This window comes from Halobellus sp. GM3, from assembly GCF_052545375.1.
Genome location: NZ_JBQWLT010000001.1, coordinates 451498 through 508631 on the forward strand (window position 1 = coordinate 451498; position 57134 = coordinate 508631).

Genomic DNA, 57134 nt, shown 5'->3' on the forward strand with positions numbered 1-57134 from the left:
CACGACTGAAGTCGTAAGCTTCCTCCTCGCAAGGCCGTGAGCCCCGCGCTCTTTTGACGGCTGCTCTTTCGATACTCGCGGGAGTGTGCAGTACCGTACCGGTGAGCCCGTCGTGAGTGATTCTTCAGCGGTCAATAAACTTCATTCTGCAATATCAAACCGGATGTCTACGGTTACGCGTTCCCCGCTCAGAGCGTGTGCGCTGTGGCGAATCGAGCACCACCTCAACTGCCCGGGACGCATTCTCACTCGGGCGTGCGCGTCGTATGACGCGGGCGTTACGTTCATACGCGATGACGCCTAACCTCGAGGTACGGAATGAGGCGGGATTACTTCGAGTTGGATGTTGAAAATATCGAGTGGGTCGAGGACGGCGGCGACCCGAGAAAGCCCTTGGTCCGGATCGATTTCCACGGTCCGGACGGGGCCCTGAAAGCGCGACTCTCCGATCCGACCGGGTCGTTTCTCGATGCGAGCGAGACCGACGTCGCGTTCAGACTGCAGGATTCACTCGAGGAGCCGGACGCCGCCGGCGTCGTCAGCGTCACGAACCGGATCACCGGGGACTTCGTGCTCGAACTCAACGAATCCGCCGCCGACGTCCTCACGTTCATCCGGGCCGCCCGCGAGTACGGCCGCACCGCTGCGGATTCGGGGGACGGCCGCTATCGCGTCGAGGTACGTATCGACGGCGAGGAGGCGGTGGTCTACGAGAAGCAGACCTTCCTCGTCTACGACGCCGACGGGAACCTCCTGCGCTCTCACAGCCTGATCCCCTCGGGCGTCGAACTCTGAGCGGATCTCGCCGACGGTTCCTCGCAGCCCCGGTCTGCAAACGGTCTGCTCCGTTTGCCCCGCTCGGCGTACGGAGCGCACCACGACAGACCGATTCGGCAGCAATTTAACCGGGCCGTCGTAACGGATCCTATCGTGGAGAACGTCACCGACCGGACGAGCAACCCGTTCGATATGCGCCCGCCGTGTGAGCGCTTCGTCCCGGGATACGGCGACGCTAACGCGGATTTTCACGTTATCGGCGACCACCCCGGGGTTCACGGCGGCCTCGACACCGGCGTTCCCTTCACGAACGACGCGGGACATCGGTTGCAGCGCGCACTCGCCGACGCCGGTCTCCTCGACTCGGTCGGCGACTGCCCCGATACCGGGAGCACGTTCTTCTCGTATATTCACCTGTGTGATCCATCCGACGACGACCCGCAGCAGTCCGCATACGACGATCTGGAACGCTTCTTCGACGCCGAACTCCGGGCTATCGCCGCGCACGTGCTCCTTCCGGTGGGGGAGCGAGCAACCGCGCACGTCCTCGAGACCTACACCGCACAGGCGTGGAAAGTCGAGGTCGACATGGAGGCGCTGCACGCGACGGAGATCCGCGGTAGTGGATTCCTCGTCTACCCGATCAGAGATCCCAGCGAGTGGGACGAAACACACCGCGACAGACTCGTGACGGCGCTCACGTCGCTTCAGTCGACGGACTTCCGCCGGGAGGCCGACCTCGGCCGATTCGGCCCGGACGGCGAGTCGTATCTGGTCCGGTGACTGATCGTCGCCGGGGTACCTTCGGGTTCGTTCGAGACGAATTCGAGGTGTCCAGCGATATCTCGATGCGTCACATCCGTTTCTGAAATGATCGTCAAATCACCCAAATAATACCACATTCGTCTATATATCTACGAGAGTTTGGATGGTATTGACACCACCAAATCGTTTTTCAATACAAACACCGACTATTGCTTTGGCGCGCGTGGTTGAACCACCCGGCGCGTCACAAACGGACCTGCGAGGCTGGTGCTCTTCGCAGTGGCTTGGTCAGTCAGGGGTCGGTCGGTTCGGCCCCATTTTCCGTTCGCACCACGTCGAATCCCGCGGCGATCGTCCGTCACGTTCTCAGGAGGACACGCCCCACGTCGACGAGAAACAGTATCGTCGCCGCGAGGGGGAGCACGACGACGAGCGCGAGCACGGCGCCGAACGGCGCCGCAGCGACCGTACCGAGTCCGAGGGAGACGAGCGGAGCGACCCCGCCGGCGAGGTACAGATACGCCGTTCCCCGACCGAATGAAGCGATTATTCCGCCGAAGGCGAGCGCGAGGACGACCGCGCCGACCGGGAAGAGAAGCGACGCGGGCGCGTCGACCGCGGCGGTCTGCACCACGTACGCTCCCGGTGAAACGAGCTCTGAGGTCGCTGTCAGCGTCGGTATCGGGTCGGTCGCGACGGCCTCTCGGAGGTGTGACAGCGCCGCGGTGTTCGCACGGAGGTACGCCGACAACCCGGCGAGATAGACGGCCCCGGCGACGAGGACGCCGACCCAACCGTACCAGAGCGGGCGACGTCGCCCGCGAACAGCGCTCCCCGACCCGGTGTGGCGGTCTCCCGACGACGCTCCCGCGGTCCCATTCGCTCCGGCCGCCGTCTTCCTTCGATCGTCTCGTTCACCCGCGCGCTCCGCGTCGTCGCTGTCGTCCCGCCCCGCGTCGCTGCGACCGATACCGTCTCCGCCGGCGTCGTCTGCGGTCGCTTGCGACGGCTCCATCGTCGGCAGACCCCCGAGGCGTCGCCGGACGTAGGTCGCGTGACCCATCCGATCGTAGGCGGCCCGTTCGCGCTCGTCCGCGAGCACTTCGTGGGCCTTCTTGAGGGTCTTGAACTGCGCGTTCGCCCGCGCGTCGTCGTTCACGTCCGGGTGATACGTCCGGACCTTCTCGCGCCACGCGCGGTTGATCTCGTCCGTCGAGGCGTCCTCGGACACCGCCAGCAGATCGTAGAAATCCTCCATCCCCTGCTCGCGCGGTTTGCCACCGACGGAATTGAATGTACCGACCGTCGGGGGCCGGCCGACGGCGCGCTCTCGCAGTCGCGACCGCGACACCGAGGCCGATGGCAATTCTCATAGTCGTAGGTCCGATTCCTCGTGTATGGACGTGACCCGCATTCCGCTCGGGAGCACCGTCTTCGAGGGGGAGAACAACGCCTATCTCGTCGACGGAACCGTCACGACGCTGATCGACGTCGGGGGTTCGATGCCGAGCATCCGGTCGAATCTCCTCGACGGTCTCGCCGACGCGGACGTCGCACTCGAGGACGTTGACCGTATTCTGCTGACTCACTGGCACGCCGACCACAGCGGTCTCGCCGGCGAACTGCAGGCGGAGACTGGCGCGACGGTCTTCGCACACGAGGCAGACGTGCCGCTCATCGCCCGAGATGACGACGCGGTGGCCGAACTGGAGGACCTCAGGATTCGGCGTTTCGAGCAGTGGGGCATCCCCGAGGCGAAACTGGAGGAACTGCTCGAGTTCCGGGACGGATTCGAGACGGTGGGAGGCGAACCGGCCGCGGTCGACCCGCTCTCGGACGGCGACCGAGTCGCCGCCGGCGACGGCGAGCTCACCGTTCATCACCTGCCGGGACACGCCGCGGGCCTCGTCGCCTTCGCGTTCGAGACGACCGACGGCGGAGCGAACGCGGGCGATGTGGACGGCGTCAACGCGGACGAGGTCCCGAACGGCAGCACCGAGGCGTTCGTCGGGGACGCGATCCTCCCGCAGTACACGCCGAACGTCGGCGGCGCGGATCTGCGCGTCGACCGCCCCCTCGAACAGTACATCGACAGCCTCGACCGACTCATCGAGTGTGATCTCGACTGGGCGTGGCCGGGACACCGCGACCCTATCGAGGACCCCTCCGAACGAGCCCGCGTTATTCGCTCTCACCACGTCGAGCGGACGCGCCGCGTCGTCGAGGCGCTCAGAGAGCACGGCCCGGGCGACGCGTGGACGGTCAGCGCTCACCTCTTCGGCGAACTCGAATCGATCCACATCCTCCACGGCCCCGGCGAGGCGTACGCGCATCTTGACCACCTCGAACGCGCGGGCGTCGTCGAGCGCGACGACTGGACGTATCGACTCGTCGACGCCGACCCGGACGTGTCGGCCCTGTTCTGAATACGAAATACTGAAACGCCGTCGCCGGAAAGGAGACCGTATGGAACTGCGGGTCATCGACAAGACGGACGAGGAACTCCGCATCGAGGTCGCCGGCGAGGATCACACCTTTATGAACGTGATCAAGGGCGCGCTCTTGGAGACAGACGGCGTCGCCGCCGCCACCTACGACGTGAACCCCGAGCAGTCGGGCGGTCAGACCGAGCCGATCCTCTCGATCAAGACGGAGGCCGGCGTCGACCCGCTCGACGCGCTCGGCGACGCCTCGCGGAACGTACAGGAGACGGTGGAGAACTTCTCGGCCGCGTTCGAGTCGGCACGGTAGTCCCGTCGGCGTTGACCGCGACAGCCGACGGCGCGCCCTCGCTCTCGACGCTACAGTCGGACGGGGATACCGCGCTCGTCGAGGTACTGTTTGGTCTCCTGGATACTGTACTCGCCGAAGTGGAAGATCGAGGCCGCGAGCCCGGCGTCCGCTCCCGCTTCGGTGAACACGTCGTACATGTCCTCGGGACCGCCGCAACCGGAGGAGGCGATCACCGGCGTCGAGACGGTATCGCAGACGGCCTTCGTCAGCGGGATGTCGTACCCCTCTTTCGTCCCGTCGGCGTCGATGGAGTTGACGAACAGCTCTCCGGCGCCGCGGGACTCGGCCTCCCGCGCCCACTCGACGACGTCGATTCCGGTCCCCTCGCGGCCGCCCTTGACCGTGCACTCGAACCAGCAGGACTCGCCGTCGACGTCGACGTAGTGCTCTCCCTGCTCGTCGAACCGCCGTTTGGCGTCCACGGAGATGACGATGCACTGCGCGCCGAAGGAGCGGGCCCCCTCGCTGATCAGGTCGGGGTTCGAGAGCGCCGCCGTGTTGATCGAGACCTTGTCGGCCCCCGCTCGGAGCGTCTCTTTGATGTCCTCGCGCGTCCTGATGCCACCGCCGACGGTCAGCGGAATGAACACCTCGTCGGCGACGCGGGAGACCGTATCGAGCATCGTCTCGCGGCCCGCCGCCGAGGCGGTGATGTCGAGGAAGACGAACTCGTCCGCGCCGGCCTCGTTGTACAGTTTCGCCATCTCTACGGGGTCACCGGTGTACTGCAGGTCCTCGAAGTTGACGCCGGTGTAGACGGCGGGGTTCCCGTCGTCGTCGAGGTCGACGTCGATGCAGGGGATGATCCGCTTTGTGAGCATTTGTTGTCTGTGTGTTTGCGGATCGGCCGCTTGACGGTTTCGGCTACGGCAGAGGCGGGCGGCAGTCGGCGATGACCGGAGACGGACTGTCTCCGACACGGACGTTTATAGGCGATGACGGGACCAGTCGCCGCGTGTACTGACAGCGGCCGCGACGCACGCGCGGGTGTGCGACACAGGGCGTCGCGGGACCGGAGCGTCGCGGGGGCCGTGACATTGGCCCGCCGTAGGCTCTCGGATCGGTGTGTCGCCTGTTCGCCACACGGGATCCGCTCGCGGAGCGCTCAGTCCCGTCCGCGCGAGAAACATTCGGGAGCGTTTTAGTAGTCGGCCGCCGACGTCCGCGTATGAGCGACCACGACGACCACGGTTCGGACGAACACGGCAGCGATCTGGTGAGCACGCGAGTCACGTCGCCGATGCAGGAATTCGGGATGGGTCGAGTGACGACGGGGCTACTGATCCTCGCCGTCGGCCTCGCGGTCGTCTTCGGTGTCCCGCTGCTTCTGGCCTAGCGGGGTCTCGCAACGGTCGATACGCGGTCGAACCGGCCGCTCACCGCGCCCGTCGATCTGATCCGCTCAGTCGAGCTCCGCTTCGAGCACGTCCCGCAGCGACGCGATCGACTCGACGTCGACCGCGAGGTTCTCTCCGCCGACCGACAGCGACAGCGTGCCGTCGGCCGTGGCGTCACCGAGCGTCCGAACCGGTGCGACGCCGTCGAAGGCCGCCTCGACCGCGTCGGGGTCGGTCGTCTCGACGACGGCGCGGCCGGGCGTCTCCTCGAAGAGGGCGACGAGGTCGTCGACGGCGACGTCCGCGCCGGCGTCGGCCGTGACCATCTCCGCGAGCGCGACCGCGAGACCGCCGTTGCTCACGTCGTGGACCGCGAGGGTCGAGTCGGCGTCAGCGACGTCAGCGAGCGTCGCGACGACGTCGGCCGCGTTCTCCGGGAGCGTCGGGAACCGATCCGAGCCGCCCGTCTGTGCGAGTAGCTCCGAGCCGCCGAGCGCGTCGCTTCCGGACCCGACGAGGAGGACGGTCCCCTCACCGTCGAACGCGGCCGGCGGGGCCTCGTACCCGTCCTTCGCGCCGACCATCGCGAGCGTCGGCGTCGGCGGGATCGGCCCGGAGACCGAGTCGTTGTACAGCGAGACGTTACCGCCGACGACCGGGACCGAGAGGTCCCGGCACATGTCCGCGAGGCCGTCGACGATCGCTTTGAAGCCGCCGTAGACGTCGGGCTTCTCGGGGTTACCACCGTTCAGGCAGTCCACCGCGGCGAGCGGCGTCGCGCCCTTCGCGGCGAGGTTCGTCGCGTTCTCCAGTGCGACGGCGCGAGCGCCGTCGTAAGGCGCGCAGTCGGTCCACGCGGGGACCGCGCCCGCGGAGAGCGCGAGCCCGGTCCCGGCCTCGCGGATCGCGAGCAGCGCCGCGTCGTCGCCGGGGCGGAGCGCCGTTCGGACGCCGACCTCGTGATCGTACTGGCGGTAGACCCACCGCTTCGACGCGGTGTTAGGAGCGCCGACGACCGCCTCGAACGCCGCTCGGAGGTCGGGGTCGGGCCGGTCGCGCTCGGGCTGAGACGGCTCGGCCGAGTCGAGATCGTTCATCGGTGCCCCGTCGGCGAGGAACTCCGGCGGCACGTCGACGACGGTCTCGCGCCCCGGAGGTTCGCGGTGCTCACCGCTCGGGTCGTCCGAGGCGCGGTGCGCCTCGCTCCCCTCGAAGGTACACACGTAGTTCCCCTCGGTGACCTCGCCGATGACCGAACAGCCGAGATCGTACCGCTCGGCGATCTCGGCGACGGCGTCGACGTCCTCCGGGCGGACCTCATAGCACATCCGCTCTTGGGACTCAGCGAGGACGATCTCGAGCGGGTTCATGTTCGGCTCGCGCTGGTGGACGCGGTCGAGTTCGATCCGGGCGCCGAACCCGCCCTTCGCGACGAGCTCGGAGGAGGCGCCGCCGAGACCGGCCGCGCCGAGGTCCCGCGCGGACTGCACGAGATCGCCGGCGATCAGCTCCTCGTTCGCCTCGATGAGCAGCTTCTCCGAGTAGGGGTCGCCGACTTGGACGGCCGGTCGATCTTCGGTCTCTGCGTCCTCCGCGAGGTCCTCGCTGGCGAAGGACGCGCCCCCGAGACCGTCGCGGCCGGTCGCGTTGCCGACGAGCACGAGTTTGTTCCCGGCCGCCTGGGCTTCAGCGGTCACGAGCCGGTCCGCATCGAGGAGGCCCACGCAGGCGACGTTGACGAGCGGGTTCCCCTCGTAGCCGTCGTGGAACTCGACGCTGCCGCCGACGGTCGGCACGCCGATCGCGTTCCCGTAGTCGGCGATCCCCTCGACGACGCCGTCGAGGAGGTAGCGGGTGTGCTCGCGGTCGAAGCCGCCGAAGTACAGGCTGTCCGTGAGCGCGATCGGATACGCGCCCATCGAGAGCGTGTCGCGGACGATCCCGCCGACGCCCGTCGCCGCGCCGTCGTACGGGTCGACGTACGACGGGTGGTTGTGGCTCTCGATCCCCATCGTGATGTACGTCTCGGCGTCGGACTCGCCGCCGTTGTCCGGGAGGCGGACGACGGCGGCGTCGTCGCCGGGGCCGACGACGACCTGGTCGCCGTCTGAGGAGAACGCAGACAGCAGCGGGCGGGACGACCGATACGCGCAGTGTTCGCTCCAGAGGTTCTCGAACAGCGCGGCCTCCGTCGGGGTGGGATCACGCCCGAGCTCGGCCGTGACGAGTTCGCGGTCAGAATCCGGCAGGCTCATTCACTCTCTTGTTCAAGAAGGGCGAATTAATGCTTTTCTGTATGCACGGACGTGCATTTCAGGACCGGTCGAGAGCGTCGGTCATCGTCTCCTCCGCCGGCCGTTGTTCTCCGCTTTTCGGTATTGCCCACGCGTACGCGTCCGACGCTTGAACGGTGATGAGTCGAGCCTTCGGTGATTGGTCGAACCGACCCGAGTGCGAACGACGCGCGGATCGGGCCGCTTTTTTAATCCCGGCGAGTACGGTCGCCCGTGTTATCGGTCGAGCTGCATACGCACTCGTCGCTGTCGTACGACGGCCGCGACCCGGTCGAGTTGCTCTTAGCCCAGGCGCAGGCGGTCGGCCTCGACGCGCTCGCCGTCACCGACCACGACGAGATCGACGCGAGCCTCGAGGCGGCGGCACTGGCACCGGAGTACGACCTCGTCGGCATTCCGGGGATGGAAGTGACCTCGGCGGCGGGACACGTCCTCGCGTTCGGGATCGACGAACTCGTCCCGGCCGGGCTCTCGTACGACGAGACGCTCGAACGGATCCACGAGCAAGGCGGCATCGCGGTCGTCCCGCACCCGTTTCAGTCGTCCCGGCACGGCGTCGCAGCGCACATCACCCGCGATCAGCTCGCCGACGCCGACGCCATCGAGGTGTACAACTCCCGGCTGTTCACCGGGCTGGCGAACCGGAAGGCCGAGCGGTTCGCGACCGCCCGCGGGCTGCCGATGACCGCCGGCAGCGACGCTCACATCGGCGAGATGGTCGGGCAGGCCGTCACCGAGGTCGCGACCGACGACCGCTCCGCCGAGGGGATCCTCGACGCCATCGCCGCCGGGAAGACGAGCGTCGTCGGGAGCCGAACGCCGTGGCGGATCTCCTTTAGACAGTTCGGCGGCGGCATCAAACGCCGGATCAAGCGCACCGTCTCCGACCTCGTCTAGATGGGCCACTCCGACGACCGACCGTCAGGCGACGGCTCGACCGACGTCCCGACATTGCTCGACGGCGCGTCCCCCGAACTGGTCTCTGTGGCCGTCGAGCGACGCGATCCGCTGCCCGGAACCGCCGGCTTTGCGGGCGCGCTCGACGGCCGGCTCGTCCGCGACGTCCTCGGCCGACGCCCGCTGTTCGTCGACGCCGACGACCCGTCGTCGTGGGCGTTCGACCCGCGGGCGCTCTCCGCTCCCGTCTCCGTCCCGGCGGGGACAGTCCGCGAGATCGGCGCGGCCGACGTGTCCGGCGACCGCCACTGGCGGCTTCCGGACCCCCGCCCCACCGGCGACGACGACCGGGCGCTCGACGCGGTCCGCGAGGCCGTGCTCGCGCGGACGCGGGCGGTCAGTACTCTATCGACGGCCGACGACGAATTGACTGCAGGCGATAACGGGATGACGGCCGATGACGACGGATCGATATCCGACGACGACGGGACGACTGCCGGTACCGTCGCCGTGGCGTTTTCCGGCGGCATCGACTCCGCCGTCGTCGCCGCCGGGGTTCCGGACGCGCCGTGTTACGTCGCCGGCTTCGAGGGCTGTCACGACGTCGCGGCCGCGCGCGAGGCGGCCGCTGCGATGGACCGCGACCTCCGCGTCGTGGAACTCACACACGACGCCCTCCGGGCGGCCGTGCCGACGCTCGTCGCCGCCACCGGCCGGACGAATCCGATGGACCTCTCGATCGCGCTTCCCCTGTTTCTGGTCGCCGAGCGCGTCGCGGCCGACGGGTTCGACCGGCTCGCGCTCGGACAGGGTGCGGACGAACTGTTCGGCGGGTACGCGAAGGTCGCGAAGGCGCCCGGGGATCCGCGCGTCGACGCCGACACCGTCCGCGGCGCCCGCCGGGAAGTCGTCGAAACGCTGCCCGACCAGGCAGAGCGTGACGTGCTGGCGGTCCGTGCCGGCGGCGCCGAACCGATCGCGCCGCTGCTGCACGACGACGTCGTTGCGGCCGCGTTGCGCCTTCCGGGGCACCTGCTTGTCGACGGCGAGCGGCGGAAGGTCGCCCTGCGGGAGGCCGCGCGCGGCGTCGTTCCGGACTCCGTCCGCACGGCGGACAAGAAGGCAGTCCAGTACGGTACGTACGTCGCCCGCGAACTGGATCGGCTGGCCCGGCAGGCCGGCTACAAGCGCCGGATGGACGACCACGTCGAGCGGTACGTCCGATCGATCGTCGGCGACGACACCGACGAACAGCGCTGATCCGGTTTTGATGGGGTAACGCCCGCAATGGTCCCGGTCGGCCGACTCACTCGGCTCGCTCGACCGACTCACCCGGCTCGCTCGGCCGCCTCGATCGCCTCCAGCGAGAACTGGACCGTGTCCGGGTCGACGTCGCTCTCGCGAAGCGCCGCCTCGTCGTACCACTCCCAGACCTCGGGATCGGCCTCGTCCGCGCCGGCCGGATCAATCTCCCGGGAGCCGACGCGGGCGTAGTAGACGTGGTCGACGTGCTGGTGGCCGACGGTGCCGTCGCCGTGGACGTTGATGTCGTAGAGCATCTGGTGTCGCGGCCGGGGGAGCGCCCGCCCGGCGGGGGCGTCGACGTCGTCGGTCCCGCCGAGCAGCTCGGCGTCGAGACCGGTCTCCTCGCGGACTTCGCGGAGGCCGGCTTCGTGGGGGAGCTCGTCCCGGTCGACGTGTCCGCCCGGGGGAACCCGGATGCCGAGTCGCTCGTGGTGATGCAGCGCGACCGCGCCGCGTTCGACGATGTAGACCGTCGCGGTGAAGTGACGCGTCGTCTCCATACCCGCGGATGACCGGGCCCGGTGGTGGCTCTTCCGATTCCCGGACACCGAAACCCTTACTCTCGGCCCGCGGTTCCTCTCGGACATGAGCGAGACGCCCGTCGACGCCGAGGAGGTCGAGCACGTCGCGGAACTGGCGCGCGTAGACCTCGCGGCCGAGGAAGTCGACGCGTTCACGTCGCAGTTCGCGGAGATCCTCGAGTACTTCGAGGCCCTCGATGAGGTGCCCGAAGTCGAGAGCGAGGACGAACTCGTGAACGTGATGCGCACGGACGACGTCGAAGCGAGCCTCGATCAGGAGGCGGCGCTACGAAACGCCGAAGAGACCGAAGACGGCTTCTTCAAAGGGCCGCGGGTGTCCTGATGAGTCTGAACGCGTTCATCACCGAGGAGACGATCGAAGCCGAGAGCGAGGGCCCGCTCTCGGGGAGGACCGTCGCCGTCAAGGACAACATCAGCACCGAGGGCGTCCGGACGACCTGCGGCTCCGCGATGTTGGAGTCGTACGTGCCGCCCTACGACGCGACCGTCGTCGAACGCCTGAAGGACGCGGGCGCGACGATCGTCGGCAAGGCCAATATGGACGAGTTCGGGATGGGCGGGACCACCGAGACCTCCGCGTACGGCCCCGTGAAGAACCCCGTCGACGAGGGCCACGTCCCCGGCGGCTCCTCGGGCGGTTCGGCGGCCGCCGTCGCCGCCGGCGAGGCCGACCTCGCGCTCGGCTCCGACACCGGTGGGTCGGTTCGAAACCCCGCGGCGTTCTGCGGTGTCGTCGGACTCAAGCCCACCTACGGGCTCGTCTCCAGATATGGGCTCGTCGCCTACGCGAACTCGCTCGAACAGATCGGGCCGATCGCGAACAGCGTCGAGGACGCGGCCGCGCTGCTCGACGTGATCTCGGGACCGGACCCGAAGGACGCGACGACGCGCTTCGACGTCGGCGGCGACGTCGGCGAGGGGACCGACGCGGGCCCGTCGGGCGCCGACGCCACCGAGGGGGCGGCGACGGCGACCCGTCCGGCCACCGACTCGAACTACGCCGCCGCGGCCGACGGCGACGTCGCGGGCGCGACCGTCGGCGTCATCACGGACCTGCTCGACGGCGCCGACGAACGCGTCGTCGAGCGCTTCGAGGACGCTCTCGACGACCTTCGAGCGCAGGGCGCAGAGACCGTCGAGGTGTCGCTGGACTCGGTCGAACACGCCGTGCAGGCGTACTACGTCATCGCGATGTCGGAGGCCTCCTCGAACCTCGCGCGCTTCGACGGCGTGCGATACGGGAAGTCCGGCGGCTACGAGGGCAACTGGAACGACGCCTTCGCCCGCGCCCGCGAGGAGGGCTTCGGCGAGGAGGTCAAGCGCCGCATCCTCCTGGGTACCTACGCGCTCTCTGCGGGCTATCACGACAAGTACTACAAGAAGGCCCAGGACGCTCGAGCGTGGGTCAAACGCGACTTCGACGAGGCGTTCGATCGCGCGGACGTGCTCGCGACGCCGACGATGCCGGTCCTGCCGCCGAAACTCGGCGAGAGCCTCGAGGACCCGCTGCAGCTGTACCTGATGGACGCGAACACCGTCCCGGTCAACCTCGCGAACCTCCCTGCGATCTCCGTGCCCGCCGGCGAGGCCGACGGCCTCCCGGTCGGCCTGCAGCTTATCGGCCCGAAGTTCGGCGAGGAGGCGATCATCCGGGCCGCCTCGGCCGCCGAGCGCTGAAGCGATACGTTTTCACGCTCGGCCGAGAGATGCCGGACAGAGTAGCGATGTATCTGATCGTCGTCGGTGCCGGCAACATCGGCCGCCCGCTCATCGAAATCGCGACCGAGGGGGGAAACGAGGTCGTCGTCATCGAACGAGACGCTGAAAAGGCGGAGGCTGCTGCGACGTCGTTCGACTGTCTCGTCCTGCACGACGATGCGACCGAGAAGGAGACGCTCCTCGATGCGGGAGCGGACCGGGCCGATGCGTTGATCTCGACGACGGATCAGGACGCGACGAACATTATGGTCTGTCTGCTCTCGAAGGAACTCGAGATACCCGACATCGTCTCGGTCGTTCACAACCCCGAACATATGGCGCTGTACCGACAGATCGGCGTTAACACGATGGAGAACCCCCAGCGGCTCATCGCGGAGTACCTCTACCGCGCGGTGAAGCGCCCCTCGATCGTCGATTACATGCGGATCGGCGAGGAGGCGGAGGTGTTCGAGATCCGCGTCGACGAGTCGGCGCCCATCGCGGGAATGACGATCCAAGGGGCGGCCGAGGCGGGGCAGATCGAGAGCGATATGCTCGTCGTCGCGATCGAACGGAACGGTCGGGGCGACCCGATCACGCCGCGCGGCGACACCGTCGTCGAGGCCGGCGACCTCCTCACGGTGTACTCCGCACGCGGTGCCACGCCGAACGTCACCGACGTGTTCGGGCACCGCGAGGACCACTGATGCCGAGGCCCCGGCCGCGCGACGTCTCCGGATGGCCGCGCGACGTGGCGACGATCGGCCGAGACGTCGGCTCGCTACTCGCGATGGAGGCGACGCTGATGCTCGCGTCGATCGCGGTCGCCGCGGCGGCTCGCGAGTGGTACGTGGCGCTCTCGTTCGCGATCGCCGGGGGAGTAACGGCCAGTGTGGGCTTCGGCGCCCGACGCGCGTTCGCGTCGGCTCCGGAACCGCGGATGAAACACGGGATGATCATCGCGGCCGCCGGCTGGCTGCTCGTCGCGCTCTTCGGGTCGCTCCCCTTTCTGCTCGCCGCGCGGCTGACACCCGCGGCGGTCGCCGCGGGGTACGTCCCGCCCGGTGCGTCGTACGTGCAGTCGAGCCTGACCTACTTCGCTAACCCGCTGCACGCCGTCTTCGAGAGTATGAGCGGCTGGACGGGTAGCGGGCTGACGATGGCCGTCCACGAGCCGTCGCTCCCGCGAGCGATCCAGTGGTGGCGCTCGCTCATCCAGTGGGTCGGCGGCGTCGGCGTGATCGTCCTCACGGTCTCGATTCTGGCTCGACCCGGGAGCGGGAGCTATGCGCTGTACCGCTCCGAGACTCGCGAGGAGAAGATCCACCCCAGCATCGTCTCGACGGTTCGGACGGTCTGGAAGATATTCCTCGGCTACACCGCGCTCTCGGTCGCCGTCCTGTTCGCCGCGATCCTCGGGTCGGGCTACGGTTCGAGCCTCCCGCTGTGGGAGGCCGGCTGGCAGGCGCTCAACCACGCGATGACCGGGCTCTCGACCGGCGGGTTCTCCGTCACCGACAACTCTATCGCGACGTACCAGTCCCCGCTCATCGAGTTCGTTCTCCTCCCGGTGATGACGCTCGGTGCGATCGCCTTTCCGATCCACTACGCGGTCCTCAGAGACCGAGAAGCGAGCGTTCTCCGCGGAGACCTGCAGACGCGGTGGCTCCTGTTACTGCTCGGTGCCGGCGTCGCGGTCCTCTCCATCCAGAACGTCGGTTCGATCCCGCGGGCATCGGCCGCGTTCGACGCGGCGTGGCTCGGCGGCGGGTTCCCGGTCGATCCGGTGCTCGTAGACGCCACCCGCGACTCGACGTTTCAGTGGATCAGCGCGCTCACGTGCACCGGCTTCCAATCGGCACCGATCGGTCGGTGGGCTGACGGCGGAAAGGTGTTGCTCTCGGGGGCGATGGTCCTCGGCGGGGCCGCCGGTTCGACGGTCGGCGGTATCAAGATCGTCCGCGGCTACGTCATCGGCCGGGGGATGATCTGGCAGTTCGGTCGTGTATTCTTGCCCGCAAGCGCCGTCGTCGGGACCCGTCTCAACGGTCGACGGCTCAACCGCGAAGCGATGGAGCGGGAGTTCGCCGAGGCCGCCATCGTCACGCTGCTTTGGATCCTCGTGTTGGTCGCCTCGAGTGTCGTTCTCGTGAACCTCACCGCCCCGGAGTTCAGCTACGCCGACGCACTCTTCGAGGTCGCCTCCGCGCAGGGCAACGTCGGGCTGTCGACCGGTATCACCGGACCGACGATGCATCCGGTCGCCGAGGCGATGTTCCTGCTGAATATGTGGATCGGACGGCTCGAAATCATCCCGGTCCTCGTGTTCGTCCGCTCGCTTCTGTACGGGCTCGACCCGTAGTCTCGTCGCGAACGACTCGAGCACTCCGCGTTCGGGCATTCATGGGGATGATCGCAAGTCCTCATAGATTCTTTCCGGACGGGCGGCGAGAGTGTATGGACAGTGACGATGATGCTCTCTGTCGGATCCAGAGCGCGTCAGGACCCCGTCACCGCGTCCAGTACTCGGGCGTCAGTAGCACCAGCACCGGAATGACCTCCAGTCGGCCGATCCACATCAACGCGGTCATGAACACCTTCCCGGCGTTCGAGAAGGAGAGGTAACTCCCCATCGGTCCCACCGTTCCGAACCCCGGCCCGACGTTTCCGAGCGTCGCGGCGATCGCAGAGAGCAGCTCTAACACCGTGAGTTCCATTCCGACGCGGAGCGTGTCCAGAAACAGCACGCCGACCGAGACGAAGAATATCACGAGATACAGCAGGGTGAACGCGTATATCCCCCGAACCGCGCGCTCGTCGATCGTCCGGCCACCGAGTCTGACCGGGCGGATCGCCTCCGGGTGCGCGGTCGTGAACAGCTCGCGGCGCAGCGATTTGAGGATCACGTACCACCGGATGATCTTCACCGCGCCGCCGGTCGACCCCGCGGAGCCGCCGATGAACATCGCAAACAGGAGCAGGTACTGGGCGGCCGGTCCCCACGCGTTGAAGTCCATATTCGCGTACCCTGTCGTCGTCACGATCGAGACCGCTTGGAACGCCGCGTACCGCAGTGACGGTTCCAGCCGTCCGACGATCTCCGCGCGGAACGCCTCCAGATACGCGCCGTCGAACGTCTCGCCCGCCGGCGCAGCGCCCACCAGCCCGTCTCCGAAGAGCACGGCCGCGATCACCGCGGTGAGGACCGCGAGCGTCCCGAGGTAGAACTTGAACTCCGCGTCGCGGAACAGCCGACGCCGATCGCCGATGAGAACGTGCCAGAACAGCGCGAAGTTCGTCCCGGCGGCGATCATAAAGGGGATGATGATCCACTGGGCGGCCGCGCTGAACGCCTCGATACTCCGCGATTCGGGGGAGAATCCACCGGTCGGCATCGTTGTCAGGCCGTGGGCGACGGCGTTGTACAGCGTCATCGCGGGGTCGATGCCGGTCACCGACAGCGAGTACAGCAAGACGATTTCGAGGAGGGTGAGCCCGAGGTACGCGCCCCACAGCGCCCGAGCGGTCTCCGCGATCCGGGGCGTGAGCTTCTCGATTCCCGGGCCGGGCGCCTCGGCGTCCATCAACTGTGCGCCGCCGACCGAGAGCTCCGGGAGGATCGCGACCGCGAGGACGACGATCCCCATCCCGCCGAGCCACTGGGTGAGCTGTCGCCACAGCATGATCGAGCGCGTGTGCGACTCGAAGGAGATGTCGCCGAGCACGGTCGCGCCGGTCGTGGTGAAGCCGCTCATCGCCTCGAAGAGCGCGTTCGCGGGGTTCGCGAGCGTGGATTCGGGGTGCGTCGCGGCGACGAGCGGCGGCAGCCCGTGCGCCTCGATGAGGTACGGCACTGCGCCGACGAACGCGACCGAGAGCCACGTCAGCGCGACCATCAGAAAGCCCTCTCGCGCACGCAGGTCCGGGTCGGTGTCTAGGCGTTCCAGCCCGACGCCGACGAGGACGGTGAGCCCCATCGTCGCGAGGAAGGGGGCGACCGTCTCGCCGTAGTAGAGCGCGACGAGGAGGGGGACACAGAGCGGAATCGCGAGGTACTTCAGCACGGATCCCACGAGGCTGAGGCTCGCGCGGGTATCGACGCGGAGTGTGGCGCTCATAACTGCGTTGCGACGTCGTCGACGACGTCGATGTCGGCGAAGACGACGACGTGGTCGCCGTGTTCGATGACCGTGTCGCCGCGGGGTGTGATGAACTCGCCGGCCCTCGTGATCGCGCCGATCACGACGCCCTCCGGCAGGTCACCCGTCGACTCGTGGATGGGCCGTCCGGCGAGAATACTGTCGTCCGTGATCTCGATTTCCAGCACCTCGGCCTTGTCGGACTCGATGAGCGCGATGTTCTCGGCGTTGCCCTTCTGGGTGAACCGCGAGATCTCCTCTGCGACGACGCCGCGCGGACTGACGCCGACGTCGACGCCGACGGTCTCGAAGAGGTCGACGTACTCGGTGGTGTCGATGATCGCGATCGTCCGCTCGACGCCCATCCGCTCGGCGAGCAGCGAGACGAGCAGGTTCTTCTCGTCGGAGTCGAGCGTGGAGACGACCACGTCCGCGTCGCCGACGTGCTCGCGCTCGAGGAACTCGATGTCGGTCGCGTCGGACTCCATCACGACCGTCCCGGGGAGTCGCTCTGCGAGGTCGCGGGCGCGGGCGCCGTCCTGTTCGATGAGCCGCGGCCGGAAGCCGCGCTCTTCGAGCAGCCGCGCGACGTGATAGCCGATCTCCGAGCCGCCGATGACGACGACTTCTTCGGCCGTCCCGGGCGACTCCTCGGGAGCCACAGAGCGCGCGAACTCCTGGACGCTCTCGGGCGATCCGATGACGACGACGCGGTCGCCGGGCGAGATCACCGTCTCCCCGCGGGCGATCTCGACGCAGCCGTTCCGGAGGATCGCGACGAACGTCAGCGAGTCGAAGCGGTCGGCCTCCGCGACGGTCTGATCCGCCACCGGACTGTCGGCGTCGACCTCGAACTCGGCCATCTGGACCATTCCGCCCGCGAACGGGTCGACGTCGCGGGCGGCGGGGAGGCCGATCATCCGGACGATCGACTCCGCGGCGAGCAGGTTCGTACAGACCATGAAGTCGACGCCGAACGCCCGACTCGAGCGCTCCCACGTCCGGAGGTACTCGGTGTTTTTCACCCGGGCGATGGTGAACGCGTCCGAGACCGCCTTCGCGGTCGAGCAGACGACGATGTTCGTCTCGTCGTCGTCGGTCGATGCGATCACCATGTCGGTGTCCTCGATGCCGGCCTCTTCGAGCGTCGCCACCGACGTCCCGTCGCCGGTCACGGCGAGGACGTCCAGCGAGTAGTTCAGCTCCTCGGTCCGCTCCTCGTCGCAGTCGATGACGATTACCTCGTGTGTGTCTGCGAGGTCGGCCGCGATGCTCGATCCGACCTGCCCCGCGCCGACGATGATCACGCGCACGGGGGATCACCCGGATTCATCTTTCCAGAACGTGCCGGACGAGGAAGTATCCCTCTTTCGGCATCGATCCGCCCCCACCTCGAACGACGAATTCCGACAGAGACTGGACAGAGACCGCTCAAGACCGGCGTTCGACGGTGAGTTCGACCGGCCGTCGGCTCCCTTCGAGGTCCTCGACGACGCGCTCGACGATGCGCTCGGCCTCGCGCGTGATCGCGGGTCGGATCCTCTCGGCGATCCATCCCAGCGAGACGAACCGGGGGAGGTCGAGACCGCCCTCGTTCGCCGACCCGGGATCGTACGAGACCTCGAAGGAGACGCGCGAGGCGACGTCGACGTCCGCCGGGGCGTCCGCCGGCGGGTCCTCGAGCTCCTCGATCCGCCAGCGGCCGCTCGCGTCGAGATTCCTCACGACGCGCCAGTCGATTCGCTCGGGCGGTTCGACCGCGGTCACCTCGGACTCGACGGTGTAAGTGAGCTTCCACCACGCGAAACGCAGGGCGTATCGCGTCCCCGCGCCGCCGTCCCCGCGCCGCCTGACGACGTCTTTCAGGTGCTTCGAGTACGCCGCATAGCGGGGGAAATCGACGAGGAAGTCGTACGTCTCGTCGGCGGGGAGATAGACCACGGTGCTGACGACGAGTTCGTCCACGTCTGCGGGTCGGGCGCTCGCGAGAAAAGCGTTGTCGCCGGGAGGGGCCGATCGAACCGCCGGCGCCGGCCGTGATCGGAACGTACTTGTCGAAGAGCGATCATATAGTAGGTGATGGTCGGAGCGACGCTTCGGGACATTCGCCGCCACGTCGACTGCCTCTCGGCGCGGAACGGGCCGTACGCCGTCGTCTGCGGGCGAACCGGGTGTGAGCCCTCCCCCGTCGCAGGGCTGCGCTTCGACGACAGGGACACCGCCGCGGAGGCGGCGGAGGCGACCGCTGAGTACCGCGCGACGCTCCGGCAGTACGACCCGCAGGTCCCGTTTTACGATCCGCTGGTCCACGACGTCGAGGACGGTTCCTCGGGCGTCGCGACCGCGGGGGAGGCCGACGCGCGCCTGCGGTATCTCACCTTCTGTCACGACGTCGCGGGCGCGATATTCGAGGCGTTCTCCGACGTGGGGCTCCGCCGGGTCGAGACCGCGGCGATGGAGACGTACCTGACGCTCGCGGAGGTCGTCGAGGACCGCGACGACTTCTGTCTCACGATGCTGTGGAGTATGACGAGCGAGCTCGCCTACCGGGCCGACCCCGGCGAACAGCTCCCGGTGGTCGACACCGCGGCGGCGTCGCTGCGCGGTCCGCGCCGCTCGGATCGCCCCGCGGCGGTGCGGCCGGGCGAAGCGATCCGCGCGGCGATGGAGCACCTCGAGTGGGTCGGGTTCGTCGGGTCGCAGTCGGTGATCCCCGCCGCCGACGGCGACGGCTGGACGGTGACGCTCGGCGAGTACGCACTCGCCGAGCGGACGGGGCGGCTGCCGACGCTGCCGATCGCGATCGCCATCGCGCAGCGACTGCCCGAGACCGGGTTCCGGTTCACGTCGGCGACGCCCCTCGGCGAGCAGCGCTGGCGGCTGCGGATCGCCCCCGGCGACGCGCCCGCGGGGCTCGTCTGCATCGACGCGACGGACGACGAGCGGCTGTACGACAGCGACTCGGCGTACTGAGGTCGACTCAGCGTACTGAGGCCGACTCCGCTGGTGTCCGAGGAATCTCGGGTGCAGCCGAACCGAACGACTATGAGGGGGCGAGCAGACGTTCTGTTCTGAGATGGTGACACCACCGCTCGAAGAATGTCCGAACTGCGGGAGCGCGGATATCCACTGCTACTCGAACGACGTGGACCTGATCGAGCGCGATATCGAGAAATACTGCGACGAATGTGAAACGACGTTCGATCTCGAAGCGGCAGTGTACGGGTGACTCTCGGGCCCCTGCTGCACTGAGGGATTGCCGGGGACGCCGTCGGAACGAGCGTCGACTGGGCTTCGCGGGACTACTGCGACCGATTCTGGAGTCGACGCTGCGACTGTCGGACAGCGCGAACCGTGACACTCTTCCTCAGGTCACTCCTCTCCGTGGATATGTCCGATTCCGAGCCTGCGTTCGACTCCAGATCCGACGCCGCGGACGTCCTCGTCGTCGGCGGGGGCGTCGCCGGGCTGACAGCCGCGATGTTCACCGCTCGCGCGGGGCTCGAGACGCTCGTCGTCGACGCTCCCGAGAGCATCCTCGCGAGAAACGCCCACCTCGAGAACGTCCCCGGCTTCCCCGGCGGGATCAACCCGCGGCGGTTCCTCGATCTCTTGGGCGAGCAGGCCGAAGAGAACGGCGTTCGACGCCGCGACGGACGCGTCGACAGCGTCGCACGCGACGGCGACGCCTTCGAGGTCTCGGTGGCCGGCGGTTCGACCGATGCCGACACAGCCGACGACGACACGTCGAACGCCGATGCATCCGACGCCGACGGCGCGGACCCGACGATTCGAGCGGACGCCGTCGTCGCGGCGTCGTGGTCGGACGCGTCCTACCTCGACGGCCTCGGCGTCGAGACGCGAGAGGCGGGATCGAAGGAGTACGTCGTCGTCGACGACCGCGGCCGGACGACCGTCGAGGGGGTCTACGCCGCCGGCCGCCTCGCGGAGAAGTACCATCAGGCGGTCGTGGCCGCGGGTCACGGCGCGGAGGTCGGCCTGACGGTCGTCCACGACTCGCCGGTCCCCTACTACCACGACTGGGTGACGCCGGCGGGGTACTTCTCCGACCGCGGGCGCGAGGTCCCGCCGGGCTGTGAAGAGATCGACGACGAGGAGCGCGAGCGTCGCTGGGAAGCGGGGCGCGAGCGGATGCGAGACCTCCTCGCGGAGCCGCACCCGGACACGCAGCGGACGCACCCGAGCCTCGTCGACGACGAGTTGGGCCGACTCGACGAGTAGCGGGGGCGCGCCCCGTCACCCGCGTCCCACACCGGAGAGTTTTCACGCCGCCACGCCAATCATCGGGCGATGTTAGACGGCGTCAACGTCGCACTCGGGGTCTCGGGGAGCATCGCCGCCGTGAAGGTGGTCGAACTCGCCCACGAGCTGCGGCGAGCGGGGGCGAACGTCCGCGGCGTGATGACCGAGAGCGCACGGGGGATCATCCACCCGTGGGCCGTCGAGTTCGCGACCGACCGCGAGGTGGTGACGGAGATCACCGGCGCGGTCGAGCACGTCGAACTGTGCGGTCGCGAGGGCTGGGCCGACGTGCTCTTGCTCGCGCCCGCGACGGCGAACACCGTCGGGAAGATCGCCGGCGCGGTCGACGACACGCCCGTGACGACCTGCGCGACGACCGCGCTCGGCGCCGAGGTGCCGGTGGTCGTCGCGCCCGCGATGCACGAGCCGATGTACGACCACCCGGGCGTGCTGGACGCCATCGAGCGCGTCGAGTCGTGGGGCGTCGACTTCGTCGACCCGCGGATCGAAGAGGGGAAGGCGAAGATCGCGACCGAGGGGGCGATCGTGACCGCCGTCGCCCGCGCGACGACCGAGCAGACGCTCGCCGGTCGACGCGTCGTCGTCACCTCCGGCGCGACCGCCGAGGCGATCGACCCCGTGCGGATCCTCACGAACCGCGCCTCGGGCAAGACCGGCCGCGCCGTCGCCCGCGCGTGCCACGTCCGCGGCGCTTCTGTCACGCTCGTCCACGACGCCGGCGACGTCCACTACGCCGAGAGCGTGACCGTCGAGTCCGCCGCGGAGATGCGCGATGCGGTGCTGGAGGCCGTCGGAGGCGACGGAGACGCGCCCGCGGCGGACGCGCTCGTCTCCGCGGCGGCCATCTCGGATTACACCGTCGAGGCCGCCGACGAGAAACTCCGCTCCGGCGAGTCTCGAACGCTCGAGCTCCGACCCACGCCGAAGCTCCTCGACGACGTGCGCGAGGCGCACCCGTCGCTCCCGATCGTGGGGTTCAAAGCCGAGACCTCCGGCGACGACGAGGCGATGGTCGCGGCCGCCCGCGGCATCCTGGAGCGCTCCGGACTCGCGTTCGTCGTCGCCAACGACGCCTCGGTGATGGGCGACGACGAGACGCGGACGCTCTTCGTCGACGCGGCCGATTTCGCGGCGTTCACCGGGACGAAAACCGCTCTCGGGGCCGAGATCGCGACGCGGCTCGCGGCGACACTCGACGACAGATACTGATTGCTCTCTTCTCTTTTTTCTCGGTGACCCCCGTCAGCGGCGTGGGCGCTCATCGGTAACACGTGAGGACAATCAGTATGAGCGACGCGTTCACTCCGATTCGCAGTTGTCGAACGGGCTGTAGGGGTTCGTGTACTCGTTGCGGATGATCTCCTCCTCGGCGATCTCGAACCCCATCGAGCTGAGCTCCCGCCCGATACGGCTGAGGTCGTCGCTGTCGCGCCCGACGGCGGTGATGTGGACGTTCTCGGTTCCGGTCATGATCTCGCGGACGTGGATCACGCCCTCGACGTCGAGCGCGCGTTCTGCGAGCCGTTCGCGCTCGGGGATCGGCGCGGTGCAGAAGATGATGGTGTAGAGCTGATAGCCCATCCGCTCGTAGTCGACGTCGATGTGGGTCCCGCGGATGATCCCCGATCGTTCGAGCTTCGAGATCCGGTTTCGGACCGTGCTCGCGGAGACGCCCTTCGCCTCGGCGATGTCGCTGCTGGACGTGTGCCGTGCGTCTCTCTGCAACGCGTAGACGATGTATCGATCGAGGTCGTCGAGGTCGACTGCGGCCATACACTGTGTGGAAATCGAACCCTAAATAGGTGTTGTGCTCCTTATCGGTGGATCCGCCGACGCGGCGAGCGCGGCGACTGCCCCGATGTGAGACTCGCTGTCAGAAGAACCGCCGCCCGAGGGCGCGGGCGAGTCGACCGCGCAGTTCGGTCCCCTGCTGGTGGACGACGAGGACGGGACGCTCGGCGTCCTCGAGGTAGGCGGCGATCGCGTCGTTGGTCCGCTCAGACGCGCTGACGACGATCAGGTCCGTCGCCGACAGCTCCGCACGGGCCTCGTGCTTCCTGGCATCGGTGATCGGGATGCAACTGCTCACCGGGACCGAGCAGATCGCGGCGACCTCCGCGTGGTAGTCCTGTAACGTCCGCTCTTCGATGCCGGAGGCGCCCGATCGCCCCGCGTACGCCAGCGTGATCGACCCGCCCGCCGCCGCTGCGATCGCGTCGGCGATCGCGATCTTCTCGGGGTCGTACGGCCCCTCATCGGAGAGGACGCCGACGACGTCGAGATCGCGCAGTCCTTCCGCCCCCGCGTTCAGGAGGCCGACGTCGCAGGGGGCGTGCCGAAGCACCCACTCGACGTCGGAGCCGAACAGGCGGCCGCGGAGCCCCGACGCCGAGGAGGTGTCCTCCATCAGCAACATATCCACGTTCTCGTGGTCAGCGTAGTTGACGACCGCGTGGCGCACGTCGTGGCAGACGATCGTGCCGCTGCTGATTGGAACGTCGAACTCGGCGTCGAGCTCGTCCGTCTGCGTCTCGAATTTCACGTCCGCGGGCGATTCGGTCTCGGAGGCGTACGTCAGCGAGACCTGATCCGGCACCTGCTGGAACCGCGTGACCACGACCTCGCCGTCGTGCGGTCGGGCGAGCGCCGCGGCGACCCGGACGAACGGCCGTTCCTCGGCCTTCGAGACCTCGTGATCGAGTGCGACGAGCACGCGGTAGTCGCCGGGGCGCGCGTCGACCGTCTCGCGCGTTCGACCGACGGCGTTGCGGCCGACCTGTCGGCGCACGGCGTCGACCGCCGCTCCCTCGCGGTCGACGCGGTTCCGCCCGTAGGCGAGGAACCACCCGACGCCGGCGACCGTGAGGACCACCGCGCCGACGAGCGGGACCGTTCCCATCTGCGTCAACAGGACGAGCCCGCTGACGACGCCGAAGACCTGGATCCACGGGTAGAGTGGCGCGGTGAAGGAGGGCTCGTACTCCGCGCTCCCCTCACGGAAGGCTACGAGCGCGACGTTAATGAGGACGAACACGAGGATCTGGAAGGCGCTCGCGAGCTTTGCGATCTCCAGCAGGGGGACGAACGCGATCAGGACCAAGAGCACCGCGCCGGTGAGCGTGATGGAGTTCGACGGGGTCCCGAACCGCTCGTGGATCGTCGCCATCAGATCGGGGACGAGGTCGTCGCGCGCCATCGCGAAGGGATACCGCGAGGATGAGAGAATCCCCGCGTTCGCCGTGCTCACGAGCGCGAGGATCGCCGCGAGGACGATGGCGGCGACGCCGGCGGTTCCGAGCGTCGCCTCGGCCGCGACGGCCATCGGCGTGGCGCTCTGGGCGATGCTTCCGGGATCGGTTACGCCGACCATCACGGCGACGATGAGCGCGTAGAGGACCGTCGTGAAGCCGAGCGAGCCGAGTATCCCGATTGGGATGTTCCTGTCGGGATCGGACACTTCCTCGGCGACGCTCGCGACCTTGGTGACGCCGGCATACGAGACGAACACCAGCCCGGTCGCCTCCAGCAGGCCCCCGACACCGCCCCGGAAGAACGGCGCGTAGTTCGGCTGCCGGGTGGCGGGAACGCCGCCGATCACGAACCAGACGAGCGCGGCGAGCATCACGATCACGATGGCGACCTGAAGCCGCCCCGTCTGCTTCGCGCCGAGGAGGTTCACGACGACGAGCAGGGCGGCCAGCCCCAGCGCCACGGGCGTCGTGACGCTCGGCGGAACGTCGAACAGCAACAGGATGTAGGGCACGCCCCCGACGAGGGCCAGCGCGCCCTTGAACGACAGCGCGAACCACGTGCCGATGCCGGCGACGGTCCCGAGAAGCGGTCCCATACCGCGTTCGATGTACAGGTACGTCCCGCCCGCCTCGGGCATCGCCGTCGCCATCTCGGCCTTCGAGACGGCGGCCGGAAGCACGAGCACGCCGGCGACGACGTACGCGAGGATGACCGCCGGCCCGGCGATGTCGACCGCGAGTGCGGGCAGGATGAAGATCCCGCTTCCGACCATCGCCCCGATGCTGATCGCCAGCACCGCGTAGAGGCCGAGATCGCGTTCGAGGCCCTTCGGCATCTCACTTCACCGCCGGTCGCGCGCCCGGACGTCCACCGGAGTCACCGTCTCGTTCGGCCGTGAGAATCCCCCTGAGTTGGTTGCCGCCTGAACTGCTGCCGATGGATATCTGTCCTGTCATCGTATGGTATCACGGGACGGCTCACTGGCAGCCACGTACGGGTAAGTCCGGACAGAACCGGATAAGTATTACGTATGAGTCCTGAACTGTCCGAAATATCCCCACAATTTGCCGATCCGTTTGTCTGGTGCTGTCACGCTTTCGCGCTCCTCCTCGCGGTTCCGAGGTCGGTCGTTGCCTGGCCGTCGGCCCCTCGCAGGCCGGTCCCTGCACGGTGGTCCCTCCTCCGATCCGTGTGGGTGGAGCGTCTCTTCCCGCCGGGATAACGCTCCTCCCTGCGTTTGAAGACGGATTAGGTAGTCGCTGACTCGGCCAGGGGCGGCCCTGTCCCGAGAACGGGGACCGCGGTCCCGAGAACGGGAATAGCCGTCGAAAAAAGCGACGAGGGTCGCCTCAGAGCAGACCGTAGAGCGTCGCCGCCAGCACCACGACGACGAGGAGCACGCTCGTCGCGATGCTCGCGCGGAGGCTCCCGTCTCGGACGTCCGCCTCGTCGGCGCCGACGAGCACCGACAGCGGGCCGCGGATCGCCCCGTACGGGTCGCTCGCCGCGGCGATGGCCGCCTCGGACGCCGAGACGGCCGCGCGGTCGACGGCGGCGAACAGTTCCGTGACGCCCCGGACGACCCCGCGGGTGCCGTAGAAGGCGACCGGTTCGATCACGCTATCGACGTCGACGCCGGGGCCGACCTTCGAGAGCGGTTTCTTCAACGCGGCGAACCCGACGACGCCGAGAACCGCCAGCGCGAAGCCCTCGCCGAGGTGACTCAGCGTGAAGGGATGCGCGTCGGCGGTGCTGCCGGGCAGCAGCGCGAACAGCGCGTCGGGGTAGAGGCCGAGCACCACACAGAGCGCGGCGGCGCCGAGCATCGCGACGCGCTGGCCGGTGACCGACCGTCGCACGTCCCACGTCCCTTTGCTCTCTTTCAGGAACGCGTAGTAGCCGAACTTGATGAACGACATGAACGTCCCGACGCCCGCCGCCAAGAGGATGTAGAAGATGCCGTCCAGGTGTTCGTTGTGGGCGGCGGCCGTGATCATTCCCTTGCTCACGAAGCCGTTGAAGCCGGGGAAGCCGCTGATCGACAGCGCCGCGACGGTGAACGCCAGCGCGGTCGCCGGCAGCGCCCGCCCGAGGCCGCCGAGGTACTTCAGGCTCTGCTCGCCCGTCCGCGCGATCACGACGCCCGCGGTCATGAAGAGCAGCGCCTTGTAGAGGATGTGGTTGAAGACGTGCGCGAACGCGCCGGCCGTCGCGAGCGCCGTGCCGACGCCGACGCCGGCGACCATGTATCCGACCTGCGACTGGATGTGATACGAGAGCAGGCGACGCATATCGTTCTGTAGGAGGGCGTAGACGACGCCGACGAGCGCCATCGCCGCGCCCATGTACGCGATGGCGAGGTTGCCGTCGGGGAACGCCCGTGCGAGGCCGTAGACGCCCGTCTTCGTCGTGTAGACGGAGAGAAAGACGCTCGCGGCCACGTGCGGTCGCGGGTAGGTGTCCGGAAGCCACGTGTGCAGGCCGACGAAGCCGACGTTGACGCCGATCCCGACGGCGGCGAGCGCGGCCGGGATTCCGGCGACGATGCCGTCGCTCGCGCTGAAGAGGAACGAGCCGACGCTCGCGTAGTGCCAGACGACCGCGACCATCAGCAGGCTCCCGCCGAGGCCGTGGTAGATGGCGTAGCGGAAGCCCGCGCGGACCGCCTCGCCGCCGTGGTTCCACACCAAGAGCGTGCTGGTGACGGCCATCAGCTCCCAGAAGAAGACCATCGTCAGCCAGTCGCCGGCGAAGACGGCCCCGATGCTCGTCCCCACGTATCCGAGTGCGAACGCAGTCTGTCGGTTTCCGGCCGCCGAGGAGTACGAGTAGAGCACGGCCGCCGCGCCGATGAGCCCGAAGATGACGCCCATCAGCCGGGAGAAGGCGTCGACGTTGAACAGGATCGCGTCGAACCCGAGGAACGTCACGTCGAGGAACGCGCCGGCGGGCGCGAGCAGCGCCCAGACGGCGACGCCGCCGGTGGCGAGGACGCCGAGCGCGTGCCCGAGGCGTCGCGAGAGGAACGGCATCACGACGGCGACCGCGAGCACGACGAACGCCGGCGGGACCACCGCGGGGATGTCGGCGGTCGGAATCGACACCGACGGCTCCGAGGCGAGTATCGCGGTCGCGACGGTCGCCGGCGCGGGGAGCGAGGCGAGCGCCGACAGCGAGACGGCGGCGCTCATCAGAGCACCACCCCCGTCACCTCGAAGACGACGCGCTCGACGAGCGCGAGAAACACCATCCCGTGCGGCGAGATGCCGAGCGCGACCGCCCCGGCCGCGGCGGCGGTGATCGGCCCGAGCATGAACCACGTGCTCTCGGCGCCGAACCCGCGGCGCTCCCAGCCTCCCGGCGGCGGCCCGCCGTGGTGGTCGTGGTCGACGCCCGCGTGGGGGTCGGCCCCAGCGTCGTGATCGCCGTCAGCGTCGTCGGCGCGATCGCCGTGAGCCGGCGATTCCCCGCCGACGTGATCGCTCGGGTGTCGGTCGACCGCGTACTCGCCGTCGGCGCGCGCGTCGATCTCGACTTGCCCCTCGCTGTCGGACGGCTCGACGTCGGGGTCGACGTGGCCGGCCGCGTCGATCGGAACGTCCGCGTCGACGTCGCGTTCGGCTGAATCGGCGTTCTCCTCGCCAGCGGCGTCGCCGTCGACCCGCTCGCCGCCGTCGGCGCGGAGCCGCGCGCCGCCGAAGGGGAACTCGATCACGGGCTTTCTGTCGGTGTCCTCGGGCGTCTGGAAGAACGCCTGGTAGACGATCGGCCAGAAGTAGGCGACGTTGAGGAGCCCCGAGACGAGGAGCACGCCGGCGAATATCGCGTTCCCGCCGGCGATGCTCCCGATCAGGAGATACCACTTGCTCACGAAGCCGGCGACGAGCGGGAGGCCGGCCATCCCGAGGCTCGCGACGGCGAAGGCGGCCATCGTGAGCGGCATTCGCCTCCCGATGCCGGCCATATCGCTGATGTCGTCGGTGTGGGTCTCGACGTGGATCGCGCCCGCGCAGAAGAACAGCGTGAGCTTCATGAACGCGTGCGCCGGGATGTGGAGCAGACCGCCGATCAGCGCGGCGGGCGAGAGCAGCCCCAGTCCGAGGACGATGTACGAAAGCTGGCTGATCGTCGAGTACGCCAGCCGGCGCTTGAGGTTATCCTGCCTGAGCGCGATGACGCTCGAGACGACGATCGTGACGGCGGCGACCGCCGCGAGCGGCAGGCCGACGCCCAACTGCTGGACGGTCTCGGGACCGAACACGTCGAGGACGACGCGCGCGATCCCGAAGACCCCGCTCTTGACGACCGCGACCGCGTGCAGGAGCCCAGAGACCGGCGTCGGCGCGACCATCGCGTCCGGCAGCCACGAGTGGACGGGGATGAGCGCGGCCTTGACGCCGAAGCCGCCCGCCAGAAGCGCGAACGCCGCGCGCCCCACGAGCGGATCGGCGGTCGCCAACTCGGCGATGCCGCCGGGCGTGAACGCGACCGTGCCGGTCGTCCAGAAGACGAGGACCGTCCCGGCCAACACCGCGACGCCGCCGCCGAAGGTGTACGTGAGGTACTTCCGGCCCGCCGCGCGCGCCTCGTCGCTCTCGTCGTGGGCGACGAGTGGGTACGTCGCCACGGTCAGCAGTTCGTAGAAGACGTACAGCGCGACGAGGTTCGACGCGAACGCGACCCCGAGGGCCGCGCCGACGCTGCCGGCGAACGCCGCGAAGTACCTGGTCTGGGAGTGCTCGTCGAGCCCGCGCATGTAGCCGATGCTGTAGAAGCTCGTGACGAGCCAGAGCACGCTGGCCAACAGCGCGAAGATCATCCCGAGCGGGTCCGCGCTCAGCGCGAGGTCGACGCCCGGGACGAACGTCCCCAGCCGCGTGACGTGGACGGTTCCGGTCAGGGCCGCGGGGACGAGGCTCCCGACGACCGCGACCGTCGAGAGCGCCGTGAGTATCGTGGCGCCCTCGCGGACGTTCGGTCGGCGGCGCGATGCGACGATCGCCAGAACGCCGAGAGCGGGGAGTAGAACCGCCGCAAGCGGCCTGAGAGAGTTGATTTCGGTCACTGGAAGTACACCTCCAAGACGGGCTCGAAGAGCGCGATCAGGTCCGCGGCGAACAGGCCGAGGAGCACCGCGCCCGCCGCGGCCGCGACGACAACGGCGCGGGCTTCGATCGGGACGGCCGCCGACGGGTCGGTGTCGCCGTCGGCACCGGGGTCGGCACCGTCGTCGGTCGCCGGGACGGGACTGTCGCCACCGCCGGCCTCCGAGTCCGAACGGTCCCCGCCGTCAGTCAGCGCGGCGTCGGGGTCCGCGGACGCGACGGCGTCTGCGTGACCCTCCGCGTCGGTCGGTTCCGGCGCGTCGCGGAAGTACATCCGCTCGATCACGCGCGCGAAGTACGCGAGCGTGAGGAGCGTGCTCAGGACCGCGACGGCGGCGACGATCCACCGGCCCGCCTCGACCGCGCCGAGGACGATGTGCCACTTGCCGGCGAAGCCGACGGCGGGCGGCACGCCGACGAGCGCGACGGCGAGCGCGGCGAACGCGGCGCTCGTGACCGGCGCGCGATCGGCCGCGCCCGCGAAGTCGTCGACGGTTCGGCCGCCCGCGACGCCGGCGATCGCGCCGACGCCGACGAACAGCCCCGCTTTCATCACCGCGTGGCCGACGAGGTGGACCAGACCGCCGGTCACGGCGGTCTGGTTGACGACGGCGAACCCGGCGATCACGAGGCCGAACTGCGCGACCGACGAGTACGCCAGCATCCGCTTGAGGTCGGACTGCATCACCGCGAGCGCGGAGCCGACGACCACGCTGACCGACGCGAGGATGACGAGCGCGTCGAGCGCGAACGGGACTGCGGCGTCGAACGCGGGCGTGAAGACCACGTACACGATGCGGAACAGCGCGTACGCGGCCGCCGTCGAGACGAGCGCGGAGATGTACGCCGTGACGCTGTCGGGCGACTCGGCGTAGGCCCCCGGCTGCCAGGTGTGCAGCGGGAACAGCGCCGCCTTCACCGCGAGGCCGACGACGATCAGCGCGAACCCGGTCAACACGAGCGGCGAGCCGTAGCCGACTGCCGGCAGCAACTCGGCGAGGTCGGCCATGTTCAGCGACCCCGTCGAGATGTAGAGGTAGCCGACGCCGAGCAGGTACAGCGAGGCGCCGACCGTCCCCACGAGGAGGTACTTCAGACTGGCGACCGCCGCGGCGGGCGAGCGGCCGGTCGCGACGAGCGCGTACGTCGCGAGCCCCGTGATCTCGATGAACACATAGAGGTTGAACAGGTCGCCGGTGGCGAACACGCCGGAGATGCCCGCGGTGAGCAACAGCAGTTCGCTGTAGAAGGTGTTCTCACGGGGTCCGGCCGTCCGCGCGTACACGACGACCGCCAGCGTCACCGCGGAGACGAGGACGAGAAGCGTCGCCGACACGCCGTCCGCGACGAGTTCGATTCCGAACGGCGGCGCGAAGTCGCCGACAGCGTACGAGATAGTGCCCTCAGCGGCCACTCGCGCCGCGACGGCGAGAGACAGCCCGAGGTGAGAAAGCGCGGCGACGAAGGCCGCGATCCATCCGAGCCCGTCCCACAGCCCACCGAACGCGATCGGCGCGAGCGAGAGGACGATCGGGACGACCACGAGGAGCGCGAGCGCGTCAGTCATTCAGCCGCACCTCCCGGATGGCGTCCTCGTCGAGCGTCCCGTACGCCCCGTAGATCCTGACGACGAGCGCGAGCGCGACGGCCGTCAGGCTGACGCCGACGACGATGGCGGTGAGGATCAGCACGTGCGGGAGCGGACTCGCGTACGTCCCCGAGCCGTGCACCACCGGCGGCGCCGCGCCGTCGACGAAGCCGCTCGTGACGAAAAACAGGAAGATCCCGACCTGGAAGACGTTGAGGCCGATGACCTTCTTCACGAGGTTCGAGCTGGCGGTGATACCGTAGAGGCCGACGCCGACCAGCACGACGAACACGAGGTAGTTGTAGTGTGTCGCGAGGAGGTCGATCACGCTCGCTCACCCCCCGTCGCGTCGGAGTCGGTCGGGCTATTGCTTTCGGTCTCGCTGGCGTTCTTCGAGAAGATGCCGGAGCCCTCGTCCGATCCGTCACCGTTGGTGACGGCGTCGACGTCACCGAGCGCGAGGCTGTAGAAGAGCGCCACGAGGACGCCGGAGACGATCGCCCCGATCGCGAGCTCGACGAGTTCGATGCCGTATTTGACGCCGTCGGTACCGAACCCGTACGCGGCGTAGTCGAGGAACGCCCCGCCGTACGCCAGCGCGCCGAGGCCGATGAAGGCGAACGTCGCCCCGCCGACGGCGATGGCCCCGCGGGTGAGCGGCCCTTCGAGCCACTCTCTGGTCGGTTCGATGCCGAACGCGAACGCCAAAAGCAGCACCGCCGCGGCGACGATGACGCCGCCCTGGAAGCCGCCCCCGGCCGATTCGGCGCCGTGGAACATCACGAACAGGCCGAACGTGAAGACGAACGGGACGATCACGCGGACCGTCGTCATGATGATCGTACTCTCGACGTAGGTTCCGTTCGGGTTCGATCCACTCATACGTAGGCCTCCTGTCGAAGCACGAGAAGCACCGCGACTCCCGCGGCGATGACCACCGTGGCCTCTCCGAGCGTGTCGAACCCACGGTAGGCGGCCAAGACGGCGGTCACGGCGTTCTCGACGCCGGTCTCGGGGTAGGCGTTCTGCAGGTAGTACTCCGTGATCCGTGAGGTCGCGACGGGCGAGTCGGCCGATCCGACGGCCGGCAGCGACCGCACGGTCGCAAGGAGCGTGCCGACGAACAGCGCGACGACGGCGACCGAGCGCCACTCGATCCGCTCTGTGAGCCGCTCGCCGCCCGGTCGGACGGTCCGCGCGATCGTCACGAGGAAGAACACGGTCGTGATGCCGGCGCCGACGGCGGCCTCCGTGAGCGCGACGTCGGGCGCCGCGAGGAAGAGCCACGCGATGGCGATACCGAAGCTGAAGGCCGCGAAGGCGATGATCGCGTTGAGGACGTCGCGGAGGAGCACCGACGCGACCGCCGCGAGCACCGAGAACGTGAGCGCCAGTCCCAGCGCGATCGATTCGGCGCTCATTCGTCGCCCTCCGTCGACTGCGCGGTCGCGTCGGCGAGCGCCCCCGGGGAGCCGTCCTCCCCGTTCGCGGGGGCGGCGTCGTCTCTCGTCCACGGGGTGATGCCCTGATCGTACGCGGCCCGCGAGATCGCGTGTGCGGCCGTCGGGTTCGTCACGAACATGAAGATCCCCAGTAGGGCCGTCTTCGCGACCGAGATGTCCGCGCCGAAGACCAGCGCGACGCCGCCGAGCGTCAGGATGATCCCGAGCGTGTCGCTCTTCGAGGTCGCGTGCGCGCGAGTGTACAGGTCAGGGAGGCGGATAATCCCGACGACGGCGACGAACCCGAAGAACGTCCCCGCGACGACGAGGAACACCGTCAGCAGTTCCGTGATCGTCATCTAGATCACCCCGCCCCGCTCGACGGTGAACTTCGAGATTGCGATGCTCATCAGGAAGTTCAACATCCCGTAGACGAGCGCGACGTCGAGGAACCCCGGTTGATCGAGCGCCGCCGCGAGCAGCGCGAGGACGACGACCGTGTTCGTCCCGATGCCGTTGACCGCGATGACCCGATCCTGCATCGTCGGGCCCGCGACGATCCGGTAGACGAGCACGATGGCGAACAGGACGAACGCGCCGGCGGCCGCGAGCAGCACCGTGTCGACGAGTCCCGTGGCGGCCATCACTCGGCCTCCTCCGCCGTCACGGCGTCCGGTGTGGAGATGCTCTCGCGTTCCGCCGGCGACGGGATCCGCGCGCCCCCCCGGCCGTAGAACACGAATCTGACGGCCCGTTCGAGGCTCCCCGCGGCGAGGTCCTCACGGGCGCTCCCGGTCAGCGTGTGGATCTCGATGCCCTCCGGCCCGACGTCCACAGACAGCGTGCCGGGCGTGAGCGTGATGCTGTTCGCCATCGTCGTCACCGGCAGCCCGCCCCAGAGCGCGGCCCTGAAGCGCCGCATCTCGGGGTCGATCGGGAGGTCCGGATGCAGAATGATGTACGCGATCGAGAGGTTCGCCTTCGTGATCTCCCAGACCAGATAGGGGACGAAAAGAATCATACGGACGGTTCGGAGCGTGGTTCGGACAGGCGAGGGCGACGTGACGAACGCGACGTTCGAGAACGCCACCGCGGCGAGGAGCGCGGTCAGCGCCCCGGTCGCGAGATCGAACAGCGAGAGCGAGCCGGCGACGGCCAGATAGAACGCGTACGTCGCGCCGAAGACCGTGACTCCCTTCGCGAGCGTCGCCCGGGAGACGAGTCTGCTCCGCGTCGTCTGCCGGTCGACCGGCGCCTCTTCGACGGAGCGGTCCGACCGGGACAGCTCCACCTCGAACGGTCGGAGCATCGGGGCGTTGCCGCCGGGCTGGAACTCCGGATCGACGACGATCCGATCGAGGTCGTGCGTGCGGGCGTACTCGAGGAGCACCCCGGCGAAGTCACCGGGACTGAAAAGGTAGCGGTCGTCACCGACGACCGCCGTCCGGACGTCGACGGGCGGCTCTTCGTCTTCGTCCCCGTCGCGGTCGAGGTCCTCGTTCGCCCACACCGTCACGCGTTCGAGGAGGTCGGCCGCCGCGGCCGCATACCCCTCCTCGTTCCCGTCGACGGACCGCCACCGCGCCGGGTACACGAAGTGGACGGCCGCCGCCTCCCCGCGTTCTTCGGCGGCTTCGCGGGCCTCGCGGACAGCGTATGCGACCGTGTTCCGGACCGTCGCGGACTCACCAACCGGCACCAGAATCCGGGAACTGCCGGCTTCCATCACCCACCACCCGCCTCGATGGACGCCGAGCGTTCCCCATCGGTCACTCGACTCATTGTCGTCGTATCGTTACTAAGGGGGTCAAATACGTCTTCCGCTCTGTCCCCGACGGATTATCAGACCGACAGGATATATTTAAACGAACTTTCGAAACCGTCCTCAAATGGGGCCATAAATTCCGTTCTCCGACAAGAGGTGTGATACACGACAGCGAGTGTTCACAAGTATTTATATGCGTACGAGTAGTAGATATTAGTATGAACTTACTTGAGTTATTCTCCGAGAAACGCGCCGTCTCGCCGGTTATCGGCGTTATCCTGATGGTCGCGATCACCGTCATCCTCGCGGCCGTCATCGGGACGTTCGTGCTGAACCTCGGGCAGGGCCTCCAGCAGACCGCCCCGCAGGCGAGTTTCGGATTCGACTACAACAGCGACACCAACGTGACGATCACCCACGAGAGCGGCGATACGATCGACGCCGCGCGGCTGACGACGAGCGGCCTCGACGGTGGTTCCGTCGCGTGGGACGGCCACAACGGACTGACCGGAACCGTCTCTGCGGGGACGACCGCCGAGTTCAATAACTCCGTGAACTGGACCGGCGAGACCGTCCGCGTCGTCTGGGAGTCCCAAGACGGATCGACGTCCGCGACGCTCAGCCGGTCGACCGCTCCGACGGTCTGAAACTGACGTGGCGACGGTCTGAAGCCGATTGACCCGTCCCGGCGCGGGTCGAACCGCCAGTTTTTATTTTCGACCCGCTGAACCGACGACATGGACCAACTGCGGCAGTCGCTGCTCGAGGCGCCGATCATCGAGAAAGGCGAGTACGAGTACTTCGTCCACCCGATCAGCGACGGCGTCCCGATGCTCCGGCCCGGCCTCCTCCGGGAGATCGTCATCAAGATCATCCGCAAGGCCGAGATCGACGACGTCGACAAGATCGTCACGCCGGCGGCGATGGGCATCCACATCTCCACGGCCGTCTCGCTGATGACCGACATCCCGCTCGTGGTCATCCGCAAGCGGCAGTACGGCCTCGAGGGCGAGCAGCCGCTGAGCCAGCAGACCGGCTACTCCGAGAACGAGATGTACATCAACGACGTCGAACCGGGCGACCGCGTGCTCGTCCTCGACGACGTGCTCTCGACCGGCGGGACGATGTGCGCGGTGCTCGACGCGCTCGATAACATCGGCGCGGAGGTCGTCGACACCGTCGCCGTGATCAAGAAGGCCGGGCCGAACGAACTCGACGACAGCGGCCACCACGTCAAGACGCTGATCAACGTCCGCGTCGAGGACGGCGAGGTCGTCATCGTCGACGAGCACGGGGACGACTGACCGCTGTTCTCGCCCGTTCTGAGAGAATCGCACCGAGACAGCCCGATCTCGTGCGGACTGATGAACCCTACCGCGGAGTCGGCGGGGCAATCCGTCACCGACTGATGCTGTTTGCTCTCCCTGTGTACCGGTGAGCGCCGCCAACGGGGCGGGCACTCACCGGTAGGAGGCGAGAACGAACATTATGAAGCCATTCGGTTCCTGAGTTGATCGCCCCGACGAAAACGGGTCACACGAGCGACAGCACCACGCTTTCGTCGGTCCATCGATGGGTATTTGATGGGATAGGCGCACGTAGGTCCTATGTCACTCGGTGACGGTCCCGACGACCGCGGGCCGAACGCGATCTCGACTCCCTCTCGGCGATCTCTTCTGCGTCTTCTCGGGCTGGGCGGTGCGACGGCGCTGGCCGGGTGTAGTAGCACTCCCGACGGTTCCGCGGCTGAGGAACCCTCGGACGACGCCACCGATACCGACAGCGCCTCGGACAGCCGCGGGGCGTACGTCGAAGGCACCGCCACGGGCGCCCAGACGCTGAACTTCCTCAGCGTCGACGACGTGCCCTCGGCGAACCGGGTGCAACTGGCGCTCGACGGGGCGTACGCCCTCACGCCCGAACAGGAGGTGTTCCCGCTGTGGGCGGATATCTCGACCGACGAGGGCCGCGTCTACACGGTCGAGCTCCGCGACAACCTGGAGTGGGGCGCCGGGTACGGGCGGATGACGGCCGAAGACTGGGTGTATATGATCGCGGAGGTCTTCCAGGCCGAGTCCAACTGGGCCGGCTTCCCCGGCCAGGGCGACTGGATCCGGAACGACGAGCCCGTCCCGGTCGAGAAGACCGGCACGCTGTCGTTCGAGATCCGGCTCCCGTCGGTCGACCCGTCGTTTCCGCGCCGACCGATTATGTGGGGCGCGTTCTGTATGCCGAAGGCGATCATCGAGCGGTACCGCGCCGACGAGGATCAGGCGGGCCTCGCGCGGGACGAGGAGGTGCAGACGCTCGCGTACGCGGGGAACCTCGGCCCCTATCGGTTCGAGCGGTGGGAGCGGGAGTCGGCGTTCGTCGCCGTCAGAAACGACGACTACTACCTCCGCGAGTCCGACGACGTTCCCGAGGAGTGGCGGGACGCACCGTACTTCGATTCCTACACCTACGAGGTCGTCCCCGAGGGGAGCACGCGCCTGTCGGCGCTGCGTACCGGGGAACTGACCGCGACCGACGTTCCGGAGACCAGCGTCGAGCAGTTTGAGGGGCTCGACGGCGTCGACGTGAAGGTGTTCCCGCAGGCGTTTCTGACCTCCCTGATCTACAATCAGCGCGCGAACGGGTCGTTCTACGAGGCGCTGCGGAAGACCGAGGTCAGGCAGGCGCTCGCGCACGCGGTGGACAAGCGAACCATCGTCGAGGACATCCTCAGGGGGTACGCGACGGTCGCACACACGTTCCAGCCGACGTTCTCGCAGTGGTACGCCGACGAGGAGGTCACGGAGTACGGCGTCGGCGACGCGTACAGCCACGAGCGCGCCAGAGAACTGCTCGAATCCGCGCTGGGATCGACACCGTACCGGTACGACGGCGACCGCGTCGTCGACGCGGACGCCGAGCCGGTCACGCTGGATCTCGTCTACCCGCTCGGCTCGCAGGCGGTCGAGACGACCGCCGAGTTCGTCGCACAGGAGTACGACGCCGTCGGGCTCGACGTCGAGGTTTCCGGGCTGGAGTACGGAACGCTCGCGGAGCGGTACCTGTTCAACAGCTGGCGGGACGAGGGCGAGTCGCCGTGGAACGCCGGCCCGTACAACGGCGGCCCGCGAGACGGGTCGGTGAGCGAGGAACCCTGGGACCTGCTCACCGGGATCACGTTCAACACCTATCCCCGAACGCCGTCGTCGATCCGGGGCTTCACGCTCCGGCGCGGCGGCATCAACTTCTACGGCTACCACCCCGAGACGGACTTCGCCTCGCTGTTCGAGACCGCCTCGAGCACCGTCGAGGAGGCCGAGCGCCGGGCGGCGTTCACGGAGATATTCGGCGCCCTCTCGGCTGAACAGCCGTTCAACTTCCTCAATATGGGCGTCGACATCGTCGGATACGACAGCGCCGTTCGCGGTCCCGAGGAGGTCTTCGGCTATACATGGAACCAGAACACGTGGCGCCTCGACGCACAGTGAAGGGATAGATTCGGAGCGAATGGGGTGACACTCAGATGGGGCTGAAATGGTACATCGCACGGCGGGTCGCGTGGGCGGGCGTCGTCGCACTCGTCATCCTGACGGTCACGTTCGTCCTGCTCGAATACGCGCCGGACTCGCAGCTGGCGCGCGTCCACTTCCGGGCGGCCGCGAGCGGCGAGAGCGCGGCGGCGGCCGCGGACGCGTACGCGCAGCGTCGCGGGCTCGACGGTCCGCTCTGGGCGCGCTATCTCGAGTACCTCGGGAACCTCACGGCCGGCGACTGGGGCTGGTCGGACACCCGCTCGCAGCCCGTTGCCGAGGCGATTCTGACGGCGCTCCCGTACTCGCTTCTGTACACCGTTCCGGCGGTCGTCGCCTCGACAGCCCTCGGGATCGGAATCGGCCTCTACTCCGCGTTCAATCAGTACACGAAGACCGACTACGCGGCGACGTTCGTCGCGTTCTTCGGGATCAGCGTCCCGAACTTCTGGTTCGGCATCGTGCTGCTTCTGATCTTCGCCGTCCACCTCGGCTGGGTCCCCGTGCTTTTCGACGCCGAGTTGGCGCGGACCCGGACGTTCTCGCTCGCGAACGCGCGACAGCTCCTGCTTCCGGTGTTCGTTCTCGCGACCGGGGCGGTCGCGAGTACGATGCGCTACGCCCGCGCGGAGGCGCTCGAGTACGTCCGCGCAGCGTTCGTGAAGACGGCGCGGGCGAAGGGCGCCTCGGAGTGGCGGGTCCTCACCCGGCACGTGCTCCGTCCCACGCTCGTTCCGCTGTCGACGATTCTCGTCGGCGATCTGCTCGGGGTCCTCCTCTCGGCGTCGTACCTCGTCGAGGTCGTCTTCGGCATCCCCGGGCTCGGCCGACTCAGCCTCGATGCGATCAGGCGTCAGGACACCGCGCTCGTCCTCGGCACGACGCTCGTCCCGGTGTTCGTCGCCGTGATCGGCAACCTCCTGCAGGACCTCGCGTACGCGGTTCTGGACCCGCGAATCGACTACGGTGATCGCAGGTGACCCGACGGGACGACTCTGGGACGGACGACCCCGGACGAGACGGCTCGCACCCGGACGACTTCGAGTACGTCGACTGGGACGCGATCGACGAACGCGGCGGCGGTCCCTCGACGACGCGGCTCGCTGCCGCCGCGGTGTCCGGGCTCTACGCGCTCGCGCTCGCGTACGACGTTCTGCTCGCCCGCGGCGGACCGACGTTCTCGGTCGTCGTCGACGGGACCGCGCACGTTTGGGACGTCACCGCCGTCGACTGGCTGTTCCTCGCGACGCTGCTCGCGCTCTCGTTCTCGCTCGTTCCGCTGGCGCGGGACCGCCGACTGACCGCGTACTACTGGCGGCGGTTCCGACGGCACACTCCCGCCGTGCTCAGCCTGTGGTACCTCCTCGCGGTGTTTCTCGTCGGGACGGTGGGGACGCTCGTCGTCGACCCGCCGACGCTGAACGTCGCGGCCGCGTACCAGCCGCCGGTCTACCTGAGCGTCGACGCGGCGGTCCCGAACGAGTGCGTCGGTCCCGTCGTCGACGGCCGGTGTCGGGGGACGTGGCGATACCCGCTCGGGACGACCGGCGGCGGGAAGGACCTCTGGGCGCTCGCGGTCTTCGGGATGCGCCTCAGTATGCAGGTCGGACTGATCGCGACGCTGATCTCGATCACGATTGCCACCGCCGTCGGCACGACGGCGGCGTACGCCGGCGGCTGGATCGACGAGGCGCTGATGCGGGCCGTCGACGTCCAGCAGACGTTCCCGACGTTCTTTCTGTTCCTCTTTCTCGCGTACCTCTACGGCGGGGGCCTGTTCGCGCTCATCGTCATCTTCGGCGTGACGGGCTGGGGCGGCATCGCCAGAGTCATCCGCAGCGAGGCGCTCCAGCGGCGAGAGCAGGCGTACGTCGAGGCCGCACGAAGCGCCGGTGCCTCGGGGCGGTACGTCGTCCGGCGACACATCGTCCCGAACGTGTCGAGTTCGATCATCACCGCGGCGACGCTGCACATCCCGTATCTCGTCCTCTCGGAGGCGGCGCTGTCGTTCATCGGCGTCGGCGACGTGACGCTCCCCTCGTGGGGGCAGACGATCGCAGCGGGGCGCGGCGATCTCGGCACCGCGTGGTGGGTATCGACGGTACCCGGCGTCTTCCTCTTCGCGACGATCCTCGCCTTCAACTTCCTCGGCGACGCGCTCAGAGACGCGCTCGATCCGCGCCAGGAGGTGGACAGATGAGCGACTCGTCGCCCCTATCGGACCCGCTGCTCCGCGTCGAGGGGCTGACGACGCGGTTCCGAACCGACGACGGGACGCTTCTCGCCGTCGAGGACGTCTCCTTCGACGTCGAACGCGGCGAGACCGTCTGTCTCGTCGGCGAGTCCGGCAGCGGCAAGACGGTCGCGAGCGAGTCGATCACGCGGTTGATCGAGGAACCCCCTGGCGAGATCGCCGGCGGGGCGGTCCGATTCGACGGTCGCGATCTCCTTTCGGCCTCCGAATCGGAGCTTCGGGCGGTCCGCGGCGGGCGGATCGCGCACGTTTTCCAGAACCCGCGGGGCGCACTCAACCCGGTCTACACGATCGGCTGGCAGCTGATCGAGGCGGTGCGGCTCCACGCGGACGTCCCGAAGGACCGAGCGCGAGCGCGCGCCATCGACCTCCTCGACCGAGTGGGGATCCCGGATCCGGGCGGTCGGATCGACGACTACCCGCACGAGCTCTCCGGCGGGCAAACACAGCGCGTGGCCATCGCGATGGCACTCGCCGGCGAACCGGACCTCCTGATCGCAGACGAGCCGACGACGGCGCTCGACGTCACGACCCAAGCGCAGGTGCTGGATCTCCTCGAGGAGATCCAATCCGAGTTCGGGATGGCCGTCCTGTTCGTCACCCACGACCTCGGCGTCGTCGCGGAGATCGCCGACCGCGTCGTGGTGCTGTACGCGGGGTCGGTGATGGAGCGCGGTGGCGTCTTCGACGTCTTCGGGCGCCCGTCGCACCCGTACACGCGGGCACTGCTCGATTCGGTCCCGGGGGGGCGAGGCGTTTCCCGGGATACCGGTGCATCCACGCCCCACTCGCCACCGATCCGTGATGCGCTCTCGACCCCCCCCTGATTCGCAGACGGGGTGCCGCTTCCACGACCAGTGTCCGCACGCCGTCGACGGCTGTGCGGTCGGCGGGCAACCGCCGCTGTACGACGTTCCCGCCGCCACCGTTTCGGGACCCGACCGCGCCGAGGGCGAGGGCTGTCCCGATCGGTCAGCGGCGGACCGCGAGCGCGCCTCCAAGGGGAACGACGAACACGTCGCGGCGTGTGTCCACTTCGCGCCGGAGGGTGACCCGAGCGCGGTTTACGGTTCGGGGAACGACAGCGTGCGCGGCGACGACGCCGACGGGGGCCGTCCCGTGGGACGGGAGGGTGAGCGCTGATGACGGACGGAACGACGCTTCTCGACGTCCGCGGGCTGTCGAAACACTACCCGCTCACCGAGGGCCTGTGGAAGCGGGAGGTCGGCCGCGTGCGAGCCGTCGACGGGATCGACCTCTCGGTGGACCGCGGCGAGACGCTTGGACTCGTCGGCGAGTCCGGCTGCGGGAAATCGACGGCGGCGCGCGCGATGCTGCGAATCGAGGAGCCGACCGGCGGCGACGTGCGGTTCGACGGCGAGGACGTCACGGCGTACGACCGGGGGCGACTGAAGCGGTTCCGACGGCGGGCGCAACTGCTCTTTCAGGACCCGACGTCCAGCTTCGATCCCCGGCTGTCTATCGGCGAGTCGGTCGCCGAACCGCTCCGCGTGCACGGGATGCGTGATCGCGGCCGACGCCGACGGCTCGTCGAGCGGACGCTCGAACGCGTGGGGCTCTCGTCGAACGACGCGGACCGCTACCCGCACGAGCTCTCGGGGGGACAGAAACAGCGCGCCGCCTTGGCCCGCGCGCTGATCGTCGATCCGGATCTACTCGTCGCCGACGAACCGGTGTCCGCGCTCGACGTCTCCGTGCAGTCGTCGGTGCTCTCGCTTCTGGACGCGTTGCAGGCGGAACTGGGCCTCGCCCTCCTCCTCATCAGCCACGACCTCGCCGTCGTCCGGGATCACTGTGACCGCGTCGCGGTGATGTATCTCGGCGAGATCGTCGAGGCCGGGCCCGTTGAGTTGGTGTTCACGGATCCCCAGCACCCGTACACCCGGTCGCTCTTGGCGTCGATCCCGGTTCCGGACCCGAGAGCACGGCTCGGGAACGACGACTCCGCACGGCGGGTCGAACTCACCGGCGAGGTTCCCAGTGCGTCGGATCCGCCCGAGGGCTGCCGCTTTCACACGCGGTGTCCGGCCGTTATTCAGCCCGCGGACTACGAACTCGAACAGGACGCCTGGCGGGGGGTCCTCCGATTGCGGACGCGGCTCGAGACGGACGCCGCGGACGTCGACGTCGGGGAGATCCGAGAGCGCCTCGCGACCGAACGCCGCAGCGATGCCACCCCCGCGAGTGTCCCGGACGACGCGGTGCGGGAGGCGATCAGACGCGAGTTCGACCTCCCGGATCGACTGTCGGACCCCGACGCGGAGTCGGCGTTCGATCGAGCGCTGTCGCGACTCGCCGCTGAGGACTACGCGGCCGCGACAGCGTTGCTCTCCCGGAAGTTCTCGACCGTCTGTGCCCAAGAGACGCCGCATCGACGGTCGACTTCGAGAGACCACGAGGTCGCCTGCCACCTCCTCGAAGCGACCGACGCTGACCCGGCAACTGAGGGGGATCCCCCGGCGGAGTGACGGACGGGGTGGCCCCGTCAGCTGAGGGAATCAGATCAACACGCGATCTGGAGCTGGCGAACTGTCGGCACGACCGCATACGGCTGTGGCCGTCGAGCCCGCGTCGGCGTGCCGAGCGACCGCTGCTCGACGCGGGGCAGGTGTCAGAGCACACGGGTGGTGCCCCCGTCATCGGTGATAAACGCTCGGCTGTGCGGTGACAGTCCGTCGGAGATTGGGCCACCGCTCAATCGGTGATCCCCGGAGAGCGCCCTGATGATCCCGCAGCAACTCCCCGTAGGAGGCGTAACGCCGATATCCAGTTACCTCGCGTTACAAACACTACTGTAGTGTTAATCCGCGCCGCGGACGTAGCTGTTCGGTATGGCCACCGTCCGCACAAACGATATCGAGACGTACTATGAGAGGCGAGGTGAGGGCCGGCCGATCGTGTTCGTTCACGGTGCGATCGTCGATCACCGCCAGTGGATGCCGCAGCTGGACGCGCTTAGTGACGAGTACACGACCATCGGATACGACGTGCGCGGACACGGTCACACCGGCGGCTCGGCGGTAGCGCAGTACACGCTCGATCTCCTCGCCGACGACCTCGATGCACTCATCAGCGGATTGGATCTCGATCGCCCGGTGCTCTGTGGGCTTTCTCTGGGTGGATGCATCGCACAGGCGTACGCCAGCAGACACCCCGATCGGATTTCCGGCCTCGTGCTCGCCGACACGTTCACGCCGGGTGAGTGGCGGTGGCCCGAGCGCCTCCAGTGGGCCGTCCTCCGGGCGACGGTTCCCCTGACTCGACTCGTGGGATATCAGCGGGTCGAAAAGGCGATGGTGTGGCTCCAAGAGCGCCTACGGGGGCGGAATGTCAGCGGAGACTACGCGCGGATCGAGGCGCTCCGCGCCACCGGTCCGACGATGGAGACCGACGAGTTCGCCAAGGTGATCGGCGCGCTGCTCAGCGTCCCACGAGCGGAGTTCGACCTGTCGTCCCTCTCGGTACCGACGCTCGTGCTCTACGGTGAGCACGAGATGGGGTTCGTCAAGCGTCACGCGGCGAAACTGGCGGCTGAGCTCCCGCGTGCCCGCGTCGTCGAGGTCCCCGGCGGTGCACACGCGTCCAACCTCGACGAACCCGAGTTCGTCACGGAAGCGATTCGAGCGTATCTCTCGGAATCGACCGACGGTGACCCCGCGGTAGCCGACTCGTAGTCGATAGGCGTACGCGCTCACGCGAGTGGACCCATCGCGGTTCCCCGTTTCTCCACCGACGGCGACCCCGTTACTCGATCACGAACTGGGGCTCGGCGATCCGTTCGGAGCGGCACTCCGGGCACCGGGAGGGTTCGTTCAGCGGATCGTCGAACCCGTCGAAACCGCACTCCCGACACGCCGGCGGCGCGACGAGGAACCGTTCGTCGTTCGCCGCGCTCTCGACGGTCTGGGCGACGTGTTCGAGGTGGCCGTACACCGCCGACCGGGGGACCCCGACGGCCGTAGACAGCTCCGTCACACCGTGCGGCTCGCTCCGCAGTTCGCTCGCGATGCGCTGTCGTGTCGTCGCCGTCGCGTCCGAATCGGACATACGCGACCCTAGGTGATCGATAGCGTATATACTGCCCGCCGTGGCCGGAGCCAGCCAGCGGAAGACCGGCAGTTCACTATCGGCCGGTGTTTCCTTCTTTGTACAAATTTGGAAACACACTTGCCACTCCGTTCGGACACTACCTGTATGAAGGCAGTTGTCCTCGCCGGCGGGTACGCGACGCGGATGTGGCCGATCACCAAACACCGGCCGAAGATGTTTCTCCCGGTGGGCGACGGCACGGTCATCGACATCATTTTCGAGGATCTCGAGGCGGACGAGCGCATCGACGAGGTGTTCGTGAGCACGAACGAGCGCTTCGCGGAGACCTTCGAGACGTTCCTCGCGGACGCCCCATACGAGAAGCCGACGCTCTCGGTCGAAGAGACCGCAGCGGAGGGCGAGAAGTTCGGCGTCGTGGGCGCGCTCGCGCAACTCATCGAGCGCGAGGGCGTCGAGGACGACCTCGTGGTCATCGCCGGCGACAACCTGCTCTCGTTCGATGTCTCGGAGTTCGTCGACTTCTTCGAGTCGGCGGGGACGCCGTGTCTCGCCGCCTACGACGTCGGCTCGAAGGAACGGGCGCGGTCGTACGGGCTCGTCCAACTCGACGGAGACCGCGTCGTCGACTTCCAGGAAAAGCCCGACGACCCACAGAGCACGCTCGTCTCGATCGCCTGCTACGCGTTCCCCGAGGAGACGCTTCCCGACTTCGACACCTACCTCACGGGCGGCAACAACCCCGACGAGCCGGGGTGGTTTCTGGAGTGGTTGCAGGACCGCGGGACTGTCCACGCCTTCACCTTCGACGGCGCGTGGTTCGACATCGGGACGCCCGAAAGCTACCTCGACGCGGTCTCGTGGTACCTCGACGGCGGGACGTTCGTCCACGACGACGCGACGGTCGAAGACTCCGAGCTCGGCGCGAACGTCCACGTGATGGCCGACGCGTCCGTGGTGAACTCGAGACTCGACCGGACAGTCGTCTTCAGCGACGCGGTCATCCGCGATGCGGACATCAGAAACAGCATCGTCGACGAGGACACCCACGTCGAGAACTTGGACCTCTCGAACGCGCTGATCGGGGCGCATTCGCACCTCGAGTAGCGTCGTTCATCCCTCCTCGGGGACCGTGTACTCGCCGAAGTCGTCGAGAGTCCCGAGCGGCGGCGCACCGAACAGTATCCACGTTTGCGCCGTATCGTCTGTCTCGTTACGGATGCTCCGCGTTGTATCCGGACCGATCCGGACGATCCCGCCCGGCGTTACGTCGTATGTCGATCCGTCGATCTGCACGCGCCCGCCGTCGAGCGCGACGTAGACCTCCTCTTGCCGCTCGTGGGCGTGCGGTGCGGTCGCCTCTCCCGGGCCGAGCGTCACCGTGTTTACACGCATTTCGGTGCACCCCAGTGCTTCGGTGAGCTTGCGGTGAAGACTCCCCGACTCCGGGAAGGGTTCCTGTTCGACGGTCTCCGGATCGACGACGCTGAAATCGTCGGCCATACCGACGCTTCGATAGAGCGCCGTATAGTAGAGCGGGGGTGTTCTCCCCGTCCGTGGATCCGCGGCCGCGGAGACTGAGTAACCGAGACTGTGGAGCCCGGCACTTACTCTCGGAGCCGCGCGTCAGTCACGCGGAGGTGCCCGCGCGTCCCCTCCCAGACGGTCTCGTACTCCAGTTCGATCGGGTGTCGCATATGCGGCCCGTCGGTCACGAGCGTCTCGAACTCGCCGCCTTCGCCGAGGATGTGGACGCCGAACTCCTCGTTGAGCGCGGCGAGTTCGGTCAGCGCGTCGGCGTCGAGCGTTCGCCCGAGCCACGATTCGTCGAGCCCGTGTGCGGCGACTTGGACGATCCGGATCTCGAATCCGGCGTCGAGCATCTCCCTGCCGAGTCCGAGCGGGTCGCGCTGCCAGAGCGGCGCGAAGAGGTCGATCCCCAGTCGGTCACACATCCCTTCGATCCGCGATGTCTGGAACTCGCTCTCGACGGCGCCGGCGGTGACGCCGGCCAGCCCGCCGTCGAGTTCCGCACTGAGTTCCCCGAGCGCGGCTTCGAGCGGCTCTAGCTCGCGGTCGCCCTGCACACTCGCGTCGTCGGCGTCGGCCGCGCCGAGGTCCCCCGGTTCGACCTCGACGAGCTCGATGCCGACGCTCTCGGCCGCGAGCCCGGCCAGACGGGTCTCCGGGACGTGATACATATACGAGTCCTCCCCGGGGTGGACCGTGAGGAGGCGCGTGACGTTCAACCCCTCCTCTACGGCCCGGTAGAGCGCCCACGAGGAGTCTTTCCCACCCGAGAAGAGGCTGACCCAGTTGCCGGAGTCCGTCATCGGCGTCGCTACGCCGCGGGCGTACAAACGGGCACCGATTCAGCCGTTCGCCTCGCCGGCGTCGCGGCCCCGCCCAGTTCCGTCAGTGGCGTATGGATCGTCGGTGGTGTCTGTGTGGTTGGCGGCATCTGTACCGCGGGTTGGCGTCTCGGCTCCCGCCTCCAGCGCCGCGGCGATCCGTTCGACGGCGTCGACCAGTCGGAACACCGCGACGACGAGCAGCCACGCGAGGTAGATCCCGGCGGCGATTCCGACGAGGACGAACCACAGGAGGATCTGTCCGGCGATCACGACGCTGTACGCGAACGTCGCGATGAGGACGGCAGCGACGGCGAACCGCAGTCGCTTCGAGGACCGTGGAGGGAATGCGGCGGGCACGCTATCGACGTTTCCTGCGAGCGTCGTAAACGTGTCGCCCGAATCGTCCCGCTCGCAGTCAGACGCCCCCTCTCACTCGTCGGAGTCGATCGAGTGGTCCATCTCCGGGACCTCCGCTTCGAGCCACTCGCGGAACCACTTGACGCGCGTGAGCCGCTTGTGCGCGATAGTCTCTGCGGCGTCTGAGTTCACTCGCTCCGTGGCGTCTCGGCCGCGTTCGAGGACGCGTTCGACCATTTCGGCGGCGTCCATGTGCGTCCGCGCCTCATAGCCCATCCGAAGCAGCATCAGCGCGGTCCCGTTCGCCCCGACTTTATCGAGGATGTCGGCCTCGATCAGGCTCTGTGTCTCCAGTGAGACGTCCGCGAGTGGCCCCTGATAGGAGTGGTCCGCGACCACCTGACACACCTGCTCGACGAACGACTGCGGGAAGTCGCCGTGCGTGGACAGGTACTCGCGAGCGACGCGCGCGCCCTCCTCGGCGTGTACCTCTTGGTCGGCTTCGAGCTTCGCGATATCGTGAAAGAGCGCAGCAACGCGGACGACGTCGGTGTCCGCGCCCTCGCGCTCTGCGATTCGGGTCGCGATTTCGACGACGTTCAGGATGTGGTTGAACCGGTACTCGGCGCTGTGCCAGGGGTACCACCGCATCCGACCGCCGTCCGATTCGCCCTCGACGCTCGCAGCGAGATAGTCGCGGACGAACCGCTTCATCTCCTCGAACTCATCGTCTGCGACCGTCGATTCCTTGATCTCAACGCCCACAGCACCACCTCCCTCCACTGCCGTCGGGGGGCCCGACGACGTCCGCGTTCGCGTTCGGGTTCATTACTGGATAGAATGGTTCTTCGGTTCTTAGGCGTTACGACGAGTCTGCGGTTCGGCGGCGCGGGGAAATACCGCCTCGCGATGCGGTCTTTGCGATGCGCTTCCCGCGTCCGCGACCGGTATCCGCCCCCGTTACAGAGAGACCCACGGGTCTATCTGCGCCGCCAGACGAACAGCGCGACCGTCGTGAGCGCGCTGAGCGAGAGCAGCGCGTCGAACCCCAACAGCCGTCTCCGGAGCGTCTCTCCGTCGTCGTCGACGAACGTTCCGACCACGCCGCCGACGAACTTCCGCGTCGCGTCGACGACAGTGTCGGAGTTCGGTTCGTCCGTCGTCTGCGTCGGCGGCGTCGACGACGCGTCCGTCTCGTCTCCGGACGACGAAGCGCCGCTCGCCCTCGGCTCCGGGGCACCACCGCTACCGCCGGATCCGGCCGGCGTTGCGGTCTGTGCGTCCGTCTCTGTCACCGGGAGCGTCGCGCGAACCTCGCCCGCGGCGGCGAGTTCGCTTTCGGCGTCGAGCACGTCGGTCGCGGACGCGACGGTGAACGTGTCGCCGACGCGCTGTTCCTCGAAGTCGAACGCGGCCGCCCACGAGCCGTTCGTCTCGACGACGGCGCGCGCGGTTTTCAGGAACCGCGGCTCGACTCCCTCGGCCGACCGTATCCGGATGGTGATCTGTGTTCCCGGTGCGACGGTCGTCGTCCCGGTGACCGACTGGTTCGCGGCCGCCAAGACGACGACGGGCTCACGGCCGGCCCCGATCTCCGCCGCGACGAGTGAGTACTCGCTTTCTACTGTCCGCCTGTCGTCGTCGAGGTCGGCGAACGTCCCGTTCTCCCGGACGGCGAACGCCGCAGTGAGGTCGTCGCCAGCGTCGGGAATGCGCGTGTCTCCGTCGCTGTCGGACGCGAAGAGGGCGTCTCCGGTCTCGTATGCGAGGACGTACGTGTCGTTGTCGGGGTCAGCGACGACCCGGCTGTTGGTCTCGTTGAGGTCGAGTCGATAGGCCTCCGCGTTCGCCCGCCGGTTCCGTCGGGTGACGTTCAACGCGAACTGGTCCCCATCGGTATCGCCGTGCTCGGTCCGTCCCAGCGCGAAGAACCGCTCCGTCTCCGAGCCGGAACCCCTCACGAACTCTCCGGCCAGTCCCGGTGCGACGATCCGATGGACGACGACGTCGCCGACAGCCGCGTCGGCCGCTCGGGTGAGCCGTCCCTCGTCGATCGCCGACGAGACGGACCGGTAGTCGTCGAGTTCCGTGCCGGCGGGTGCGACCCAGTTGGTGATCCCTCCCGGCGCCGGCCGCTCGAGGACGAGCGTCCCGAAGTCCTCCGCGGCGTCGCTCGAATCCTCTCCGGCGCGGACGCTGAGCCCGTACTCCCCGGGGTCGAGGGCGTCGCTCGCGCGGTTGTCGTCGTCGAGGTCGGCGGCGATGATCTCGTCCGGACTGTCGCCGCCGTCGATTCCGCGCACGTCGAACACGTCGCCGCCGTCGTCCGGGAGTCCCGTCGCTCCGACCGCGGCGGCCGTGTTGACCCGGAGTCGGACGGACCCGTCACCGTCTCTGTCGGCCGCGGTGACGTTCGCGCGGAACCCCACGGCCGGGCTCCCGACGGTCACCGTGGCTGTCTCGGCGTACGTCAGATCGACCACGACGTCGGCGACGTCGCCGGTGTGCTCGGTGACGATCGCCGACCGGAGCGCCGCGGTCCTCGCTGCGGCGTCGACGACGCGGATCCGTTCGGACCCGGCTATCGCCCCGGTACCGACGTCTGTCACGTTGACCGTGTAGTTGCCGGGACCGCCGCTGGAGACGCTCTCGGCCGGGAACTCGAACGGCGTCTCGCCGTTGCCACTCAGCGTGCGGTTCGTTCGGGCGACGACCGCGCCGCCGTCTCCCCGCCGCCGGAGTTCGATCTCGACGGACCGGCCGGCGGCGTTCGCGAGCACCGCGCCTTCGATCGCCTCGTCGGTCGTCACAGTCCGGTCGGCGGCGGCGACGCCGAGGCCGAGATCGCGGATCGAGAACGCTGCCCGCCGGTCGACGCTACCGTCGGCGAGGTACGTTTCGACCGCGTACGTCCCGCTCCAGTTCCGCGCTGCCGTATCGAAGACGAACGCTTGGCTCCCCGGACCGGTGCGGCCGGCAAAGACGAACGCTCCCGCATCGGTTTCGACCTCGAACGCTTGGTCGTGGTCCGCCGAGCCGTCGGTCGAGAGGAACGCGACCGTCGCGTTCTCGTAGATGTTCGTCGTCGCGTCCGTCTCGGAGACGACCGCGTCGGCCACCGTTACGTCGACCACGCCCGGCGTGATCGTCTCGGTGTCGATCGAGTCGTTCACCGCGCCGATTTCGACGCGCACCTCGTCGCGGGGACCCAGCGCGGTGTCGGCACTCAGCACCACCTGCCCATCGGCCGATCCGTCGGCGTCGAGCGCGTACCGTCCGGTGACGTTCGTCCCGCCGGCGATCACCGTGATGTCGTCGCCGAGCGTCAGCGCCCCGGCGTCTCCGTCAGCCTTGGAGACGTCCTCGCTGAACGGGATTTCGATGACACTTTCGGTGTGCGTTAGCGTCGTCCCGTCGAGGCTCTGCGTCGAGAACTCGGTTACCGAGCCGAGTGAGAGCGGCTCGGGGTCTTCATCGACGAGTGCATCAGTACTTAATGTAACTTGCTCACTTATGTCATAATATTCGGTGCTAACCTCATCACCATCAGTTATATTCAGAACACCTTTGGAATCTGTTTTACTTATTTTCGTACTCCCTCTAAATATACTCCCAGAGATATGTGATAGTCGAACTGTCTCTCCTCGTGTATATGATATTGTGTCTGTTTTCTCTGGAGGACTATCAAAATGTAGAGTTACAGTGCCATTTCCATTTTGAACCGTTGTTAAGATCTCATTATTTCCGCCATCATAATCTTGATAATCAATATCCTTTTTTGATATCTTGTTATTTTTATCCCTGTCTGCGACGCTCCAAGTCGTGGTATATGTACTTGAGGTGCCTACATATTCTCCAGTCACCGATAATTGCGACTCCGTATCTGATTCGATGTTGACGACGTACTCCTCAGTCGTCGACATGTCTCCGTCTTCGACGGTTACTGTCACCGTATCGCCGGGAGCGTAGGTCGATGCGTCCAGAGAGACGCTTCCCGCATCGGCCGCGACGACCACGGAAAATTGGCCGGGGAGACTGAGTATCAGAATCGTTACGAGGAAAGCCGCTCGAAACCGTGCTGTAATTCCTGTCATACATCCGTTGGTGGGTCGATGACCGACGCTTCGACGAGATACGGGGTCTACAGCGAGACGCGGTAGTTGTGGCTAACCGTGAGATTTTCGAGGGAAACAGCGAGCACTGAGCCGCTCTGATTCCCGTTACGCGGGTGTAGTAGCGTTTGGACGGTTTCGCGAACTCGGTCGGGCGCCGTCGTGCGATCGGATCGCAATCAGGTGCAAACGCTACTATCGTACGTGCAGTCCGATTGCCGTGGGAGACCGCTCCGCTTCGCTGGTGGACGACTGCCGATGATATCTGTAACCCTATCTCTGTCTGTCGATTTCGCACCCAAATCTCACGACTGATACCTTCTATAAGTAAGTTCCTTCTCCTCTGTGTAACTGTTGATTCGTTCGTTACTTTTTGGGGGCTTTGAGGTGTGCGCTGTCACCGGAACGCTGTGCGTTCTGGTCGGCGAACGGGAGCGTACCTCTCGTCAAAGCCGTCGGTCCCGGCACAGCCGATCTGCTGCATCTACGATAGCGAAATTTCGCCAGACGAATTATATGCTACATAGTAATATTAAATTCAGAAATTATTAATATGGAGTATGATAAACTGCAGGTATGCGGATCACACTCATCGGCGGTACCGGAGATATCGGAGAGGGGCTCGCACTGCGCTTGGGTCGCGAGACGGATCACGAACTCGTCATCGGGTCACGAGACCCTGAAAAAGCACGTCGACACGCCGAAGACTACCGCGAGAGGATCGACAAACGCGGTGGGAAAGCCGCGGTCGAGGGTGCCGCGAACCCCGCGGCGGCGGAAGGTGCTGATCTGGTAGTGCTCTCAGTTCCACCGGAATTCCTCGTCGATACCATCGGAACAGTGACGGAGGCGTTGAGCGAGGAGACGATCGTAGTCACTCCGGCCGTGCAGATGCGTCGTGACGAAGACGGATTTCACTACGAGAAACCCGACGCATCGGACAGCGTAACGGCAGTTGCCGCGGAAGCCGTTCCCGACGATGTACCGGTCGTGGGCGCGTTCCATAATCTGCCCGCGAAACGGCTCGCGTCACTCGATGCGGAGTTGGGAATCGACACTGCGATCGTCGCTGACGACGAGACGGCAGGCGAGACGGTCGCAGCCGTCGCCGAGGAACTCGAGGGAGTGAGAGCCGTTCGCGCGGGTGGGCTCTCGAACGCGGCCGAGATCGAATCGATCACGCCGCTGCTGATCAACCTCGCGACGAACAACAGCGGGCTGCATAACCTAGGGGTGCGATTCAGCTAGCCATAGACCGGGCGTTCGGCTGGTGGGTAACGCGCGCCTTGTCTCATCGCGTTTGTACCTGACTGCGCATCCGATCGCACGCTGTCGGGCGATCGAGTGCGCGAAGACGTCCAAACGCTACTAGCGGGTTCTTCAACCGAGCGGAGGTTCCTTCGATCGACATCTCGTCCGACACCAAAATATTGATATTTCCCGAGTATCCTATATTCGATAGCACATAACTAATTCAAAAATAATGCCTGAAAATAATAACTCTTCCCCCGAATGGGGCATCGAGCTGACACCTAACGCGCCACCGGATCGAGTCGCTACGTTAGGTCGAGCCGCAGAAACATCCGGATTCGATACGGCGTTCGTATCGTGTCACTACAACAACCGCGACCCGTTCATCACACTCGACCGTCTCGCGAACGCGACCGAGGGGATCCGCATCGGACCGGGTGTGGCAAATCCGTACGACATCCATCCGGTTCGAATCGCGTCTCAGGTGGCAACGCTCGCCGAAGTGAGCGACGGACGAGCGGTGTTGGGACTGGGTGCTGGCGATCCCTCAACGCTGCAGAACCTCGGCCTCGAGTGGGGGAGGCCTCTCACGCGGGTTCGCGAAACGATACGCGTTCACCGTCGTCTCTGGGCGGGCGAACGCGTCGATCACGACGGGACCTTTCGAGTCCAGGATGCAGGGTTGAATTACGAGGCGCAGCAGGTGCCGATATTCGTCGGAGGACAGGGTCCGAAGATGATACAGATGGCCGCCGAACACGCCGACGGCGTGCTGGTAAACGCCTCGCACCCGGACGATTACGCCTGGGCTGCCGAACAGGTAGAGATCGGTCTGGATGCCCGGGCGGAGTCCCGTGGACCGTTCACCTTCGCGGCGTTTGCGAGTGTTAGCGTCGACACCGATGCGGCGGCAGCGCGAAACGCCGCTCGCAAGCCCGTCGCGTTCATCGCCGCCGGTGCCCCCGATGAGGTCATCGAGCGTCACGAACTCGATGCCGGTCGCACAGCGGAGATCGGTGCGGCGATCTCCGCAGGTGAGTTCGATCGAGCCTACGAGCTGGTGACGGCCGGTATGCTCGACGCATTCTGCGTCGCCGGCGCACCGTCCGCAGTCGCCGACCAGATAGCGTCGATTCGTGAGTACACCGACGCGTTCGTTGCTGCGTCGCCGCTCGGACCGGACCGACGCGAAGCTATCGAACTCCTTGGAAGCGTCCGCGACCAACTCGCGACGCAGGGTTCGACGGATGACTGAGAGGGAGTGGCCGGTTGCCCTCCGTGGCGTCGTCGAGAGCGTAATCTCGACCCCCGGCTTGGACGACCGATGGAACGTCGCTGCACTCGGGTTACACGCCGGTGATGACCACGACCGGACCGACCCCGTCCGGGCGCGGACGTGGGGCCAGACCAGAACTCGGGCGAGTTTCGAACGCCACGGGTGCGGGTACGTCCAGTTCGTTCGTGATCCGGTTACCTTCGTCAAGGCGGCCCTCGACGAGGTCGAAACCGACGACCCTGTCCTCGATGCCGCGACCGCGTGGGTCGAAGTTGCGGCGACGCGCGTCGATACGGGTGAGTCAGGCGGCACTCAATGGATCGACTGGCTGCTCCGGCCCCGAAAGTCCGCCGTCGAGCAGCGCCGGGTTCCAACGACGTCCCGATCGCTCGGCGCTGTTGTCGAACTGACCGTCGCGGCGTCGCGGTTGGGAGTTCCGGAGTACGACGGCGAGCAACTCCGCGACCGGATGGCGTTCTTCGCGGACGTTGCGTACCGGTGTGGCGGCCCTCGAGAGCGGGAGGCCGTCGCACTCGTCGTTTCTCTCTCCGAGTGGGACCCCGAGACAGACCGGGTAGACGCCGATCTCGACGCGGCGACGAGAACCGAGACGGAGTGTACCACCAGTCGGCGAGTGACGAACGGATGACTACTCGCGCGACTGGGCGTGCGCGACTCCATTTCGGGTTTCGGAACCTTTCGCTGGAACGGGACCGGCTCTTCGGAAGTCTCGGTGTGGCGCTGGAGCGTCCACGTGTCGTCGTCGAAGCCGAACCCGCCGTCGGTGTCCAGTGCAGTGGGGCAAACTCCGTTCCCGACGAGGCTGTCGCTTCGGCCGCGGCATACGCGAGACGGGCTGTTTCCCTGCTCGACGTCGGCGGTGCACGGATAACAGTCGACCAAGCCCTGCCGCGGCACGTCGGCCTCGGGTCGGGAACGCAGTTAGCACTGAGTACACTCTCTGCGGTGGCACGCGCCTACGATCGAACGCCGAACATCCGGGAGCACGCGGGGTGTCTCGGCCGTGGCAGGCGGAGCGGTATCGGAATCGCCGCCTTCGAGAGCGGCGGTTTCGTGATCGACGGTGGCGTCCCCACCGACGCGTACACCGAAGACGGACCGGACGACGGGAACCCGTCCGTCCCGTCAGTCACACTCAGAAGGGAGATTCCGGACGATTGGCGGTTCCTACTCGTCCTTCCGGACGTTTCACCGGGGAAAAACGGCGACGACGAAGAGGAGAGTATGCGCGCGGTACTCCGTCGAGCAGACCCGGCTGCTGATGACCGTGTCGGGGCCATAGTCGAACGCCGAATGGTTCCCGCCTTGGAAGCGGAGGACATCGAGACGTTCGGCGCGGCGGTCACGGCGGTCGATCGCCTCAACGGGCGGTGGTACACCGACGAACAGGGCGACGTCTATCGCCCCCCGGTGGGGGAGATAATCGGTGAGTTGACCGAGTCAGGAGCCGTCTTCGGCGCCGGTCAATCGTCGTGGGGACCGGCCGTGTATGGGATCACAACCGCCGAAAACGCCGCGGCCGCCCGCAACGCGGGTCTCCGTGCGCTCTCGCGAGCGGATACTGACGGCGATGTGATGGTCGTCCCGGCTCGAAACCGAGGTGGAATTACTACAAGAAATAATTTAATTAAGAAGAATTAAGAGTGCGCATACAAACTCACGAATATGTCACGCGTCGCCACGACAGTTGGACTGTATCCACTCCCCGATTGGGCGAAAGACGATCTTTCGGAACTGAAGGGGCATCAGAAGGAGGATCTCATCAGCGGAAACGAAGATCAGCGGGTGAAAGCGGCGTACGACCGGGCGTGTCGCGAGATACTCGATCGACAGCTGGACGCGGGTCTCGACCGCGTCGTCGAGGGACAACTTCGCTGGGACGATATGCTCGGCTATCCGTTCGCAGTCCACGACGCGGTCGAAACAGGTGGCATCGTGCGGTACTACGACAACAACAACTTCTATCGGGAGCTGGTCGTGACCGGAGAGCTGACGTTCGACGGGACGCTCGCGAACGAACTCGACGGGGTCACTTCGTACGTGTCCGATACGCCGGCGCAGGCGGTATTGCCGGGGCCGTACTCACTGGTCGACCTCGCTACCGACGAGTACTACGGGGACGACCGAGCGTTCCTCGCCGGTGTCGCCGAGTTTCTCGCTGCGGAGGGCGAGGCGCTTTCCGACGTCGAGACGGTGTTCGTCCTCGAGCCCTCGCTGGCCGTCAACCCGCCGGGTGATCACGCGACCATCGGGACTGACGACGTAGCGGACGCTCTGACCGTCGTCGCCGACGCGTTCGATGCGGAGGTCGTCGTTCACTCGTACTGGGGGGCGCTCCCCGAAGACGTGTATACCGCCGCGTTGAACGCGCGTATCGATGGATTAGGCTATGACCTCGTTAGCGCCGCAGAGGAGACTCTTGCCACCGTCGAAGAGTACGGGGCGCCCGACACGGTCGCCCTGGGTGTGGTCGACGGACAGAACACGCGCGTGGAGTCAGTGCGAGAGATCGATGAACGCGTCGGTCGAGTCGAAGACGCGGCGAACGTGGGGAAGGCGTATCTCACCCCGAACACGGGGTTGTTTTATCTCCCGGTCACGAGGGCCGACGCGAAGCTCGATGTCTTGGGTCGAGCGACGAGCGTCTCGGAGGTGGACGTATGAGCAACCGCGAGCAGTTCCGACCGGCCGACCATCCGAACGAGCACTTCCTGTTGACTACCGTCGTCGGCAGCTATCCGAAGCCGAAATGGCTCAAAAACGAGTACGACCGGGAAGTCGAGGCCGACGAGGGCATCGAGCGACCGGCGGAGGCGACAGAGCGTGCCAGCGACGGCTTCGCGGAAGCGCTGGACGACGCCGCCCGCCTCGTCACTCGGGAACACGAACGGGCCGGTCTCGACGTGGTCGTAGACGGCGAAGTGCGCCGTACCGAGATGGTCGAGTACTTCGCCGACAGAATCGGCGGGTACGAATTCAACGGTCCCGTGAAAGTGTGGGGGCACAACTACTTCCACAAGCCGAGCGTGACCGACCGGGTTTCATACGACGACCCGTGGTTGCTTGAGGAGTTCGAGTTCACCAGTGACGTCGCGACCAGTCCCGTGAAAGTTCCCATCACGGGTCCGTACACGCTCGCGAACTGGGCGTTCGACGAGTACTATGGCGATACCGAGGAACTCGCGTACGACCTCGCCGATCTCGTGAACGAGGAGATACACACGCTCATCGAGGCGGGTGCTCGCTACATACAGATCGACGAACCGGCGCTCGCGACGACCCCCGACGACCACGCGATCGTCGGCGCGTGTCTCGATCGGATCGCCGAGAACGTCCCGGACGACGTCAGACTCAGCATCCACGTCTGTTATGGCGATTACTCGCGTATCTACCCCGAAATCCTCGAGTACCCCGTCGACGAGATCGACCTAGAACTGGCCAACACCGACTACAACCAACTCGACGTGTTCACCGAGCCGGAGTTCACGAAGGGCTTTGCGCTCGGCGTGGTCGACGTACACGATGCCGCGGTCGAATCCGTCGACGAGATCAAGCGCAACATCAAGCGCGGCTTGGAGGTCGTGCCGCCGGAGCGCCTCACGGTCAGTCCCGATTGCGGGTTGAAACTGCTGCCGCGTGACGTCGCCAACCGGAAGATGGAGAACCTCGTGCAGGCGGCACGAGCCGTCGAAGCCGAACTCGACGCCGGTGAGATCACAGAAACGCCCGGCGGACGCCCCCAACTGTAGTCGTGGGGAGAAGCAGGGCAATCCATTCCACGAGCGGCGAACGGTAGCAGCCTGATCTGATCGGGAGGATATTTTCAGCGTCCATCGCCCGGGCTTTCGCGGGTCTGGTACAGAGCGAACGGAATCGGCTGCCCACGGCCGGGCGTTGGGTTGGTGGACGATAACCCGAGTGTCGATAGTCCCGGGCG

General features: G+C 67.3%; 55 protein-coding genes and 1 pseudogene (1 of these 56 running past the window's edge). 32 read left to right on the top strand and 24 right to left on the bottom strand.

Going from position 1 to position 57134, the window contains the following annotated elements; translation table 11 throughout:
• The 3 genes from ACT3HL_RS02210 to ACT3HL_RS02220 form a co-directional block, all read left to right on the top strand.
• A protein-coding gene (locus ACT3HL_RS02210; RefSeq protein ID WP_445085163.1) for an RIO1 family regulatory kinase/ATPase domain-containing protein crosses the window boundary here: on the top strand, nt 1-9 show its 3' portion. The gene continues 915 nt to the left of window position 1, outside the view; only the last 9 of its 924 coding nucleotides appear in the window; its start codon lies off the left edge, out of view; the stop codon is at nt 7-9.
• A 309-nt stretch (nt 10-318) separates the two neighbouring features.
• Nucleotides 319-795: a DUF5793 family protein gene (locus ACT3HL_RS02215; RefSeq protein WP_445085164.1), complete on the top strand. Its 477-nt coding sequence runs from the start codon at nt 319-321 to the stop codon at nt 793-795.
• Nucleotides 796-930: 135 nt separating this feature from the next.
• Nucleotides 931-1560, top strand: a complete 630-nt coding sequence (locus ACT3HL_RS02220) for a uracil-DNA glycosylase family protein (protein ID WP_445085165.1) — start codon at nt 931-933, stop codon at nt 1558-1560.
• Nucleotides 1561-1900: 340 nt separating this feature from the next.
• Here ACT3HL_RS02220 and ACT3HL_RS02225 read toward each other — a convergent pair whose 3' ends face one another.
• Nucleotides 1901-2800, bottom strand: a complete 900-nt coding sequence (locus tag ACT3HL_RS02225) for a DnaJ domain-containing protein (RefSeq protein ID WP_445085166.1) — start codon at nt 2798-2800, stop codon at nt 1901-1903.
• Between the two features lie 145 nt (nt 2801-2945).
• On the opposite strand from ACT3HL_RS02225, the gene ACT3HL_RS02230 reads away from it, so the two are divergent.
• Nucleotides 2946-3968 carry an MBL fold metallo-hydrolase gene (locus tag ACT3HL_RS02230; RefSeq protein WP_445085282.1) on the top strand — a complete coding sequence of 341 codons (1023 nt, stop codon included), beginning with the start codon at nt 2946-2948 and terminating at the stop codon, nt 3966-3968.
• Between the two features lie 40 nt (nt 3969-4008).
• Entirely contained in the window at nt 4009-4293 is a 285-nt protein-coding gene (locus tag ACT3HL_RS02235; RefSeq protein ID WP_445085167.1) for a DNA-directed RNA polymerase subunit L, read from the top strand.
• Nucleotides 4294-4343: 50 nt separating this feature from the next.
• On the opposite strand, the gene hisF is transcribed toward ACT3HL_RS02235, so the two are convergent.
• Nucleotides 4344-5156, bottom strand: a complete 813-nt coding sequence (hisF, locus tag ACT3HL_RS02240; protein ID WP_445085168.1) for an imidazole glycerol phosphate synthase subunit HisF — start codon at nt 5154-5156, stop codon at nt 4344-4346.
• A gap of 347 nt (nt 5157-5503) precedes the next feature.
• On the opposite strand from hisF, the gene ACT3HL_RS02245 reads away from it, so the two are divergent.
• Nucleotides 5504-5671, top strand: coding sequence for a DUF7550 family protein (locus tag ACT3HL_RS02245; RefSeq protein WP_445085169.1), 168 nt, complete (start codon nt 5504-5506; stop codon nt 5669-5671).
• Nucleotides 5672-5737: 66 nt separating this feature from the next.
• On the opposite strand, the gene purL is transcribed toward ACT3HL_RS02245, so the two are convergent.
• Nucleotides 5738-7927: a phosphoribosylformylglycinamidine synthase subunit PurL gene (gene purL, locus ACT3HL_RS02250; RefSeq protein WP_445085170.1), complete on the bottom strand. Its 2190-nt coding sequence runs from the start codon at nt 7925-7927 to the stop codon at nt 5738-5740.
• Between the two features lie 252 nt (nt 7928-8179).
• Between purL and ACT3HL_RS02255 the strand changes: the two genes are divergently transcribed.
• Both ACT3HL_RS02255 and ACT3HL_RS02260 read left to right on the top strand, forming a co-directional pair.
• The gene (locus ACT3HL_RS02255; protein ID WP_445085171.1) at nt 8180-8863 is read left to right on the top strand and encodes a CehA/McbA family metallohydrolase; all 684 of its coding nucleotides are present in this window, start codon (nt 8180-8182) and stop codon (nt 8861-8863) included.
• Entirely contained in the window at nt 8864-10123 is a 1260-nt protein-coding gene (locus ACT3HL_RS02260; protein WP_445085172.1) for an asparagine synthase-related protein, read from the top strand.
• Between the two features lie 68 nt (nt 10124-10191).
• Here the strand turns inward: ACT3HL_RS02260 and ACT3HL_RS02265 are convergent, their stop codons facing one another.
• Entirely contained in the window at nt 10192-10668 is a 477-nt protein-coding gene (locus ACT3HL_RS02265; protein ID WP_445085173.1) for an NUDIX domain-containing protein, read from the bottom strand.
• A gap of 85 nt (nt 10669-10753) precedes the next feature.
• On the opposite strand from ACT3HL_RS02265, the gene gatC reads away from it, so the two are divergent.
• Genes gatC through ACT3HL_RS02285 form a run of 4 tightly spaced genes read left to right on the top strand, consistent with a single transcriptional unit; the run spans nt 10754 to nt 14770 of the window.
• Nucleotides 10754-11032, top strand: a complete 279-nt coding sequence (gene gatC, locus ACT3HL_RS02270; RefSeq protein ID WP_445085174.1) for an Asp-tRNA(Asn)/Glu-tRNA(Gln) amidotransferase subunit GatC — start codon at nt 10754-10756, stop codon at nt 11030-11032.
• Complete coding sequence (locus tag ACT3HL_RS02275) at nt 11032-12387, top strand: amidase family protein (protein ID WP_445085175.1); 1356 nt, start codon at nt 11032-11034, stop codon at nt 12385-12387. The genes gatC and ACT3HL_RS02275 overlap by 1 nt, the downstream gene beginning before the upstream one ends.
• A 47-nt stretch (nt 12388-12434) precedes the next feature.
• The gene (locus ACT3HL_RS02280) at nt 12435-13115 is read left to right on the top strand and encodes an NAD-binding protein (RefSeq protein ID WP_445085283.1); all 681 of its coding nucleotides are present in this window, start codon (nt 12435-12437) and stop codon (nt 13113-13115) included.
• Entirely contained in the window at nt 13115-14770 is a 1656-nt protein-coding gene (locus ACT3HL_RS02285; protein WP_445085176.1) for a potassium transporter TrkG, read from the top strand. The genes ACT3HL_RS02280 and ACT3HL_RS02285 overlap by 1 nt, the downstream gene beginning before the upstream one ends.
• 148 nt (nt 14771-14918) lie before the next feature.
• On the opposite strand, the gene ACT3HL_RS02290 is transcribed toward ACT3HL_RS02285, so the two are convergent.
• The 3 genes from ACT3HL_RS02290 to ACT3HL_RS02300 form a co-directional block, all read right to left on the bottom strand.
• Entirely contained in the window at nt 14919-16526 is a 1608-nt protein-coding gene (locus tag ACT3HL_RS02290) for a potassium transporter TrkG (RefSeq protein ID WP_445085177.1), read from the bottom strand.
• Nucleotides 16523-17860 carry a Trk system potassium transporter TrkA gene (gene trkA / locus ACT3HL_RS02295; protein ID WP_445085178.1) on the bottom strand — a complete coding sequence of 446 codons (1338 nt, stop codon included), beginning with the start codon at nt 17858-17860 and terminating at the stop codon, nt 16523-16525. The genes ACT3HL_RS02290 and trkA overlap by 4 nt, the downstream gene beginning before the upstream one ends.
• A gap of 118 nt (nt 17861-17978) precedes the next feature.
• Complete coding sequence (locus tag ACT3HL_RS02300; protein ID WP_445085179.1) at nt 17979-18512, bottom strand: SRPBCC family protein; 534 nt, start codon at nt 18510-18512, stop codon at nt 17979-17981.
• Between the two features lie 114 nt (nt 18513-18626).
• Between ACT3HL_RS02300 and ACT3HL_RS02305 the strand changes: the two genes are divergently transcribed.
• The 4 genes from ACT3HL_RS02305 to coaBC all read left to right on the top strand — a co-directional run bounded on the left by ACT3HL_RS02305 (nt 18627) and on the right by coaBC (nt 22040).
• Nucleotides 18627-19520, top strand: a complete 894-nt coding sequence (locus tag ACT3HL_RS02305) for a DUF7551 domain-containing protein (RefSeq protein ID WP_445085180.1) — start codon at nt 18627-18629, stop codon at nt 19518-19520.
• Between the two features lie 103 nt (nt 19521-19623).
• Nucleotides 19624-19776, top strand: coding sequence for a hypothetical protein (locus ACT3HL_RS02310; RefSeq protein WP_445085181.1), 153 nt, complete (start codon nt 19624-19626; stop codon nt 19774-19776).
• Nucleotides 19777-19937: 161 nt separating this feature from the next.
• A complete protein-coding gene (locus ACT3HL_RS02315; RefSeq protein WP_445085182.1) occupies nt 19938-20789 on the top strand; it encodes an FAD-dependent oxidoreductase in 852 nt (283 codons plus the stop codon).
• A 69-nt stretch (nt 20790-20858) separates the two neighbouring features.
• Entirely contained in the window at nt 20859-22040 is a 1182-nt protein-coding gene (gene coaBC, locus ACT3HL_RS02320) for a bifunctional phosphopantothenoylcysteine decarboxylase/phosphopantothenate--cysteine ligase CoaBC (protein WP_445085183.1), read from the top strand.
• A gap of 90 nt (nt 22041-22130) precedes the next feature.
• Here the strand turns inward: coaBC and ACT3HL_RS02325 are convergent, their stop codons facing one another.
• From ACT3HL_RS02325 to ACT3HL_RS02375, 11 genes are all read right to left on the bottom strand, one after another.
• Entirely contained in the window at nt 22131-22604 is a 474-nt protein-coding gene (locus tag ACT3HL_RS02325; RefSeq protein WP_445085184.1) for an AsnC family transcriptional regulator, read from the bottom strand.
• Nucleotides 22605-22704: 100 nt separating this feature from the next.
• Nucleotides 22705-24918 (bottom strand): amino acid permease, encoded by a 2214-nt coding sequence (locus ACT3HL_RS02330; RefSeq protein WP_445085185.1) that lies wholly within the window; start codon nt 24916-24918, stop codon nt 22705-22707.
• A gap of 514 nt (nt 24919-25432) precedes the next feature.
• Nucleotides 25433-27115: a Na(+)/H(+) antiporter subunit D gene (locus tag ACT3HL_RS02335; RefSeq protein WP_445085284.1), complete on the bottom strand. Its 1683-nt coding sequence runs from the start codon at nt 27113-27115 to the stop codon at nt 25433-25435.
• 158 nt (nt 27116-27273) lie between these two features.
• Nucleotides 27274-29148 carry a proton-conducting transporter transmembrane domain-containing protein gene (locus tag ACT3HL_RS02340; protein ID WP_445085186.1) on the bottom strand — a complete coding sequence of 625 codons (1875 nt, stop codon included), beginning with the start codon at nt 29146-29148 and terminating at the stop codon, nt 27274-27276.
• A complete protein-coding gene (locus ACT3HL_RS02345) occupies nt 29145-30755 on the bottom strand; it encodes a proton-conducting transporter transmembrane domain-containing protein (RefSeq protein WP_445085187.1) in 1611 nt (536 codons plus the stop codon). Before ACT3HL_RS02345 ends, ACT3HL_RS02340 begins: the two co-directional genes overlap by 4 nt.
• Nucleotides 30748-31104 (bottom strand): cation:proton antiporter subunit C, encoded by a 357-nt coding sequence (locus ACT3HL_RS02350; RefSeq protein WP_445085188.1) that lies wholly within the window; start codon nt 31102-31104, stop codon nt 30748-30750. The genes ACT3HL_RS02345 and ACT3HL_RS02350 overlap by 8 nt, the downstream gene beginning before the upstream one ends.
• Nucleotides 31101-31658 (bottom strand): MnhB domain-containing protein, encoded by a 558-nt coding sequence (locus ACT3HL_RS02355; protein ID WP_445085189.1) that lies wholly within the window; start codon nt 31656-31658, stop codon nt 31101-31103. Before ACT3HL_RS02355 ends, ACT3HL_RS02350 begins: the two co-directional genes overlap by 4 nt.
• The gene (locus ACT3HL_RS02360) at nt 31655-32197 is read right to left on the bottom strand and encodes a DUF4040 domain-containing protein (RefSeq protein ID WP_445085190.1); all 543 of its coding nucleotides are present in this window, start codon (nt 32195-32197) and stop codon (nt 31655-31657) included. The genes ACT3HL_RS02355 and ACT3HL_RS02360 overlap by 4 nt, the downstream gene beginning before the upstream one ends.
• Complete coding sequence (gene mnhG / locus ACT3HL_RS02365; RefSeq protein ID WP_445085191.1) at nt 32194-32577, bottom strand: monovalent cation/H(+) antiporter subunit G; 384 nt, start codon at nt 32575-32577, stop codon at nt 32194-32196. Before mnhG ends, ACT3HL_RS02360 begins: the two co-directional genes overlap by 4 nt.
• Complete coding sequence (locus ACT3HL_RS02370; RefSeq protein WP_445085192.1) at nt 32578-32862, bottom strand: monovalent cation/H+ antiporter complex subunit F; 285 nt, start codon at nt 32860-32862, stop codon at nt 32578-32580.
• The gene (locus tag ACT3HL_RS02375; RefSeq protein ID WP_445085193.1) at nt 32862-33944 is read right to left on the bottom strand and encodes a monovalent cation/H+ antiporter subunit E; all 1083 of its coding nucleotides are present in this window, start codon (nt 33942-33944) and stop codon (nt 32862-32864) included. Before ACT3HL_RS02375 ends, ACT3HL_RS02370 begins: the two co-directional genes overlap by 1 nt.
• A gap of 257 nt (nt 33945-34201) precedes the next feature.
• Here ACT3HL_RS02375 and ACT3HL_RS02380 point away from each other — a divergent pair, with 257 nt between their 5' ends.
• From ACT3HL_RS02380 to ACT3HL_RS02420, 9 genes are all read left to right on the top strand, one after another.
• Complete coding sequence (locus ACT3HL_RS02380) at nt 34202-34630, top strand: type IV pilin (protein WP_445085194.1); 429 nt, start codon at nt 34202-34204, stop codon at nt 34628-34630.
• A gap of 90 nt (nt 34631-34720) precedes the next feature.
• Complete coding sequence (gene hpt / locus ACT3HL_RS02385) at nt 34721-35287, top strand: hypoxanthine/guanine phosphoribosyltransferase (RefSeq protein WP_445085195.1); 567 nt, start codon at nt 34721-34723, stop codon at nt 35285-35287.
• 303 nt (nt 35288-35590) lie between these two features.
• On the top strand, nt 35591-37462 hold the full coding sequence (locus ACT3HL_RS02390; RefSeq protein ID WP_445085196.1) for an ABC transporter substrate-binding protein: 1872 nt from the start codon (nt 35591-35593) through the stop codon (nt 37460-37462).
• 35 nt (nt 37463-37497) lie between these two features.
• Nucleotides 37498-38484: an ABC transporter permease subunit gene (locus ACT3HL_RS02395; RefSeq protein ID WP_445085197.1), complete on the top strand. Its 987-nt coding sequence runs from the start codon at nt 37498-37500 to the stop codon at nt 38482-38484.
• Nucleotides 38481-39704, top strand: coding sequence for an ABC transporter permease subunit (locus tag ACT3HL_RS02400; protein ID WP_445085198.1), 1224 nt, complete (start codon nt 38481-38483; stop codon nt 39702-39704). The genes ACT3HL_RS02395 and ACT3HL_RS02400 overlap by 4 nt, the downstream gene beginning before the upstream one ends.
• The gene (locus ACT3HL_RS02405) at nt 39701-40585 is read left to right on the top strand and encodes an ATP-binding cassette domain-containing protein (protein WP_445085199.1); all 885 of its coding nucleotides are present in this window, start codon (nt 39701-39703) and stop codon (nt 40583-40585) included. Before ACT3HL_RS02400 ends, ACT3HL_RS02405 begins: the two co-directional genes overlap by 4 nt.
• Entirely contained in the window at nt 40563-40901 is a 339-nt protein-coding gene (locus tag ACT3HL_RS02410; protein WP_445085200.1) for a hypothetical protein, read from the top strand. The genes ACT3HL_RS02405 and ACT3HL_RS02410 overlap by 23 nt, the downstream gene beginning before the upstream one ends.
• A complete protein-coding gene (locus ACT3HL_RS02415; protein WP_445085201.1) occupies nt 40901-42247 on the top strand; it encodes an oligopeptide/dipeptide ABC transporter ATP-binding protein in 1347 nt (448 codons plus the stop codon). The genes ACT3HL_RS02410 and ACT3HL_RS02415 overlap by 1 nt, the downstream gene beginning before the upstream one ends.
• Before the next feature lie 363 nt (nt 42248-42610).
• Nucleotides 42611-43453, top strand: coding sequence for an alpha/beta fold hydrolase (locus ACT3HL_RS02420; RefSeq protein WP_445085202.1), 843 nt, complete (start codon nt 42611-42613; stop codon nt 43451-43453).
• Between the two features lie 70 nt (nt 43454-43523).
• Here ACT3HL_RS02420 and ACT3HL_RS02425 read toward each other — a convergent pair whose 3' ends face one another.
• Nucleotides 43524-43826, bottom strand: a complete 303-nt coding sequence (locus tag ACT3HL_RS02425) for a transcriptional regulator (protein WP_445085203.1) — start codon at nt 43824-43826, stop codon at nt 43524-43526.
• 147 nt (nt 43827-43973) lie between these two features.
• Between ACT3HL_RS02425 and ACT3HL_RS02430 the strand changes: the two genes are divergently transcribed.
• The gene (locus ACT3HL_RS02430; RefSeq protein WP_445085204.1) at nt 43974-44933 is read left to right on the top strand and encodes a sugar phosphate nucleotidyltransferase; all 960 of its coding nucleotides are present in this window, start codon (nt 43974-43976) and stop codon (nt 44931-44933) included.
• Nucleotides 44934-44939: 6 nt separating this feature from the next.
• Here the strand turns inward: ACT3HL_RS02430 and ACT3HL_RS02435 are convergent, their stop codons facing one another.
• The 5 genes from ACT3HL_RS02435 to ACT3HL_RS02455 form a co-directional block, all read right to left on the bottom strand.
• Entirely contained in the window at nt 44940-45329 is a 390-nt protein-coding gene (locus tag ACT3HL_RS02435) for a cupin domain-containing protein (RefSeq protein WP_445085205.1), read from the bottom strand.
• 104 nt (nt 45330-45433) lie between these two features.
• Nucleotides 45434-46159, bottom strand: a complete 726-nt coding sequence (locus ACT3HL_RS02440; RefSeq protein WP_445085206.1) for a diphthine--ammonia ligase — start codon at nt 46157-46159, stop codon at nt 45434-45436.
• Between the two features lie 39 nt (nt 46160-46198).
• On the bottom strand, nt 46199-46537 hold the full coding sequence (locus tag ACT3HL_RS02445; RefSeq protein ID WP_445085207.1) for a hypothetical protein: 339 nt from the start codon (nt 46535-46537) through the stop codon (nt 46199-46201).
• A gap of 72 nt (nt 46538-46609) precedes the next feature.
• Complete coding sequence (locus ACT3HL_RS02450; RefSeq protein WP_445085208.1) at nt 46610-47302, bottom strand: HD domain-containing protein; 693 nt, start codon at nt 47300-47302, stop codon at nt 46610-46612.
• Nucleotides 47303-47517: 215 nt separating this feature from the next.
• Complete coding sequence (locus ACT3HL_RS02455; protein ID WP_445085209.1) at nt 47518-49842, bottom strand: BGTF surface domain-containing protein; 2325 nt, start codon at nt 49840-49842, stop codon at nt 47518-47520.
• 1383 nt (nt 49843-51225) lie between these two features.
• On the opposite strand from ACT3HL_RS02455, the gene npdG reads away from it, so the two are divergent.
• The 6 genes and pseudogenes from npdG to ACT3HL_RS02485 form a co-directional block, all read left to right on the top strand.
• The gene (gene npdG / locus ACT3HL_RS02460; RefSeq protein ID WP_445085210.1) at nt 51226-51897 is read left to right on the top strand and encodes an NADPH-dependent F420 reductase; all 672 of its coding nucleotides are present in this window, start codon (nt 51226-51228) and stop codon (nt 51895-51897) included.
• 235 nt (nt 51898-52132) lie between these two features.
• Nucleotides 52133-53155 carry a 5,10-methylenetetrahydromethanopterin reductase gene (locus tag ACT3HL_RS02465; protein ID WP_445085211.1) on the top strand — a complete coding sequence of 341 codons (1023 nt, stop codon included), beginning with the start codon at nt 52133-52135 and terminating at the stop codon, nt 53153-53155.
• Nucleotides 53148-53825, top strand: a complete 678-nt coding sequence (locus ACT3HL_RS02470; protein WP_445085212.1) for a DUF447 domain-containing protein — start codon at nt 53148-53150, stop codon at nt 53823-53825. The genes ACT3HL_RS02465 and ACT3HL_RS02470 overlap by 8 nt, the downstream gene beginning before the upstream one ends.
• Nucleotides 53822-54838: a beta-ribofuranosylaminobenzene 5'-phosphate synthase family protein gene (locus tag ACT3HL_RS02475; protein ID WP_445085213.1), complete on the top strand. Its 1017-nt coding sequence runs from the start codon at nt 53822-53824 to the stop codon at nt 54836-54838. Before ACT3HL_RS02470 ends, ACT3HL_RS02475 begins: the two co-directional genes overlap by 4 nt.
• Nucleotides 54839-54862: 24 nt before the next feature.
• Entirely contained in the window at nt 54863-55861 is a 999-nt protein-coding gene (locus ACT3HL_RS02480; RefSeq protein WP_445085214.1) for a 5-methyltetrahydropteroyltriglutamate--homocysteine methyltransferase, read from the top strand.
• An 86-nt stretch (nt 55862-55947) separates the two neighbouring features.
• Nucleotides 55948-56946: pseudogene (locus ACT3HL_RS02485) on the top strand (methionine synthase); the annotation flags it as partial.
• Between the last annotated feature and the right edge of the window lie 188 nt (nt 56947-57134).

Bases quoted from the DNA above. Each gene is read 5' to 3' on its own strand.
- ACT3HL_RS02215 (WP_445085164.1), top strand. From the start codon at position 319: ATGAGGCGGGATTACTTCGAGTTGGATGTTGAAAATATCGAGTGGGTC.
- ACT3HL_RS02225 (WP_445085166.1), bottom strand. From the start codon at position 2,800: ATGGAGGATTTCTACGATCTGCTGGCGGTGTCCGAGGACGCCTCGACG.
- ACT3HL_RS02235 (WP_445085167.1), top strand. From the start codon at position 4,009: ATGGAACTGCGGGTCATCGACAAGACGGACGAGGAACTCCGCATCGAG.
- hisF (WP_445085168.1), bottom strand. From the start codon at position 5,156: ATGCTCACAAAGCGGATCATCCCCTGCATCGACGTCGACCTCGACGAC.
- ACT3HL_RS02245 (WP_445085169.1), top strand. From the start codon at position 5,504: ATGAGCGACCACGACGACCACGGTTCGGACGAACACGGCAGCGATCTG.
- purL (WP_445085170.1), bottom strand. From the start codon at position 7,927: ATGAGCCTGCCGGATTCTGACCGCGAACTCGTCACGGCCGAGCTCGGG.
- ACT3HL_RS02260 (WP_445085172.1), top strand. From the start codon at position 8,864: ATGGGCCACTCCGACGACCGACCGTCAGGCGACGGCTCGACCGACGTC.
- ACT3HL_RS02265 (WP_445085173.1), bottom strand. From the start codon at position 10,668: ATGGAGACGACGCGTCACTTCACCGCGACGGTCTACATCGTCGAACGC.
- gatC (WP_445085174.1), top strand. From the start codon at position 10,754: ATGAGCGAGACGCCCGTCGACGCCGAGGAGGTCGAGCACGTCGCGGAA.
- ACT3HL_RS02275 (WP_445085175.1), top strand. From the start codon at position 11,032: ATGAGTCTGAACGCGTTCATCACCGAGGAGACGATCGAAGCCGAGAGC.
- ACT3HL_RS02280 (WP_445085283.1), top strand. From the start codon at position 12,435: ATGTATCTGATCGTCGTCGGTGCCGGCAACATCGGCCGCCCGCTCATC.
- ACT3HL_RS02285 (WP_445085176.1), top strand. From the start codon at position 13,115: ATGCCGAGGCCCCGGCCGCGCGACGTCTCCGGATGGCCGCGCGACGTG.
- ACT3HL_RS02290 (WP_445085177.1), bottom strand. From the start codon at position 16,526: ATGAGCGCCACACTCCGCGTCGATACCCGCGCGAGCCTCAGCCTCGTG.
- ACT3HL_RS02305 (WP_445085180.1), top strand. From the start codon at position 18,627: ATGGTCGGAGCGACGCTTCGGGACATTCGCCGCCACGTCGACTGCCTC.
- ACT3HL_RS02310 (WP_445085181.1), top strand. From the start codon at position 19,624: ATGGTGACACCACCGCTCGAAGAATGTCCGAACTGCGGGAGCGCGGAT.
- ACT3HL_RS02315 (WP_445085182.1), top strand. From the start codon at position 19,938: ATGTCCGATTCCGAGCCTGCGTTCGACTCCAGATCCGACGCCGCGGAC.
- coaBC (WP_445085183.1), top strand. From the start codon at position 20,859: ATGTTAGACGGCGTCAACGTCGCACTCGGGGTCTCGGGGAGCATCGCC.
- ACT3HL_RS02325 (WP_445085184.1), bottom strand. From the start codon at position 22,604: ATGGCCGCAGTCGACCTCGACGACCTCGATCGATACATCGTCTACGCG.
- ACT3HL_RS02330 (WP_445085185.1), bottom strand. From the start codon at position 24,918: ATGCCGAAGGGCCTCGAACGCGATCTCGGCCTCTACGCGGTGCTGGCG.
- ACT3HL_RS02335 (WP_445085284.1), bottom strand. From the start codon at position 27,115: ATGCCGTTCCTCTCGCGACGCCTCGGGCACGCGCTCGGCGTCCTCGCC.
- ACT3HL_RS02345 (WP_445085187.1), bottom strand. From the start codon at position 30,755: ATGACTGACGCGCTCGCGCTCCTCGTGGTCGTCCCGATCGTCCTCTCG.
- ACT3HL_RS02355 (WP_445085189.1), bottom strand. From the start codon at position 31,658: ATGAGTGGATCGAACCCGAACGGAACCTACGTCGAGAGTACGATCATC.
- ACT3HL_RS02360 (WP_445085190.1), bottom strand. From the start codon at position 32,197: ATGAGCGCCGAATCGATCGCGCTGGGACTGGCGCTCACGTTCTCGGTG.
- mnhG (WP_445085191.1), bottom strand. From the start codon at position 32,577: ATGACGATCACGGAACTGCTGACGGTGTTCCTCGTCGTCGCGGGGACG.
- ACT3HL_RS02370 (WP_445085192.1), bottom strand. From the start codon at position 32,862: ATGGCCGCCACGGGACTCGTCGACACGGTGCTGCTCGCGGCCGCCGGC.
- ACT3HL_RS02375 (WP_445085193.1), bottom strand. From the start codon at position 33,944: ATGGAAGCCGGCAGTTCCCGGATTCTGGTGCCGGTTGGTGAGTCCGCG.
- ACT3HL_RS02380 (WP_445085194.1), top strand. From the start codon at position 34,202: ATGAACTTACTTGAGTTATTCTCCGAGAAACGCGCCGTCTCGCCGGTT.
- hpt (WP_445085195.1), top strand. From the start codon at position 34,721: ATGGACCAACTGCGGCAGTCGCTGCTCGAGGCGCCGATCATCGAGAAA.
- ACT3HL_RS02390 (WP_445085196.1), top strand. From the start codon at position 35,591: ATGTCACTCGGTGACGGTCCCGACGACCGCGGGCCGAACGCGATCTCG.
- ACT3HL_RS02395 (WP_445085197.1), top strand. From the start codon at position 37,498: ATGGGGCTGAAATGGTACATCGCACGGCGGGTCGCGTGGGCGGGCGTC.
- ACT3HL_RS02405 (WP_445085199.1), top strand. From the start codon at position 39,701: ATGAGCGACTCGTCGCCCCTATCGGACCCGCTGCTCCGCGTCGAGGGG.
- ACT3HL_RS02410 (WP_445085200.1), top strand. From the start codon at position 40,563: ATGCGCTCTCGACCCCCCCCTGATTCGCAGACGGGGTGCCGCTTCCAC.
- ACT3HL_RS02415 (WP_445085201.1), top strand. From the start codon at position 40,901: ATGACGGACGGAACGACGCTTCTCGACGTCCGCGGGCTGTCGAAACAC.
- ACT3HL_RS02420 (WP_445085202.1), top strand. From the start codon at position 42,611: ATGGCCACCGTCCGCACAAACGATATCGAGACGTACTATGAGAGGCGA.
- ACT3HL_RS02425 (WP_445085203.1), bottom strand. From the start codon at position 43,826: ATGTCCGATTCGGACGCGACGGCGACGACACGACAGCGCATCGCGAGC.
- ACT3HL_RS02430 (WP_445085204.1), top strand. From the start codon at position 43,974: ATGAAGGCAGTTGTCCTCGCCGGCGGGTACGCGACGCGGATGTGGCCG.
- ACT3HL_RS02435 (WP_445085205.1), bottom strand. From the start codon at position 45,329: ATGGCCGACGATTTCAGCGTCGTCGATCCGGAGACCGTCGAACAGGAA.
- ACT3HL_RS02440 (WP_445085206.1), bottom strand. From the start codon at position 46,159: ATGACGGACTCCGGCAACTGGGTCAGCCTCTTCTCGGGTGGGAAAGAC.
- npdG (WP_445085210.1), top strand. From the start codon at position 51,226: ATGCGGATCACACTCATCGGCGGTACCGGAGATATCGGAGAGGGGCTC.
- ACT3HL_RS02465 (WP_445085211.1), top strand. From the start codon at position 52,133: ATGCCTGAAAATAATAACTCTTCCCCCGAATGGGGCATCGAGCTGACA.
- ACT3HL_RS02470 (WP_445085212.1), top strand. From the start codon at position 53,148: ATGACTGAGAGGGAGTGGCCGGTTGCCCTCCGTGGCGTCGTCGAGAGC.
- ACT3HL_RS02475 (WP_445085213.1), top strand. From the start codon at position 53,822: ATGACTACTCGCGCGACTGGGCGTGCGCGACTCCATTTCGGGTTTCGG.
- ACT3HL_RS02480 (WP_445085214.1), top strand. From the start codon at position 54,863: ATGTCACGCGTCGCCACGACAGTTGGACTGTATCCACTCCCCGATTGG.